The organism is Parabacteroides gordonii MS-1 = DSM 23371 (genome assembly GCF_000969825.1).
GTDB lineage: Bacteria > Bacteroidota > Bacteroidia > Bacteroidales > Tannerellaceae > Parabacteroides > Parabacteroides gordonii.
Genome location: NZ_KQ033919.1, coordinates 1,127,559 through 1,178,004, shown reverse-complemented (window position 1 = coordinate 1,178,004; position 50,446 = coordinate 1,127,559). Strand labels below are relative to the sequence as shown.

At 44.9% G+C, this 50,446-nt stretch carries 42 protein-coding genes, 1 tRNA gene, 1 riboswitch and 1 other annotated feature (2 of these 45 only partly in view); of the genes, 23 read left to right on the top strand and 20 right to left on the bottom strand.

Annotation, left to right across the window (positions count from 1 at the left end; translation table 11 throughout):
- Window positions 1–113, top strand: a sequence feature (most likely nonfunctional fraction of RNA operon) (it extends 4,172 nt beyond the left edge of the window).
- 104 nt (window positions 114–217) lie between these two features.
- The 6 genes from cobC to cbiB are packed head-to-tail and all read right to left on the bottom strand — an operon-like array spanning window position 218 to window position 4,717.
- Entirely contained in the window at window positions 218–751 is a 534-nt protein-coding gene (cobC, locus tag HMPREF1536_RS04770) for an alpha-ribazole phosphatase (protein WP_028726860.1), read from the bottom strand.
- A 9-nt stretch (window positions 752–760) separates the two neighbouring features.
- A complete protein-coding gene (locus HMPREF1536_RS04765; RefSeq protein ID WP_028726861.1) occupies window positions 761–1,513 on the bottom strand; it encodes an adenosylcobinamide-GDP ribazoletransferase in 753 nt (250 codons plus the stop codon).
- A gap of 34 nt (window positions 1,514–1,547) precedes the next feature.
- On the bottom strand, window positions 1,548–2,585 hold the full coding sequence (gene cobT, locus HMPREF1536_RS04760; RefSeq protein WP_028726862.1) for a nicotinate-nucleotide--dimethylbenzimidazole phosphoribosyltransferase: 1,038 nt from the start codon (window positions 2,583–2,585) through the stop codon (window positions 1,548–1,550).
- A 15-nt stretch (window positions 2,586–2,600) separates the two neighbouring features.
- Window positions 2,601–3,119, bottom strand: a complete 519-nt coding sequence (locus HMPREF1536_RS04755; protein WP_028726863.1) for a bifunctional adenosylcobinamide kinase/adenosylcobinamide-phosphate guanylyltransferase — start codon at window positions 3,117–3,119, stop codon at window positions 2,601–2,603.
- A gap of 5 nt (window positions 3,120–3,124) precedes the next feature.
- Window positions 3,125–3,751 (bottom strand): S4 domain-containing protein, encoded by a 627-nt coding sequence (locus HMPREF1536_RS04750; RefSeq protein WP_028726864.1) that lies wholly within the window; start codon window positions 3,749–3,751, stop codon window positions 3,125–3,127.
- A gap of 15 nt (window positions 3,752–3,766) precedes the next feature.
- Window positions 3,767–4,717: an adenosylcobinamide-phosphate synthase CbiB gene (gene cbiB / locus HMPREF1536_RS04745; RefSeq protein ID WP_044191678.1), complete on the bottom strand. Its 951-nt coding sequence runs from the start codon at window positions 4,715–4,717 to the stop codon at window positions 3,767–3,769.
- A gap of 85 nt (window positions 4,718–4,802) precedes the next feature.
- On the opposite strand from cbiB, the gene HMPREF1536_RS04740 reads away from it, so the two are divergent.
- Window positions 4,803–5,822, top strand: coding sequence for an HU domain-containing protein (locus tag HMPREF1536_RS04740; RefSeq protein ID WP_028726866.1), 1,020 nt, complete (start codon window positions 4,803–4,805; stop codon window positions 5,820–5,822).
- A 161-nt stretch (window positions 5,823–5,983) separates the two neighbouring features.
- On the opposite strand, the gene HMPREF1536_RS04735 is transcribed toward HMPREF1536_RS04740, so the two are convergent.
- On the bottom strand, window positions 5,984–6,175 hold the full coding sequence (locus HMPREF1536_RS04735; protein WP_028726867.1) for a type II toxin-antitoxin system antitoxin: 192 nt from the start codon (window positions 6,173–6,175) through the stop codon (window positions 5,984–5,986).
- Between the two features lie 251 nt (window positions 6,176–6,426).
- Between HMPREF1536_RS04735 and HMPREF1536_RS04730 the strand changes: the two genes are divergently transcribed.
- The 4 genes from HMPREF1536_RS04730 to HMPREF1536_RS04715 all read left to right on the top strand — a co-directional run bounded on the left by HMPREF1536_RS04730 (window position 6,427) and on the right by HMPREF1536_RS04715 (window position 13,533).
- The gene (locus tag HMPREF1536_RS04730) at window positions 6,427–8,430 is read left to right on the top strand and encodes a tetratricopeptide repeat protein (RefSeq protein ID WP_028726868.1); all 2,004 of its coding nucleotides are present in this window, start codon (window positions 6,427–6,429) and stop codon (window positions 8,428–8,430) included.
- A gap of 111 nt (window positions 8,431–8,541) precedes the next feature.
- Window positions 8,542–11,679, top strand: coding sequence for a TonB-dependent receptor (locus HMPREF1536_RS04725; protein WP_028726869.1), 3,138 nt, complete (start codon window positions 8,542–8,544; stop codon window positions 11,677–11,679).
- Between the two features lie 79 nt (window positions 11,680–11,758).
- On the top strand, window positions 11,759–12,958 hold the full coding sequence (locus HMPREF1536_RS04720; RefSeq protein ID WP_028726870.1) for an alkaline phosphatase family protein: 1,200 nt from the start codon (window positions 11,759–11,761) through the stop codon (window positions 12,956–12,958).
- Between the two features lie 218 nt (window positions 12,959–13,176).
- A complete protein-coding gene (locus HMPREF1536_RS04715) occupies window positions 13,177–13,533 on the top strand; it encodes an RNA recognition motif domain-containing protein (protein WP_028726871.1) in 357 nt (118 codons plus the stop codon).
- Between the two features lie 74 nt (window positions 13,534–13,607).
- Here the strand turns inward: HMPREF1536_RS04715 and HMPREF1536_RS04710 are convergent, their stop codons facing one another.
- The 13 genes from HMPREF1536_RS04710 to HMPREF1536_RS04650 all read right to left on the bottom strand — a co-directional run bounded on the left by HMPREF1536_RS04710 (window position 13,608) and on the right by HMPREF1536_RS04650 (window position 28,043).
- The gene (locus HMPREF1536_RS04710) at window positions 13,608–13,823 is read right to left on the bottom strand and encodes a winged helix-turn-helix domain-containing protein (protein ID WP_028726872.1); all 216 of its coding nucleotides are present in this window, start codon (window positions 13,821–13,823) and stop codon (window positions 13,608–13,610) included.
- 176 nt (window positions 13,824–13,999) lie between these two features.
- On the bottom strand, window positions 14,000–15,061 hold the full coding sequence (locus HMPREF1536_RS04705; RefSeq protein ID WP_028726873.1) for a DUF3575 domain-containing protein: 1,062 nt from the start codon (window positions 15,059–15,061) through the stop codon (window positions 14,000–14,002).
- Window positions 15,058–15,774 (bottom strand): hypothetical protein, encoded by a 717-nt coding sequence (locus tag HMPREF1536_RS04700; RefSeq protein ID WP_225607984.1) that lies wholly within the window; start codon window positions 15,772–15,774, stop codon window positions 15,058–15,060. The genes HMPREF1536_RS04705 and HMPREF1536_RS04700 overlap by 4 nt, the downstream gene beginning before the upstream one ends.
- A gap of 25 nt (window positions 15,775–15,799) precedes the next feature.
- The gene (locus HMPREF1536_RS04695; RefSeq protein WP_028726874.1) at window positions 15,800–18,406 is read right to left on the bottom strand and encodes a leucine-rich repeat protein; all 2,607 of its coding nucleotides are present in this window, start codon (window positions 18,404–18,406) and stop codon (window positions 15,800–15,802) included.
- Window positions 18,407–18,409: 3 nt separating this feature from the next.
- On the bottom strand, window positions 18,410–18,688 hold the full coding sequence (locus HMPREF1536_RS04690; protein WP_028726875.1) for an HU family DNA-binding protein: 279 nt from the start codon (window positions 18,686–18,688) through the stop codon (window positions 18,410–18,412).
- A gap of 36 nt (window positions 18,689–18,724) precedes the next feature.
- Complete coding sequence (locus tag HMPREF1536_RS04685; protein WP_052349794.1) at window positions 18,725–19,072, bottom strand: hypothetical protein; 348 nt, start codon at window positions 19,070–19,072, stop codon at window positions 18,725–18,727.
- An 18-nt stretch (window positions 19,073–19,090) separates the two neighbouring features.
- Window positions 19,091–19,756: an Lcl domain-containing protein gene (locus tag HMPREF1536_RS04680; RefSeq protein ID WP_225607985.1), complete on the bottom strand. Its 666-nt coding sequence runs from the start codon at window positions 19,754–19,756 to the stop codon at window positions 19,091–19,093.
- 31 nt (window positions 19,757–19,787) lie between these two features.
- Window positions 19,788–21,380 (bottom strand): DUF4906 domain-containing protein, encoded by a 1,593-nt coding sequence (locus HMPREF1536_RS04675; RefSeq protein ID WP_028726877.1) that lies wholly within the window; start codon window positions 21,378–21,380, stop codon window positions 19,788–19,790.
- Window positions 21,381–21,403: 23 nt separating this feature from the next.
- Window positions 21,404–23,050, bottom strand: coding sequence for a fimbrillin family protein (locus HMPREF1536_RS04670; protein ID WP_052349795.1), 1,647 nt, complete (start codon window positions 23,048–23,050; stop codon window positions 21,404–21,406).
- Window positions 23,051–23,076: 26 nt separating this feature from the next.
- Window positions 23,077–24,873 carry an Lcl domain-containing protein gene (locus HMPREF1536_RS04665; RefSeq protein WP_028726879.1) on the bottom strand — a complete coding sequence of 599 codons (1,797 nt, stop codon included), beginning with the start codon at window positions 24,871–24,873 and terminating at the stop codon, window positions 23,077–23,079.
- Window positions 24,874–25,086: 213 nt separating this feature from the next.
- On the bottom strand, window positions 25,087–26,241 hold the full coding sequence (locus HMPREF1536_RS04660; protein ID WP_150115602.1) for a fimbrial protein: 1,155 nt from the start codon (window positions 26,239–26,241) through the stop codon (window positions 25,087–25,089).
- Window positions 26,242–26,439: 198 nt separating this feature from the next.
- Window positions 26,440–27,291, bottom strand: coding sequence for a DUF4469 domain-containing protein (locus HMPREF1536_RS04655; RefSeq protein ID WP_028726881.1), 852 nt, complete (start codon window positions 27,289–27,291; stop codon window positions 26,440–26,442).
- 679 nt (window positions 27,292–27,970) lie between these two features.
- Window positions 27,971–28,043, bottom strand: a tRNA-Glu gene (locus HMPREF1536_RS04650).
- 274 nt (window positions 28,044–28,317) lie between these two features.
- Here HMPREF1536_RS04650 and mutA point away from each other — a divergent pair.
- From mutA to priA, 18 genes are all read left to right on the top strand, one after another.
- A complete protein-coding gene (gene mutA / locus HMPREF1536_RS04645) occupies window positions 28,318–30,180 on the top strand; it encodes a methylmalonyl-CoA mutase small subunit (RefSeq protein WP_028726882.1) in 1,863 nt (620 codons plus the stop codon).
- Window positions 30,181–30,192: 12 nt separating this feature from the next.
- Window positions 30,193–32,340, top strand: a complete 2,148-nt coding sequence (gene scpA / locus HMPREF1536_RS04640; RefSeq protein WP_028726883.1) for a methylmalonyl-CoA mutase — start codon at window positions 30,193–30,195, stop codon at window positions 32,338–32,340.
- 125 nt (window positions 32,341–32,465) lie between these two features.
- Window positions 32,466–33,665: a hypothetical protein gene (locus HMPREF1536_RS04635; RefSeq protein WP_052349796.1), complete on the top strand. Its 1,200-nt coding sequence runs from the start codon at window positions 32,466–32,468 to the stop codon at window positions 33,663–33,665.
- Between the two features lie 98 nt (window positions 33,666–33,763).
- Window positions 33,764–35,230, top strand: a complete 1,467-nt coding sequence (locus HMPREF1536_RS28105) for a glycosyltransferase family 2 protein (RefSeq protein WP_028726884.1) — start codon at window positions 33,764–33,766, stop codon at window positions 35,228–35,230.
- Between the two features lie 30 nt (window positions 35,231–35,260).
- Entirely contained in the window at window positions 35,261–36,196 is a 936-nt protein-coding gene (locus HMPREF1536_RS28100; protein ID WP_028726885.1) for a DUF4922 domain-containing protein, read from the top strand.
- Window positions 36,193–37,479: an MFS transporter gene (locus HMPREF1536_RS04620; RefSeq protein WP_044191686.1), complete on the top strand. Its 1,287-nt coding sequence runs from the start codon at window positions 36,193–36,195 to the stop codon at window positions 37,477–37,479. The genes HMPREF1536_RS28100 and HMPREF1536_RS04620 overlap by 4 nt, the downstream gene beginning before the upstream one ends.
- Window positions 37,480–37,495: 16 nt before the next feature.
- Window positions 37,496–38,344 (top strand): BadF/BadG/BcrA/BcrD ATPase family protein, encoded by an 849-nt coding sequence (locus tag HMPREF1536_RS04615; protein ID WP_028726887.1) that lies wholly within the window; start codon window positions 37,496–37,498, stop codon window positions 38,342–38,344.
- Window positions 38,345–38,357: 13 nt separating this feature from the next.
- Window positions 38,358–39,173 (top strand): N-acetylmuramic acid 6-phosphate etherase, encoded by an 816-nt coding sequence (gene murQ / locus HMPREF1536_RS04610; protein ID WP_028726888.1) that lies wholly within the window; start codon window positions 38,358–38,360, stop codon window positions 39,171–39,173.
- A 631-nt stretch (window positions 39,174–39,804) separates the two neighbouring features.
- Complete coding sequence (locus HMPREF1536_RS04605) at window positions 39,805–40,251, top strand: HU family DNA-binding protein (protein ID WP_028726889.1); 447 nt, start codon at window positions 39,805–39,807, stop codon at window positions 40,249–40,251.
- 513 nt (window positions 40,252–40,764) lie between these two features.
- Window positions 40,765–41,715 (top strand): DUF6175 family protein, encoded by a 951-nt coding sequence (locus tag HMPREF1536_RS04600; RefSeq protein WP_028726890.1) that lies wholly within the window; start codon window positions 40,765–40,767, stop codon window positions 41,713–41,715.
- A gap of 1 nt (window position 41,716) precedes the next feature.
- Window positions 41,717–42,679, top strand: a complete 963-nt coding sequence (locus HMPREF1536_RS04595) for a hypothetical protein (RefSeq protein ID WP_028726891.1) — start codon at window positions 41,717–41,719, stop codon at window positions 42,677–42,679.
- 31 nt (window positions 42,680–42,710) lie between these two features.
- Entirely contained in the window at window positions 42,711–43,769 is a 1,059-nt protein-coding gene (locus tag HMPREF1536_RS04590) for a hypothetical protein (RefSeq protein ID WP_147337553.1), read from the top strand.
- A gap of 2 nt (window positions 43,770–43,771) precedes the next feature.
- Window positions 43,772–44,644, top strand: a complete 873-nt coding sequence (locus HMPREF1536_RS04585; RefSeq protein ID WP_028726893.1) for a RipA family octameric membrane protein — start codon at window positions 43,772–43,774, stop codon at window positions 44,642–44,644.
- A 10-nt stretch (window positions 44,645–44,654) separates the two neighbouring features.
- Window positions 44,655–45,137: a hypothetical protein gene (locus HMPREF1536_RS04580; RefSeq protein WP_028726894.1), complete on the top strand. Its 483-nt coding sequence runs from the start codon at window positions 44,655–44,657 to the stop codon at window positions 45,135–45,137.
- A 76-nt stretch (window positions 45,138–45,213) separates the two neighbouring features.
- The gene (locus HMPREF1536_RS04575; RefSeq protein ID WP_028726895.1) at window positions 45,214–45,681 is read left to right on the top strand and encodes a DUF456 domain-containing protein; all 468 of its coding nucleotides are present in this window, start codon (window positions 45,214–45,216) and stop codon (window positions 45,679–45,681) included.
- Window positions 45,682–45,724: 43 nt separating this feature from the next.
- The gene (locus HMPREF1536_RS04570) at window positions 45,725–47,293 is read left to right on the top strand and encodes an ATP-binding protein (protein WP_028726896.1); all 1,569 of its coding nucleotides are present in this window, start codon (window positions 45,725–45,727) and stop codon (window positions 47,291–47,293) included.
- Window positions 47,294–47,348: 55 nt separating this feature from the next.
- Window positions 47,349–47,548, top strand: a riboswitch (cobalamin riboswitch).
- A 267-nt stretch (window positions 47,549–47,815) separates the two neighbouring features.
- Window positions 47,816–48,385 carry a porin family protein gene (locus HMPREF1536_RS04560; RefSeq protein ID WP_028726898.1) on the top strand — a complete coding sequence of 190 codons (570 nt, stop codon included), beginning with the start codon at window positions 47,816–47,818 and terminating at the stop codon, window positions 48,383–48,385.
- 70 nt (window positions 48,386–48,455) lie between these two features.
- Window positions 48,456–50,446, top strand: partial view of a replication restart helicase PriA gene (gene priA / locus HMPREF1536_RS04555; protein WP_028726899.1) — the 5' portion only. It continues 472 nt past the right edge of the window; the window shows 1,991 of its 2,463 coding nt (coding positions 1–1,991); it begins with the start codon at window positions 48,456–48,458; its stop codon lies off the right edge, out of view.

Genomic DNA, 50,446 nt, shown 5'->3' with positions numbered 1-50,446 from the left:
ATTAAGGTGGTTATAGCGTTGGGGATCCACCTCTTCCCATTCCGAACAGAGAAGTTAAGCCCAACCACGTCGATGGTACTGCGTAAAAGTGGGAGAGTAGATAGCCGCCGTTTTAGAGTCAAGAACTCAAAACAAGGAAAAGGAGTTAATTCGTATGAGTTAACTCCTTTCTGCATTTAATAAGATCGTAAATAAAAGAATTGAACCGAGTAGACTTCTAATCAAAACTCAGTTTTATCACTTCTCCGTAAGACGGAATATTCTTGAAGGCTTCTTTTATATCATATTCTCCTGCATACACGCGTGCGCAGGTCAAAACACCTCCGTGTGCAAAGAGGCATACTTTTTCCAATCCGCTTTTTCTTAGTTCTTCTAAAAAAGAACTAACCCGGTTATATTGATCCATCAGTGATTCTCCCGAAGGAGTCTGTACGTTGATCCAGTCATTGAACCATACTTCCGAGCGCGGATCTGAAGATAACTCTTCCCATGACTTCATTTCCCATTCTCCGAAGTTAAGCTCTTTGATACGATCTTCCCGTGTGGCATCCGGATAGCCGCAATAGTGAGCCAGCCGTACGCAACGTGTGAGAGGGCTGCACCATACTTGATCGAATGTAAGTCCGTTCAATGATGCTTTTACTTTCTCGGCTTCCTCTTCGAATGTAGGACGTAATGCTACATCCGTTTGTCCGTAGGCATAACCTGCCGGTACGTCAACGGATGTATGTCTTATCAGATAAATCTCCATATATTTCTTTTATTGTGTTGTTGTATATATAACAGCTATACCGAGGTAAAAGCTTAATTCGCATAGCAGAAATGTCGCTCCGCAACAATCGCCGGTGTAGCCTTGTATCTTCTTTTTCATAAAAGAGGTGAGCATGTACCAGGTTATTACCGGAAGAATTCCTGCCAGAAGATATACTGGTTCAGGCAACCAGTATAATGGCAGAACAGTGCATATTATACTGAACAGGTATTCACCTTTAGTCATGCGGCTATATACCGTTTTACTTTTGGCTTCTTCTTCTTTACGGGCATAGGGAAGCCGGTTGATGATCATACTTGCTACGCCTTTACTGAATGGATCACCGGCTAGTATGGCACATCCGGCCAACTCTATTGGAAGATTACTTAACAGTAAGTAATACAAGCCGAAGTAAGTGATTAATCCGATTACACCATAGCTTCCGATATGTGAATCTTTCATGATGGCAAGGATCCGTTCGCGGCTGGTTCCTCCTCCGAAGCCGTCGAAGAAATCGGCCAGTCCGTCTTCATGGAGACATCCGGTTATCAGTAATCGTGTAATTATGGCCAGTAATAAAGCGACTCCTGCAGGCAGGATGAGTGACCCGGCGTATAATACGATAACCGAAAGCCCGGCAGTCAGCCAACCGACCAACGCCCATCTGCTGACTACGTTTTTAAAGTAGTCAGCCGGAACTTCGGCCAGTCTCCAGAAGGGCAGTCGTGTGAAAAATATAAATGCGGCCAGTATTCGTAACATAGCAATAGAATTGTTAAGACCGAAAAGCTTCCGGTTAAAAATATTTAGTGACAGCTGCCTGCTGGAAACTGTGCATCTCGTTTATCATGCGTACGGCCGATTCGACGATCGGGTAGGCACAAACGGAACCTGAACCCTCTCCCAGGCGTAATCCCAGGTTCAATAGCGGTTTTGCATTTAAGGCATTCAGAACCTTCTGGTGGCCGGCTTCATCTCCGCAATGTCCGAATATACAATAAGGTAGCATTTCCGGGTATAACCGGGATGCTGCCAGTACGCAGTTTGTCATAATGAAACCATCCACGAGAATGATCATTTTCAGTTCGGCGGCGCGTAGCATACCTCCGACAGCCATCACCATTTCGTAACCACCGAAGTAACTGATTACTTCCAGCGGATTGTTGTCTCCCTTATAATTCTCGAGGGCGGCTTTCAATACATTATATTTATGTTGCACGCCGCTACTATCCAACCCGCTTCCGGCACCGACACATTCCTGTAAAGGAATACCTGTCAGGCAGGTCATCCACATACTGGATGCAGCCGTATTGCCTATCCCCATTTCGCCGAAACTGACGACATTGCAGCCTTCCTTATGGCAATCGCTTACGATATCCGCTCCGTATTGAAGAGCCTGTTCCATTTCTTCCCGGGTCATAGCTGCCTCATGCAGAAAATTACGTGTACCTTTCCGGATCTTACGGTCTATTAATTGAGGAATCGCTGGAAAATCGAAATCGACACCTCCATCCACAATCTTTAGCTCAAAACCATGCTGGCGGGCAAGGAAACATACACCGGCACCACCGTTCAGGAAATTGTGGATAACCTGGCGGGTGACTTCCTTTGGAGATTTGCTTACTCCTTCATCTGCAATGCCATGATCGGATGCGTAAATAACATTGACAGGATGATTTAAGGTGGGGGAGAGAGTTTGTTGGATCAAACCGATCTGAAGTGCTATTTCTTCTAATGTTCCTAACGAACCTTTGGGTTTCGTCAAATTGTTTATTTTATCCTGCAATGCTTCTGCAATGGCTGGATCTGGTTTTTCAATATGAAATGTGATCATTGTTTTGTTATTTATTTATCCTTTTACTTTCATTGGTATTCCGCTAATCATCAGAACCACTTCGTCTGCACGGGAGGCGATATATTGATTAAGCCATCCCTGTAGGTCTGTGAATTTGCGTTGAACGGGATCGGGCGACACTCCGCCTAGTCCGATCTCATTCGTAACGAAAATCAGGAAAGCTTCCTGCTTCGTTAGTCGGTCGAACTCCTCCTTCAGTTCCTGCAGGGAGCGTTCGACATTACTTTCATTATCGAAGAAGAAGTTTGTGCCCCATAAGGTGACACAGTCTATGACAACTACCCGGCCCGTCATATCGTGGCGACTCAGGTACTTTTCTTCTTCTATGTTTGTCCATTCCGGGCCACGATCGGCCTGATGGCGGAGGACACGTTGACGGAATTCTTCATCCCACACACGCGAGGTGGCCAGGTAAACCGGGTTAGGGGCTAATGACAAGGCTAACTTTTGCGCGTATCCGCTTTTACCGGAACGTTGTCCTCCTGTTACAAGTACGATATGCTTGTCCGACATCTGATTTATTCACCTTTGGGCTTACGGTTGGTTGTCCGTTTTGCCTTATTTGCCGGGTTGTTTTTACTTGTTTTCCGTAGGCTGGCCGATTTAGGAGAAGCAGCAAGACGTTGTGCAACCGCCGCTTTCCCCAGTGATTTACCGAACTTTGGTTGTAAAGCATCTTTCAATGCTTTTTCTTCCGGACTCAACTTCTCTTTCGGTTTTGTACCGCTTTTCGCCGCTTTTCTTGCAGCAGCATACTTGTTGTATTTAACATACTTGCCGGGTCTTAGCGTTTTGCCGGAACCAGACGGATTACTACTGCTTTTTTCTGTCTTAGCAGCTGTCTCTGCCGTAGACACAGGTGCGATTCTCTTTTCCTTTTTCTCCGGAGCTTTTGTTGTTTCACCGAAAACCAGATTCTGGGTTTTACCCACAACTGCGCGTGAATGTTCCTGAGCCAGTCCTTCATATTTGCCGACATTGATCTGGATATCGTCCAGTAAGACAATATCGGATTTGCTGACTTTCTGGCCGACTTCCGGTTGTTTGCCATTAACGGTAACCCGTCCCATTTCAATAAACTTGTCCGCTTCCCGGCGTGAGCAATAACCTGCGTCACTGAGCAATTTGTTTAATCTTATTTCCATTGTATATAATTGTCTTTAATGTAATAATAGTGATAGAAGACAAACAAGCAATCCCATTGCGAGTTCTGTGTTGCTATTTATTTTAGTAGCAATTAACATGTCTTCTGTTGTAAAGCTTCTGTCATTGAGACCAATATAGGGTTTTTCGACTGCTTGACCAAAATAATCGTGCGTTCCTCCGAAACGACAGTCCAGAATTGCAGCCAGGGCAGCTTCCGGATATCCTGAGTTGGGACTGAGGTGGGCGCGGCCGAAACGCTGAAGAAAACTTCTTTTATTCCAGTTGCCGGAAACCAGCAGCATCAGGCAGGCTGTCAACCGGGCCGGAATATAATTGGCCACATCGTCCAACCGGGCGGTAGCCTGTCCGAAATCTTTGTATCGATCGTTTTTATATCCGATCATCGAATCGAGCGTATTGATCATTTTGTAAGCCATCATGCCGGGCAGCCCCAGAAAAGCAAACCAGAACATGGGGGCGATCACTCCGTCGCTCAGGTTTTCGGCGAGTGTTTCCAGTGCAGCCGCCCTTATCTCCTGGGGAGATAAACGGGAAGTGTCGCGACCGACGATGCGCCCGACCTGGACACGGCCTTCTTCCACACTCCGGTCTACCGCTTCAAAGACTGCTTTCACTTCTGTAATTAATGTTTTTCCTGCCAGGCAGTAGAAAACTCCGACGCCGACTAGTAGCCCGTAAAATAATGTATTGATCAACCCGGCCCAGTATAATAGCAGGTGAACTAAAAGATAGACACCGGCAACAAGAACCAATGTAAGTAAACCTCCTTTGTAGAAACGATTTTTTCCCCGGTTAAGTTTTTTTTCCCCGAAAGAGATGAGCTTGCCGAACCACACGATAGGATGGGGCCATCCTGCCGGATCACCCAGTAAGCGGTCTGCCAGCCATCCCCCTAAAAAGGGAATTACTTTAATTAAATATATAGGTTGATATGCCCAGTACATAGTATTTGTTATATGAGAGACAAAGGTAGAAAATTGTACCGTTTTTTGTTTTGTAAATTCACGAATAAATATCTACCTTTGTCTTATGCTAAGGATAATAACACATATAGAGCGACTATTGCTGGTGCACGATTGCGTGATCGTACCGAAATTCGGTGGGTTTGTGCTGCAAACGGTTTCTTCCGTTTACAACGGGGCAGATCATCTGTTTAATCCGCAACGCAAAGAGATCGTCTTTAACATCACATTGCAACATAACGACGGCTTACTTTCGGAATCATACATGCAGATGTATGATGTGAACTACCGTAAGGCGCAGTTAATGCTGGAAGAAGATGTTGAAGATATGAAAGCCGCTTTGCAGGAGGAAAAGAAATTATCTCTGGGGGTATTAGGATCTTTTAGCCTGGGAATGGAAGGCCAGGTGATTTTTCATCCGGGTAATTCAGACTCTTTCAGTATTGTTTCATACGGACTGGCTGCATTTAATTTCCCGCAGTTGAAACCTGTTTTGGCCGAGCGTGAAGAAGTCGCTTTGCTTAGAGGGAAGAAAAAGAAAGATATATTATATATTCCGGTCAATCGTAAATTTCTCCGCGTAGCTGTGGCTTCGGCTGCTGCTCTGGCTTTATTCCTGTTGATATCGACTCCTGTAAAGGATGTGAACCAGGCAGCATATACAGCCAGTTTTGTTCCGACAGAAATGGTTACTAAAAGTGTGCCGGAGGTGAAAGTGGAAGAGGTTGTGCCTGCAGTGTCTGTTGTAGAAGAGGCAAAAGTAGCTGAAGTGAAAAAGAATGTCGCAGTACCTGCCGCAGCTCCCAAGGTAAAGAAGCAAGAGGTCGTATCGAAGCCTGTTGCCAAAACTCCTAATCCTAAAATGTTCCATATCGTAATTGCCAGTTTCCCGACAGCGGAACAAGCTGATAAATACATGGCCGGTGTGGATCGTAAAGAATGTAAACATGTGAGTAAGGTAGCCCGCGATGGAAAATATCGCATTTATGCAGATAAATTTGATAACCGGGAACAAGCCGAGGCTTATATGGCTACACTTCGCACCAATGAAAAATACAAAGATGCCTGGTTATTCATCAGCCGGTAAGGATATGACTTATTGTATATATTTCTGATCTTTCACAGATCGCATCAAGACTGATATAAAAAAGCATCCGAGAGAAATTTGATTTTCCCTCGGATGCTTTTTCTTTTTCTTCCGAAGAAATTTGAATTTTCGTTCGGAAGCGTTTTTATAGTTATTGTAACTTACTCTTCTTCTTGTTTAGGTTGTTTTTTCTTTTTTAACCGGCCTGCTTTACGTAAAGCCTGATCCAGAATGTACAGGATCTGGCCATTGGTGCTGCGGAACTCATCCGCAGCCCAGGTTTCGATAGCATCCATCATTTCTGTATCGATTCGCAGAACAAAATTTTTGGTTGCATTCTCTTTTTTGGCCATCACTTATATTAATATTAAAACTTTAGAATCATTGAAACAAGCTTCCGGAATTTATGACCGGACAAATGGATTTACAGGTATAAATGACAATAGGCAACTAGCAAATCCTTGCAACTATAATGATTGATATATGATATTATTTTGATATCACAAATTAAAGCCTTTATCCGGAGATATCCAAATAAATTGTATCCTTTTTTAGGGGAGTATTTAAAATATTCTTTAGCTTTGTCTACTCAAAATTTACGCGATTGGAATTTCAATTAGATACAGACAACAAGGAGTTTCAGGATGCCCTGCAACTGATTACTCACACGCGCCAGTCTGTTTTCCTTACAGGGAAAGCAGGGACGGGTAAGTCTACATTTCTCAAATATATCTGTGCACATACAAAAAAGAAGTATGTAGTATTGGCTCCGACCGGAATTGCTGCAATAAATGCGGAGGGAGTAACCTTGCATTCTTTCTTTAAATTGCCGTTCCGTCCGATGTTGCCCGATGATCCGGATCTGAGTCTGAAAGACGGAAGGATTTTTGAATTCTTTAAATACAGGAAGGAGCACCGGAAGATCATTTCGGAAGTCGAATTGATCATCATTGATGAGATATCGATGGTTCGGGCGGATATAATTGATAGTGTCGACCGCATTTTACGTGTTTTTTCCGGAAATATGCGTCTGCCTTTTGGTGGAAAACAATTATTGTTTGTCGGTGATGTTTTTCAATTAGAGCCCGTTGTGCCATCAGACCAGAAAGAGATTTTGAGTCTGTTTTATGCCAGTCCGTTCTTTTTTTCTGCCCGCGTTTTTAACTCGATCAACCTGGTGCCGATAGAGTTGCAAAAGGTATATCGGCAAACCGATCCTGTTTTTATAAATATACTGGATCGGATACGCAATAACGCTGCCCGGAAGCAGGAGCTGGATACGCTGAATGCCCGTTGTTTTCCGGATTTTGTTCCGCGTAATGAGGACATGTATATCACGCTCGCTACCCGTCGCGACCAGGTAGATTTTATCAATGAAAAAAGATTATCGGAGCTGCCCGGTGAAGAATTTATCTCGACAGGCCGTATAGACGGCGATTTTCCGGAATCTTCTTTGCCTACCCAACTGAACCTGGCAATTAAGGAACAAGCTCAGGTGATTTTTATAGATAATGATCACGAGCGGCGTTGGGTGAATGGTACTATCGGAATGGTTTCCGGCATCGACGAAAACGGAAATGTTTACGTGCTGCTGGAGAATGGTATTGAACATTTGGTGGAACCTACTTCATGGCGCAATTATAAGTATAAATATAATGAAAAAGAAAAGCGGATCGAAGAGGAGATAGTCGGAACCTTCGAACAACTACCTATCCGCCTGGCCTGGGCGATCACTGTACATAAAAGCCAGGGACTAACTTTTAGCCGGGTTGTCGTAGACCTGACCGGTGGTGTTTTTGCCGGCGGACAGACGTATGTTGCTCTAAGCCGCTGCACTTCTTTGGAAGGACTGGTGTTGAAGAGCCGGGTTACATCACACGATATATTTGTCCGTAAAGAAATCGTTCAGTTCAGTCAGATATTCAATAGCAAGGAACTGATTGACAAAAGCCTTCGTGAGAGCGAAGCCGAACTTTTATATGCCCGTGCAGTTCATGATTTCAATAGAGGGAATATGAAAGAAGCCGTGGAATCTTTCTCGATGGCGGTCGGAAAACGGAATGAGCTTGACAAACCGTTGGTTCAACGCCTGCTTCGTTCCAAACTTCAACGGATCAATACGCAACGGGAACAAATCAAGAAATTGAAAGAGGAACTGTATGCCCAACGTGAAATCCTGAAAGAATATGCCCATGAATATTATCTGATGGGGAATGAATGCGTGACAAAGGCCAACGACCCGAATGCCGCTTTGCGCTCATTCGATAAAGCATTGAAACTTTATCCGGAATATGTGGATGCCTGGGTTCGTAAAGGTGTTACGTTATTGGATATGGGAGAAGACTATGAAGCCCAGATTGCTTTGAATGAAGCTGTCCGGTTAAGCCCTCTTTCGTTTAAAGCCCGTTATAATCGTGGTAAATGTTATCTGCGCATGAAATATCATGAAGAAGCGGTTGCGGATCTCCAAAAAGCAGTCTCAATCAAGCCCAAACACGCATCAGCACACGAATATCTGGCTGAAGCATACCGTTATGTAGGTGAAGAAGAACTGTCCCGTCAGCACCAGGATATAGCCGATAGTTTGAGAGAAAATAGAAATATTTGAGAAAGACCATAAAAATCAAAAGGAATCGTAATGGTTTGGTAACATAGATTATATATCTTTGCAGTGTTTTAAAAAAAATGTATTGATTGTTTTATTTTAAACACTACTTATATGAGGGGCTTATCTATATTCTTTCTTTTTCTTTTTTGCTTGACATTCGGTCTGAATGCTCAAATAACAACATCAGGAATCAGTGGTAAAGTTACAGCGGAAGGTGAAGCATTAATTGGTGCAACCGTTCAGGCAGTCCACGAACCGTCCGGTACTACTTATGGAACCGTTACTAATGCGGATGGGCGCTATAGCCTGCAGGGAATGCGTATCGGGGGGCCTTATTCGGTCGAAGTTTCTTATGTCGGATTTCAGAAGGCTGTATTTAAGAATATTACGCTTCAACTAGGTGAAACTTATCTGTTGGATGTAACATTGACAGAGTCACTATCGCTCGATGAAGTGGTTGTTACTGCATCGAAAGCAGCCTTGTTTAATTCCCAGAAAACAGGGGCGGCCCAGAACTTCAATCAGGAACAGATCCTTTCGACTCCGACGATCAACCGTAGTATTTTCGATATCACAAAAATGAATCCATTAGGTGTGAATACCGGTGCAGGTATGTCTTTCGCCGGATCGAGTAATAAATACAACTCTTTCCAGATCGACGGTGCGGTCAGCAATGATGTCTTCGGACTTTCCGACAGTGGTACCAACGGGGGAAAGACCGGTATGAACCCGATCTCTCTGGATGCAATTGAAGAAATACAAGTTGTTATAGCCCCTTTCGACGTTCGTCAGGGAGGTTTTACCGGTGGTGGTGTAAATGCGATCACGAAGTCAGGTACAAATACTTTTCACGGTTCTGCTTACGGCTATTATAATAATGAGAAGTTTTATGGTAAAACAGCCGGTAAAGATGTAAAAGAACGTAAGAAACTGACCGATTTGTCTACCGAAACGTATGGCTTTACATTCGGTGGCCCGATTATCAAGAATAAGCTGTTCTTCTTTACGAACTTTGAACGGACAAAAGAGTTTCATCCGTCGTCTAATAATATCGGATCAGAATCTTCTTCATTGAAGCAAGAGGAAGTCGATCAGGTAATAGGAAAAATCAAAGAGCTTTCCGGAGGATATGACGGAGGTGGCTATGGCCCTCAGGATGTAGATACCTATTCAAATAAGTTCCTGGCCCGTATCGATTGGAATATTAACCGGAATAATAAATTCACGGCGCGCTATAGTTTGCTGGATGCGAGTAAGATGAATTTTTCGAATAGCAAAAGTTATGCTAAATTGAACGATTGCGGTTATTATAACACTAACTCCACCCATTCATTGACTATGGAACTGAATACCACGATCAATCCGATGCTGGCAAACGAATTGAGAGCCGGTTGGACACGTGTCCGTGATAATCAGGATGCAATAGGAACTCCTTTCCCCTATGTGAAAATAGCCAATATGACGGGAGGAAGTCTGGAGTTTGGTACAGAAGCCAATTCTTCTGCCAATTCATTGGATCAGGATATTTATACTATAACGGATAATCTGACCTGGACGAAGGGAGCACACGCCATCACTTTCGGAACTCACAATGAGTTTTTCCACATGGCAAACCTTTTCATCTCCAGTAACTATGGCTCGTATACTTATGCTTCGCTAAACGATTTCCTTTCGGTAGGAACGGCAAACGAAGCGATGCCTTCTATCTATAACTATTCTTATTCCCGTGAAGATATAACCGGAACGAAACGCTGGACTCCCAAATTCGGGGCTGCACAACTTGGTTTTTACGTGCAGGATGAATGGAGTGTGACTAATCTGTTCCGTCTGACTTATGGTTTGCGTGTGGATGTTCCTCTTTTCTTTGATACTCCAAGAGCAAATGATCTGTTTAATAACTCTGAAATAGCCCGTCAGTATGGGGTTGTTACTAACCAGACAGCTTCCTCTAAACCGCTCTGGTCGCCGCGTGTTGGTTTCCGCTGGAATCTGAATGAAGACCGGACGACTTTATTGCGTGGTGGTCTCGGTATCTTCACCGGTAGAGTTCCTTTTGTTTGGTTATCAAACAATCTTTCAAAAACAGGTATAGAGATGGGAAACACATACCTCTCCGGAAAAGGTTTTGATGAAGCGCAGGCAAATGGCTTTAAGTTCAACCCCGATCCATCCAATCAATATTTAGGTAAAACGGGAACTTCCGAAATCAACGTATTGGATAAAGACTTTAAGTTCCCTTCCGTATTACGTGCTAACCTGGCTTTGGAACATACCTTTGCCTATGGCATAAAAGCAACTGTTGAAGGACTATATTCAAAGACCCTGAACAATATACTTTACAATAATATCAATTACCAGCCGACCGGTACATTGAATAACGGAGGAGATAACCGTCCTACTTATGAAAAACAGGACAGGAACTTTACCCAGATCATGTATTTGACCAATACGAATAAGGGCTATAGCTATAATCTATCCGCTAAACTGGAAAAAGACTTTGATTTTGGTTTGAGTACTATGGTCGCTTATACCTACGGACAATCCAAATCTGTTTCCGACGGTGATGGATCGCAGGCTTCGTCCATCTGGAAATATAATCCTGTATATTATGGTGATACGAAACAAGAACTGACCTGGTCTTCATTTGATGTCCGTAATCGTATCGTAGCTTCTGTTTCGTACCGGAAAGAGTATGCACGTCATTTTGCAACAACTGTAAGCCTGTACTATACAGGACAAACCGGAGGCCGTTATTCGATCGTTTATAATAACGATATAAACGGTGACGGTGCTTTCAGCAATGACCTGCTTTATATTCCAACCGATGCGGAAATGAATAATATGGTATTCTCCGATCAGAAGACGGTAACAGCCGCTGAGCAGAAAGAATCTTTTATCAACTGGATCAACGGAACGAAGGTATTGAGAGAGAATAAGGGAAAAGCGTTGGAACGCAACCAAATGGTATTGCCTTTCGAACATCACTTCGATTTCCATATTGCACAGGACTTCTTCCTGAATGTATCCGGACGCCGGCATACGCTTCAGTTGAACTTCGACATCTTGAACGTAGGAAACCTGTTCAAGAAAAGCTGGGGCTTATATAATACGACATCCGGCGGATACGATATGGCTCCTGTCGTTTATAAAGGCGGAACTTATCAGTTTACCGAAGCAAATACAAGACTGTCTTATCAGGATTTGCTTTCCCGCTGGCATGCACAGATCGGTTTACGTTATATGTTTTGATCGATATTTGTCGGAGAACACGATAATTAAAGAAAAAGGCTCACTATATTTGTGGGTCTTTTTTGTTAAGATATAAAATATGAAGAGATTCTCTATTGTACTTCTGGGATGTATTGCTTTCCTGTTATTGGTGAGTTTAAGTTGTTCGACCCATAATCAGCGTGACCGTTATGTGGTCGTTCTTTCGATGGACGGTTTCCGTGCCGATTATCCCGACCGGGCTTATACACCGACATTAGACTCTTTGGCTGCTGTGGGTGTCCGTGCCACCTTCAGGCCGTCTTTTCCCAGTGTGACATTTCCAAACCATTATAGTATGGCAACCGGCCTGCATCCCGATCATCATGGACTCGTAAATAATTTCTTTTATGCCCCCGATCTGGATAGTATCTACCGCATGGCAGATCCGACTCCCGGTTTTTATGGAGGAGAGCCCATCTGGAATACAGCAGAAAAACAAGGTGTCCGTACAGCTTCTTTCTATTGGGTTGGTAGCGAATATTCGATCCAGGGACGCCAACCGTCTATCTGGAAACCTTTTGATAAGAAAGTACCTTTTTCCGACCGTGCCGATTCGGTCATATCCTGGCTGCAACTGCCCGAAAAGGAACGTCCCCGGCTGGTGATGTGGTATATGGAAGAACCGGACGGCATAGGACATCGTTGTACGCCCGATTCTTCAGAAACATTACAGAAAGTGGAGGAGCTCGACCGCGTATTGAATCACTTCTTTACGGAAGCCCGCAAACTGGACATATTTGAGCAGATCGATTTTATTGTTCTTTCCGATCATGGAATGGCCACTTTTACCCCGGATAAATATGTCAACCTGAATGATTATTTGCCCCGGGATAGTTTCGATTATATATTTGACGGTGTCCCGACTTTGCTGTATCCGAAAGCCGGATATACCGATAAAGCCTATGCAATCCTGCAACAAGTACCCCACATAAGGGTCTGGAAGAAAAATGAAATACCGGAGAAATATGTATATGGCTCTAATCCCCGTATCGGCGACCTGTTTGTAATGCCGGATATCGGTACCTATCTCGATTTCCGGCCGGAATCCAGTCCCCGGCTGGCAGCCACGCACGGATATGATAATTTTGCTCCCGAAATGCAAGCCATATTCTATGCTGCCGGCCCGTCTTTTAAGCAACATGTGGAGTTGCCGGCTATGGCAAATGTGAATTTATATCTGATCCTTGCACGCTTATTAGATATAAAACCTGCCCCTAATGATGGCGACAGTCTGGTAGTGAGTACCTTATTCCGATAGCATTTGATAATAAATATGGATAAAACGGAAAAAACAACTTTTTTTGCGAAGTTTGTTGCTTTTATAGTAAAATACCCGGATTATTCAATTACATTTGTGTCATATTTGAGATTGATTTAAGTTTGTATCAGAAGTCCTTGCTCACAACTTGATTTGTTAAGTAAACTTTTTATCCAACACATTCAGGCTCAATTAACAATTAAATTAAAGTTTACAAGATGAATCTTTACATTTCAAATTTAAGTTACAACATCACAGATGCTGACTTAAAAGAATTATTTGCAGAATACGGAGAAATCGTTTCAGCAAAAGTTATTATGGATAGAGAAACCGGCCGTTCAAGAGGATTCGGTTTCGTTGAGTTAAGTGATGACGAGTTAGCAAAAAAAGCAATCGAAGAATTAAACCAGGCAAGCTATGATGAAAAGATCATCAATGTAACAGAAGCCAGACCTAGAGAAGACAGAGGCGACAGAGGTGGTCGTAGCTTCGGAAACAATCGTGGCGGTGGCTACGGTGGCGGTAACAGAGGCGGCGGCTACGGTGGTGGCAATAGAGGCGGCGGAAGATATTAATTCCTTCACAACATAAAAAAAGCGATCGGAAACGGTCGCTTTTTTTATTGCTATCATAAGGAATGTATAATACACTAAAAGTCATAATTCATTCCCGGACAAAAAGCGAGTTGACTACTTGCACTCTTGATCTGAATCTTATTTTCGCGGGCTAGCCATCCGATTGCAGACCATAAATCAGCTTCACACAATGAGGTCGCTTTTTTCAGCTCCTCAAAACTCCAACATCCACCATCCAGTAACAGATTCCAGATAGTACCTGCATTTAATCCAATTGTTCCTTTCGTCATGACAAACTCTGTTTTATGTTTATGGTATGTTTTAAATAAACTGTATTTAAAGGGAAAATGATATATTTGAACTGCTTTTTTAGCTTGTTTTAAAAGATAGGGTGCTTGGGTTAACCCTTATTTTCTTTATCACTTTATTTATATAATTTTGTTCATGTATTCATATGCAACAATTTCTAAAACCGATACCCTACCGACAAATTCATTCCCTGCAAGGTAAAGCTGTTAAGGGTATAGGTTGCCAGTTTCCTGGTACCGCTGCCGGGGATTAATTCGTAGACATCGACGGCATCGTTACGATAGCCTACCTGTAGCCCAGCTTCGACATAGAAACCCCGCCAAACCGGTTGAAGCCAGCCCACGGAGATCCCGGCGCCATAGAACAAACCGGTACTGTTATCCTCCAGCTTCTCCTTTATACGCACATTGAAGCTCCCGTACTGTCCATACACGCCGGCATACAACCCACGGAAACGACTGTCGCCCCACAACCACCAGCGCGGTTCCACCTCCAGGCAGGTCATGCTGAACAGATTATACCGGTCCCCTTTATTGTAAGGCATCGCAAAGGCAAACGACACCTGCGCCGAGAAACGATCCATAAAGTACACCTCCGCTGCCGCATTCGCCACCGGCGAATACATCGATCCGTCCGGCAACAATCCGGCAAACAACAATGCATTCGTCTTTATACCCAGCCCGACAGCCCCCCAAAGAAAATGGTTGGCTGGTGCAGTCGTTTTTGTTGGTGCAGGTTTTGATGCAGGTTCAGTCACAGTCTTCATTTTCTTTGTCTGGGCTTGCTCTGCTACAACCTTCTGCTGTTCGGTTACAACCGGGTGTTTCCTTACTTCTACGATCACGCGGTTATCCAGGTCGGTACGGGTATCGACATCGAGCTCGAACAGGTCGGGGTCGTCCAGGCAGCAGCTCCCCGTCAGATACTCCTGCAGAAAGGTAGCCTGTCTCATCGCCAACTCGCGGGCGGCAGGGTCGTAGCGTTTTGAGACACTCTGAAGCGCTGTCAGTGAGACGGTATATTCGTCCGTTGACAGTTGGTGGCGGCAGTCCGACAGCAGCGTGATCAGCTCTTCCAGATTATCGGCTGTTTGCAGCCGTTGGTGGTTGATACGTTCCGTTCCTTTGATAAAATGGATGGTGTAGCTCTGTCCGGCAGCTGTGAAGGCCAACAAACAGAGTATGGCCAGCAGTCCGGAGAATCGTGTACGTTGTTTCATTTCCGTATGTTATTTGATTGATTGTTGTTTCTTTTCATTGTTTCGCCAGGGCTTTTCGCCAGATTACAAGCTCGCTGCAACGATATGGGTTCGGTGGCGTCTATCCCGTAGTCGGACGGGCGGGGCAGTTCCAACTCGATACCCGAGGGAAGCGCATCGAACGATGACGTATCGAGCGACGACAATACCCTTATATTCCGGTCGTAGATATAGACCCAAAACACTTCTCTGCCATAATAAAGCCGTGCCAACGAACGTAGGGTCATCCCCGGACGTGTAATGATAGAGGCCGGAATGATTGTCGCAGTCTTTTTACGACGGGGCTGCTTGACTTTTTTGATAGTCTTTGCAGCAGACGGGCGAGTAGTTGCCGGGGTAATAGCGACGGGTGTGGCTGGCGACATGTAGTCCGTCTCGTCTGTATTATCCACGTTGCTCGCCTCGTCCGATATCTTATCGGCTACCCAGATGCTGGTGTCCTCTTCGGCAGGCGGTGCAGGCGGGGGATATTGAAAATCGGTTTTCGCCGGTACAGGCTGTTTCGTTTCCCGGTCCCGCCCCGATATCCACAGGGAACCGGACAGCAATAAGAGGTTGGCTCCCAGTAGTGCACCGCCCCAGAGCTTTATTCTCTGTTGTTCTTTCCGGATATTTACCAGTTCCTTGCTCTCTTTCCGGATGTTTTCCGAATTACGATCTTCTTCCCCCATCATTACGGTATATTTATTATTTATATTTTCAAATATCCTCAATCTTCCACACGATACTTCCTCCGGTCATTGGTGTCGCCTTCATCCATGACAGATCGGTCTGGTATGCTTTTTTCGCTTGTGGATTTACCTTTAGCGTACGCTGTCCCGTAATGTCTACTCCGCCGAACGTTTCTGCCGGGTAGTCGGCATCCAATACCGGTACTTTTCCTGTACGACGACAGGTCACGACCGACAGGTTGCGGCAATTATAAAAAGCTCTTCGCCCGATCTCCGCCAGTGTAGCAGGCAGGTCGACTTCCGTAAAGCCCGTATCTTCAAAGGCACTGGCTGCGACAAGCGTCACTCCCGAGGGAACCGTCAGCTTACCGGAGTTGTCGGAAATACCGGATACGGACGACAGGCTCTCCTTGAACACCTCCACACCGATCGCCGTCAAACGGCAGGCAGACAGATCCAGCCCCTGCAATGCCGCACACCTCATAAAAGCACGCTCCCCCAACTCACTGAGTGAAGCAGGCAACTTCAGCGTTCCCGTCAGGTTCTTGCAATTATAGAAGGCTTCCGCCCCGATCGTTGTTAACGAGGTGGATAAGGTCAGCGTACCCTCCAGATTGTAGCACTCGCTGAAAGCCCCTTCGCCGATCTCCGCAAGGCTCATCGGCAATGTCAGTTTTGTCAGTGTATTGCATGCCCGGAAGGCATCCTTGCCGATTGTTCGCAGCGAAGGAGCCCCCGACAGGTTCAGCTCGTTCGATTCGCTTTCGGTAAAGGCACCGGCAAAGGCACGTTCACCGATCGACTGCAGGCTGGAAGGGAAAAGACCGTTTATCACCAGACCGGAACATCCCTCGAAAGCCCGGTCGCCAATCGCTGTCAGCACCGGTGATCCCGAAAACGCAAGCTCTTTCAGACGACTACCGGCAAACGCCGCGTTCCCTATCGACTGCAGACCCTTAGGTAACACTATCTTCTGCAATGTCCGGTTTGCTTTGAACGCACCCTCCGGCATATTCATCATCGCGACATCGGCCAGGTCAATATCCTCGACCGCCAGCGCTGCATTGCGCAACGTATTGATATCATCCGCATTGATCCCGTTTCCGGCGACCAGACGGATGTGTTTATATCGCTCCTTTCTGGAAAAATCGATGAACGAAGCCAGTGTCCCCGGCGTCTCCAGCTCAATATAGGCCCCTTCCGTACCGCTCTGGTTGATCCGGATCTCCACCGGCCCTTTATCCTCGGGTGTCAGGTGGATCACGGCGCTGCGTTTGCCGGCCGCAACATTGTCTTCCAGACGGAAATGAAGTTTTCCGGCACTGGAATAAATATCTTGTACCCACCCCGAAGCATTGTCTCCGGCATCATAATCGACCGTTGCCCGGAAAGCACCCAGGTTCACCGGCACGGTTTCTATCACCACTCCCACCTCCGGGAGATTATACAGGCGGGGGATAAGTTCCGTGTCCGTCACCTTGGCGGCTGCCTGTGTAACGGTGATAGTAACTTCGAGGGGAATGTCACTCTGCAGGCGCAGGGTGATTACTGCCGTACGCGCTTCCGGCCGGGTGTTCTCTTCTACTTTGAACCGCAAGGTGCCGCCCAGCTGTACACCGTTGGTTCCGCTCAGCCAGGGAGCATCTTCGGGTAGTTCCACCTCAAAGGGGCCGCTGGCAGTTACCGGGACCTCGAATGTTTCGCCTGCCACGGCTGCTTCGTACGATTTGATTTCGGGCAGAAGCACATTCTCCCGTCCCCGCTGTACCAGGGTAAAGGTATCTGTCAGCAGGGTGCCCGTGCTTGTATCGCTAATTACCAGGCGTGCCTTACGCGGCTCTGTCTTCGTATTCGGTTGAAGCTTCAATTGGAGACGTTCCTCCGCCGGCATCGCTTTGCTACCGGGCGGCAAGCCGATCCACGGGGCATAGTCGAGCAGACGTAATCCGTTCGACACCGTATTTTTCATCAGGGACAGTTCGTAGCGCGTATCGGCGGCATCCACCGTATCGCGATTGATCACGAAATACAAGGCCCCGCGTCCTCCCTGCGTGACCGTCACCTCCGAAGAAAGGGTTCCGTTGCTGACGGTCACTTTCGCGGTACGTGCATCATAGGTTTTATTTTCTTCATACACGAGCACCAGCGTCTCTTCCTTCATCGATTTCAGATCGGAAGGTTGCAGCCATTCGGCATCGCTCGTGACTTCGTAGTCCGCTGTATTGGTGGACAGGGTGAACTCCACGGAGCCTGCTGTCCAGGGCACAACGGCCGAGTTGCGATCCAGTCCCAGTACATCCTGTTGTGCCTGCGACACCTTGATCGTACTGATCTTATGGCCCACCTGAATATCCACCTGCGCCGTGCGGGCCTCGGTTGTGGTATTAGCCGCCGCCGTCAGCGTCAGTTGGTAGGTGCCCGCCCCGCCTTTATCCGGCGAGACAGTCAGCCAGGGTTCCGACGACACGGCAGTCCAGGCATGGCTTGTCCGGACCTTCACCGTTTGGGTACCGCTGGTCTGCGTAAACGACAGACTCTCTTTCCCCTCTTCAATGCGTGCCGAATGAGGTAGCTCCTCCTGGCACCCAGCTAACAGCAAGGTGCTCAAAAGGAGGGTTGTCAGTTGTTTTATCATGTTTTATTTATGATTTACTATGTTGAAAAGATCTATGCCGGGTTTAAAGCGAACTGTGGTGCGCTCGTCGAGCATGACAGGAGCACCGGTCTTAGGGTTACGTACCGGGCGTGCGAGTTGTTTGCGGGGATAAAAACGGCCGAAACGCAAGAATACGATTTCTTCTTCACGTGCCAGAACTTCGGTGGTTAGCGCAAAAAAGTTGTCTACAAATTTGTGTACTTCCGTTACCGGACGGCCAGTACGCACTGCTAACTCGGAAATGAATGTTGTCTTGTTCATATTGTTCTGTTTTATTAGTTGTTGATACTTATTTGTTTATTCAATGTCGATCTTTGGGGTTGAATGCAATTGCTGTTCCTGCCATTCCCTGAAATAATCGCGTTGCCGGTAAGTGTTCAAAGGCGGAGTTATCCGGATGCATTCGTCGTCGGCAAGTGTAGGATACTTTTGGGAGAGTAGGCGTAGATACTCGTCGGGGATGCATATGCAGACAAAAGAGCTAGAGGCATCGGTATGGCTCCAGCTTGCTATGACCTTGGGACAAAGCAATGCCGTATAATAGGCTGAGTAGCCGAAGGCTATAAACCGGCCGTTCAGCATATATATAAAGATTTTACTCGTATTGGTTTGTTCTTTTTCCAATATTATGTCTATTCTGTTCATATCGTTCGTTTTTGGAGGTTAAAAGTCTCTTACACATCTGAAGTACATAGCGGTAGTCTTTGATATAAAACCGGATTGCGGTGTAGTGGCATTGAAATCCATATACCAGGCCTTGTTCGTCGCCTGCTCCGTGGCGCTCCAGTATTTATTCTCAGTCAACTTACTTGCCGGCGGTGAAGCATAAATTGTATTGATTCCCTCCCTGAACAACCACATCAGCATCAGCTCCCGTTGGGTAGGCAGGCGCCAACTGCCTTTAGGGAATTCTGTCGTGGAATAATTTTTGCATCCTCCGCTAAAACCAGAAGCAAAAGTTCCATCCGGATCGAGGTTCATATTATCACCTTCTGTTCCTGAATGGAAGCCCATAGCTGCCGCCCAATATTTGCCGCTCTCTTCTGTCGGGGCGATGATAAAGCGGAAAGGTACTTTGTCATTCACGCTGGTGTTGGTTCCATTCCCTTTCGATTCTGTATGCCGTATGGTTGCACCGTTTCTCGACAGTTTCATGCCCAGGGGCCAGATGGCGCTTTCGGGTATACCTGAGGAGTAGAAGACGGCATAATCACTGCCTGGATTAGCAGAATTAGTCCCTTTCAGGAATTCCTTTTTTAATTGCTGTCCGACGGCGGCTACTGGAAGCAGGCTAAGTATGAGTGCTGTTATAAATAATTTATGTATCATATGTTCCATTTTAAAGTTCATGCCGATGTTTTTATTGTATTGCGTCACCCGAATTCAAATCTTTGATGCATCGAAGGTTATAGAGTTCATTGGGCGACAACTGGGGGCTTTGGCCAGTCCATACCTGTATACCCCATGCATACGTACCATTAGCTGTCGATGACCAATAATATGTGTTAGGCAATGTTTGGAGAGTGTTCGACCCGCCTACATAGATAGCGAGCGACTGGCCGAAAGAGGGTGTGTACCAAGTCATGGCTTCTATATTGGGTGGTAATGTAGCGCCATTGAGGGCGACACACCCTGCAATTGCCGGATAATCAGTGCTCTGTCTTAAATCCCAGGTATTCTGACGCCCATCCATTAAGCTGTTGGGGGTGGCAGGCATGGAACCGGAGTTCAGCCATTTTATTCCGCCCGAAGGGTTCACATCACTGATATAAACCTCATTACGCTTCTCGTATCTCCAGATGGAGGCATCCCCCGGAGTCTGCGTCACTACCCCCTTATCATTATACATTGTGAGTTTACCGCCAAAGTAGCCGGGGATAAATTTAATCACACGTGAATCGTCGATGTTTTCGTTTGTTATGTGGATGTCGTAGGTGTATGAGTAGTTGGGAGAAACACTATAATTGTCAGTGAAGTTGCTTCCCATGTGGATCTGGTAGATTACCGACCGGCTAATTACGTTTCCCGCCATCTGCACCCCTACAATCTGAAGGTAGGTGGCTCCTACAGGAGCATTGACTCTACGCTTTTCCGGGGAAGTATACGGTACCGAATGCTGAAGGTTGACCGGTAAATACGTGGTAATAGGAGCGTTGCTGGGAAATGTTATCGGTTGTTGCTTATAATTAGTATACCCGACAGTTTCCTCCGGAAAAACAGCAGTCTGACCTATCGAATAGTAAAAGCTCTTTTTGGGGATCTGGATGAACTGGTAGGTCCAGGTCTGGTAATTTTTTTCTATCATGCTTTGTGACAGGGTGAGAGTTACATTCACCCGGGCTACTGTGCGATAAAGCATGATATCCGCCTGTTTGTTAGCTGCTACAACCGTATTTGTACTTCCGGCAAAAATGGGACGATTGCCGGCTGCATCATAGAACAGGGGAAAACCGTTTTGATCGGAGGATATTCCCAGAGCATTAAAATCAGCCAGGGTAGTCTGATCTATACTCAAATTGTCAAAGGTGTGCTCCGAAGCATTTGCTATGACGATAATCTTGCTCTTTTGGTTCTCTATGCCCAATTTTACTAATTGTACATCTTTTACGGATGTACAATTATTCTTATAAACTAATTTGCCATCAGGATTTATGTTATCAAACTGAAGCACCCAGAAGTTCTTTATTTCGTCTTCATAGGTTGCGCGGGTTACCGGGGTTTTCACCAGGCTTATCTCCATGCCTTTGCATACCTCAGTAGAACTGACGATATCACCGCCGGCCTTAGTGTCGGCAGAGGGAGGTGATTGCATTGGCTGTATGTTCAATGCCAGTTCTACAGGGACGAGTTCTCCGGATTTGCTCCCTTGCGACAGGGGCGTGTCGGTATAGGTTTCGTCGGTACAGGCGCCCAAAAGGAGTATCAGGCTTATTGTTTGTATGATCTGTTTCATATCTATGCTATTTATATCATGGGTTATTTGTCGGTGTCTCTGACACAGCGGACATAATTAGTATCATATTTGGAGGATTTTACGGGAAATATATCGCCATTCTTTACCAGTCTACCTGTAGAAAAACAATAATCAAGGTCATATTCGGTAGCACTCCAAAGCTGATCCGCCTTGTCTTTCATTCCTTCAGGAATGTTATATGCAAGGAATATTAACTCACTTATTCTGGGCAAACGCCAGTCTTTATGTCCTCCATCCCTAAGATCTATACAAGCCTGTTTAGCTAAAAGAGCTCCGGTTACTTCATCCTTCCATGGAATCATAGCTCCTCCTGCTCCAAGGCTTTTGGCAATCGTCAGGTTTGGATAAAACGGTACATCCTCCATATATTTCATCCATCCTTTAAATAGTGCCGGCAGTTGCCCGTCAGTAGGAATTTCATACGTATAATACTCTCCATTATTATTTTCGGCGACTTCTCCAAGATAGCTATGGAGCTGGTGATCACCTGTTGTTAACACACGAAACCCTTTTTCTGAACTCCCCAACGATGGTTTTAAATTATCAAATCTCCTATTGACCGATGTTACCCCCACCGTTCCTTCTCCCAGTTTTTCTTCTGTAATCTTCACTTCCTGCCAATCGGATAATGAGAGTACCATTTCAGAGTTGTTATAAACGACGTTGTATGTGTTGTGTTTGCCTTTTTCAAAGCCATACATTCCATTTGCATTATTCATGTGTGCTAAGCTAAGGGGGAATGAAAGAACTTCTGTTTCACCGATTGTCGTGCCCGGCACCTCAGTCGTGATGCGGATCACAGCATCGGAGTCCTTCATGCCGGCACTCATAAAGGACGGTACAAGGAAGTTGAACTCAGAGGGTGAGACACTCAAATCTGTTATATAGGGTATTTTTACGGCAGGGACGCACGTTATCATAAGGGAACCGGGAGTACCGCCCTTATTTACATCACCTGTTTTCGGATTGATGGTACCACTGACCATTATGCCATTCGTGCTATTGGTACTATTTTCGAGACTGACCGCCGTAACGTCAACATTGTCATTGGTCGTCAATTTCGACAGCTTGATCGTCACCCAACAGAAGGCGTGGGAGAATGTCAACGCAATAGGGTAGCCATCGGTTACCGACTGCGAACCGGTAGGAGAAGATAAATACAGCAAGTCTTTCCAGGTTGTTGCATCTCCGGACAGGTCGAAAGGTACACCATTCTTGACAGTGGCACCGGATACCCAAGGGTAATAACCTGTTATGTTAACTGTCTCCCCATGCTTTACTTGCAGGGAGGAAATAATTTGACTGTTTTTGTCTTTATACTCCCATGATTCGGAGCTTGTACCTTTCATAAGGATAGATTGCATATTATCCTCTGAACCGGCTGCCAAAGCGCTTCCTGTTCCGTTGGTGATAAACATGCCGAACGTATGCGTACCATTCGGGAAAGCTGTTCCTTCCACCATCCTTGCTCCATAGATTGTTTTGGTGGTCGGGCTGTCGGATATGGAAGCGGTAAAATGAAGTTCGGTATTTTCCGGGTTTTCTTTTTTTCCGGGCAACTCTCCGCTATCGCAGGCTGTGGTGCACACCCCCAGCGAGCATACACTGATAATTGTCCATATCCGGGTTGGTGTTCTTCTTATGATCATATGTGTGTCTATATTTTCTGTTATTATTATCTGACTTCACGGACGCATCTTATCGAAAATCGGTCTGTTTTTGAGTTTAAAGAGATCTCTCCCCGCGCATTTACAGCATACGCCCTATCATCACCCTTCTGATTTCCTTCCGTGCCGGTCCAATAGGCCTGAGTTGTCACACCGAGCGAGGTAAAACCTTTGGATTGATTGATCGCCTCCTTGTTTAGCCACAGGAGACATAGCTCTGACAATCTGGGCAGGCGCCAGTCGGAACGTCCCTGTCCACGATAATCCCAACAGGCTTTTTTGGCATTCAATACACGGCTCTTTCTGGGGGCTCCTTGAAGTGTCTCTCTCCATTGGACATTTTCTGCGGCATTGTCGGGGGCGATAACCAGTTTTGCATAAGGGCCTTCTCTGTTGCATGCATCCTGAGGCCCCGTATACCAGCCACCGTTACCCGTTCCGTTATAGGTGTTGTCTGCTACTTCTCCCAGCAAATCATTATAATGAAGCATACCCTTTTCTCTCCAATCATCCGTCATAAAGTAAGGTGTTTTCTCTTTGATAGTTATATCTACAGGTAGGTTGGTCACTTTATCAGTCATTCTGCCATTTGTTTTTGTACCGTTTATTCCATTGAAATTCATTCTTACCAACATATCCGGGTTAGGTGAGCCGGAGGCTCCGTCTTGCCATGGAATGACACTGGTGGTGAAACTCAGCCCGACCGGTTTGCCGCTGTAGGCCGCATCGGCAGTAGTGTATCCGGGAAGGCTTACGTTTGTGATGGTGAAGCGGTAGATTTTATTGCGCAAGACATCCTGTAATTCAGTCCCTGCTACGTTGGTCGGCTGATCGGTGAAATCGATGCGGTAGAAGTAGGTTGTACCCTTGTAGTCGCCGCCTATGACAAGAGCCATACGCTTTTCGTGATTCGTATCGTAAACTTTACCTCCCCCAAAAGCAAATTCTGGGATGTATATTTCGGATTTACAATAGGTGTCGGAAGTGATAGCAGCTCCAGTGTATTCAAAGTTGTGGGCACTCACGCTTCCTGCCGGTGAAGCAGTGTCAACGTAGGGTATCTGCATGTTGTACTTCACTGTTTGCGGCAAAAGCGCATACCTGTCCTGGGGTTTGTATACATATACATGGGTCAGGTTGAAACTAACACTCCCTTTGTCCCATACATCATAGTCTTTATTGTAAGTGCCTACCCCGACATCTACCCGTGCCACGGCACGCAGCAGGTGGGCGGTGGGGGGCGTCATATTGTGTTTTATTTCCAGCGGTGAATCAGAACTGTCGCCGGCAAAGCCGATCATCGGTATCCCGGTGTCGGCAAATGCCAGCGCAGTACCCAACTCCCCATTAGTTAAAACACCTTGTACGTCATTATATGCCATGCCCATTTGTACCTTTGAAAAAGGGTTTTGGTTAGCGACCAGGAGCAGCTTTGTATCTGCTCCCGATACGCTACAGCGGAGGGTAAAGGTAAAATCCCCTGAGCCGCTGCCAATAACCGGTGTCCCGGTTGCAAAGTATTTCAGTCTATAGGTTAGGTTATCATTTTTATCGAGTTGAAAAGCAAGTATATATAGGTTGTTTATTGCGTTTTCCTCATCTGCTGTCAATCCTTTGGTAGAAAGAGTATGCTCGTTGCTCGCAGTGGCAACTTTCAGGGTGACTGTCGTATATTCGTCGTCCTGTCCATTGTTGTCGCCGTCATCCGGTATCCGTTCGTAGCTACAGGTGCATAAGAAAAGGGCAGCACACAGGATGGTGGCGGCCGTTCTTATTTTTGACAGGTGTGAATGTTTCGTATGCATATCTTGTCTGTTTGTGTTTATCGTAAGGATTCCGCCGGGAGCAGTAGGTCTGTCCGGAGGGAGATAAGGAGAATATCAGCCAAAATCATCTTCCTGTCATCCCCGGACAAGCCCGGGATCGTTACAACACGAATGTGTAATGCGTAGGATGAGTGGGCAGATCGAGTCCGCTATGGCAGTGTTTGATTTTGGCTGATATTCGGTTTGAGCTGATTAATTGAATGGCTTATTGACGGTAGCATCACTCCAGTCTGTCGGTGTAACGGTTACCGCGACATCTGTGGGAATGACTTCAGTATCCGGATCCGGGACACCACCGCCACCACCATCTCCAGGCAGGAAGCTTCCATTAAATGTCACAGTGACCGCATAGGCTTTACCCGGCTCGATCGCACCTTTATCGCTAGTACTGAAGGTTACGGGGAAATAGTACGTCGTCATGTTAACATCACCCACATTTTCCTTATACTGGTATTCGATCAATAAGGTTGTATTAGTTGTGCTTGTTGTCGGATTCTCGAAAACATACCAATAGCCGATGTCATCAATCTGGCCACTCGGGTCAAAACCTCCAGGAGCAACTGTAATATTTTGACTGAAATCTGTAACTGTTGTTTCTCCACCTGGACTATTGGGTAGACCGGTTGCAAATACAGGTGTAATCAGATTTCTTGTTATCGCACCATTTGGTAAACCGATAAAAGAGTTTGTGGTTCCATCCCCGATATAATATGCACTTGTATTCACATGTGACATGATAGCTTTTGTCAACTTGAAATCTGTATCATAGGTCCCCAGGCTCGTCGTCCCTCTTACAAGTGATTTCAAAATGATTTTTGAAGCGATGAAGTTTAAGGTGACATTGGCATCTGCATGACCGTCTGTTTTATTGCTTACCGTATTATTACCTGACATTAAGACCTTACCTTGTGTTTGTTTAGGATTCGTATTATCAAGCAGGGACACTGTAGCAGTCTGCAAGGATGTTAGCGTATTGACAGAAAAAAACTGACCGGGGGCGGGAGTTTGTTGTGTCAAATCCTCACCGATATTGGCTATTATGTAAATAGACTCTGCCTGGTCTGTTGTTGTAAAGGTTGTTGTCTTAGTACCAGTACCTGGGGTTCCATCAGCTAAACCGGTTGTATTGTCAAAATACTTTTTAGTGATGATAGCGCCAGCCTGACTCACACCGAATACGGTAATGTCATTGATCGTTTTATCACCGGCATTGTCGGCTGGGGTGCCGCTTGTACCTGCTCTTGTGCCCAACGGGCCACTACTGATAGTCAGTTTGACCTCCATTTTATCACCATTTTGCGGTCCCGGGGGATCGATGTTAAAATTCTCCGTTGTACAACTTGCCAATGCCGCTATTGCCAGCATGGACAGAAAGATTGATTTCATTTTCATTTGTTTGACTTAATTATTAATAATAGTGTTTCTAAAAAATGCTTGTCTATTCAACTGGTAATCGCGCGATGCGCGTGATCCCTTTCGCGTGAGGTGCGTGATAGCCATCGCGCGAAGCGCGCGATTACTATCACGTGATGCGCGCGGTTTTCTTTATTCTATCACAGGTCTGTCGTCTTCACCACCGCCACCTCCGGGAGTATCGGCCACATCGCCTACCACGAAGTTGTCGGGCATCGTTGCCGTGCGGGGTGTTTTCAGTGGGGCTGCGCCGTTGCTGCCTAGCTGCGTGCAGAGCGTCACGTTCCAGACAGAGCCGTCGGGAGCTGTTGCGGGGAGCACAAAACCTACCTGCGTAGGGGTGTTGGGATAGAGTTTAGCTGTGGGGAAGAAGAATGTTTCGCCCGAATCGCCGTCGGTGCGCCGGATGGTGACACCGATCTGGCTACCTTCGCCGCCCACCTTGATATGTTTGCCTTTAATAACGCAGGTCTGCCCGGCACTGATCGGCATGCCTTCGCCACGGGCAGCGGCTGCGGGGTTTTGTGCGTCTTGTGCACTGACCACCATAAACAGTTGCGGGCCGGACACAGACATCTGTATATCGACATCTATTTCGGCTTCGTCGAACGCCTGACGCATTTCCTGGCTCATGGAGTAGGCCACACCTAGCTTAATGCGTTTGCGGTCGGGTGCCGACATGAGTTCGCTTTCGAGGAAAACACCCTGGGAGGTGGGGCGGAAATAGCCCAGCAGGGTACTGACGCTATAACCGGAAGAGAGGTACCACATCATGCGCTCCATCAGCAGATTACCCGTGCGGGTAATTTCGTCCACATCTTCCTGGCGGGTGCTGAGGGCCGCTACTTCGCTGGCCAAGTCGCGCATTTTCAGACATTTTTGCAACTTGGGTTGCAAGTAACGATCGTTTGTGACGTCCTGAGTAAATGTCAGGTCGAGGGCTTTGAGCGTGAGCTTCGCCTTCTGGGTCGGGTCTTTTGCCATAACTGTCTGTTTTTTAGTTGCTGATATCTGTTTATATTATCGGTTTACAAATTAGCCGGGAATTCGAAGGATACTAAATTTATATCAGTAGCTCCCGAGTAGAAAAACAGGGATAAAACAGCCGTATTCTTTCCCCTTTTTGCTTGCAGGATGGTCTGACGTAAAACGTAACCACGTGTGCCCTAGTGCTTGAACATTGCATAGATAAAATGACTTAGTTCACTAAAAACTACGGTGAAAAGACGGAAAATCAAAGCTTGTAAACAATCGTATATTATTAACCACAGATAAGTTAAATAGAAAATCGGGAGATAGACAATAGCTAAAAGAACTCCCTTTGGTACCCTCTAAGTATGAAATAATTGAACAAATAAGGTCATGTTTGCTCAATTATTACTCACACGCTATGAATTTTAATTGCCAGTTTGTATGATAATCAAAATTTTTATATATCTTTGCGCAATCTTGACACAGTTTTTAGTGAACTATGGCAATTCCTCTCCATAAAAAAAGAATATTAAAACGTAATCACCTTGTGTTTTAATTGTTGGTCAACAATTAAAATTATTTATGTTCAAATTTTTTTCTTCTTTCTGACTTTCTCTATTCTAAATAGCGTTACTATCAATAAAAAAACAGCTGCAATTTATAAAATTACAGCTGTTGAAGATTCATTGAGTAGTGCGTCCGGGGATCGAACCCGAGTTTCCGCCGTGAGAGGGCGGCGTCCTAGGCCACTAGACGAATGCACCGTTGCTTGTCATAGTTTTCATTGTTTGACGATGCAAAGCTAGTTATTATTTTGTTTCGGTGTTCTCCGGAACGGAAAAAAATGCAAAGTTTTTTACATCTCCTTGTCATAATGACACCATAATTGTCTTTGTACCACTAAAAGGCGTTAAAACTAAGCGCATTTTCGCTTATATTTCATTGCTCTTCCTGTTTATTTATTCTACCTTTGCCCCCTGTTATTGAACAATATACTATTGAACAATTACTAATACCAGTATTAAAATAACTAATATTATGGCAGAACTAAAAGAAAAACTTTTCTCAGAATTCGCTCCGGTCACTACTGAAGAGTGGATGGCGAAGATCACGGCTGACCTGAAAGGTGCTCCGTTTGAGAAAAAGCTTGTCTGGAAGACAGGCGAAGGATTTAATGTAAATCCTTTCTATCGTGCAGAAGACATCGAAGGTTTGAAGACTACAGAGTCTCTTCCCGGTGAATTCCCTTATGTTCGCGGAACAAAGAAGGATAACGATTGGAAGGTACGCCAGAACATCGAAGTAACTTGCTTTAAGGAAGCTAACGAAAAAGCTCTTGATTTGCTGACTAAAGGTGTTACTTCTCTCGGTTTCATCATCAAAGGTGATGAAGTGAATGCCGAAAATATTGCAACATTATTAAACGGTATTTGTCCGGAAGCTACTGAACTGAACTTCAACACTTGCAACTGCAAGGCTGAAAAACTGATCGGTATCCTGGAATATATCCTGAAGGGAAAAGACGTGGATCTGAACAAATGTTTCGGTTCTGTAAACTTCGACCCGTTCAAGAAGCCGTTGGTAAAAGGTAAAGAAAATGAAAACTGGGTAGAAGCTGCATCTGCTGTGCTCAAAGCAGGTCAGGCACTGCCGGGTTACAGAGTTTTAGCTGTTAATGCTTTCTATTTTAATAATGCAGGTGCTTATATCACTCAGGAACTGGGTTATGCATTGGCATGGGGGAACGAACTGATGGCTAAGCTGACCGAAGCCGGTTTCAGCGCTGACGAAGTTGCCAAGAAAATTAAATTCAACCTGGGTATCAGCTCTAACTACTTCATGGAAATTGCAAAATTCCGTGCTGCCCGTTGGTTGTGGGCTGAAATCGTTGCAGCTTACAATCCTGAATGCAACTGTGCTTGCAAGATGAACGCACACGCCCAGACTTCCGAATGGAACATGACTATTTACGATGCTCACGTAAACCTGTTGCGTTCTCAGACTGAAGCGATGTCTGCAGCTCTGGCAGGGGTAGACTCTATCACTGTTCGTCCTTTCGATAAGACTTATCAGACTCCGGACGATTTCTCTGAACGTATCGCACGCAACCAGCAGTTGTTGCTGAAAGAAGAATGTCACTTGGATAAGGTGGTCGACCCTTCTGCCGGTTCTTATTATGTGGAAGTGCTGACTAACTCATTGGCTGAAGTTGCCTGGAACCTGTTCCTGGAAGTAGAAGACAAAGGCGGTTTCGCAGCTGAAGTTGCTAACGGAAATATCCAGAATGCAGTGAACGCTTCCAATACAGCCCGTAAGAAAGCGGTTGCTACCCGTCGTGAAATCCTGCTGGGTTCTAACCAGTTCCCGAACTTCACAGAAGTGGCTGCCGGAAAGATTAAAGAAGCTGCTTCCTGCTGCTGCGGTGGTGGTCATTCTTGCGGTGAAGCAACGGTTACTCCTCTTGATTTCTCTCGTGGTGCATCTGAATTCGAAGCATTGCGCCTGGCAACAGAAAAGAGCGGCAAGACTCCGAATGTCTTTATGTTGACTATCGGTAACTTGTCTATGCGTATTGCCCGTTCACAGTTCTCAAGTAACTTCTTTGCTTGTGCAGGATATAAGGTAATTGATAACTTAGGTTTCGAAACTGTTGAAGCTGGTGTTGAGGCAGCGATGAAAGCCGGTGCTCAAATCGTTGTTCTTTGTTCTAGTGATGACGAATATGCAGAATATGCTCCTGCTGCTTATAAGGCTTTGGCCGGACGTGCCGAATTCGTTGTAGCTGGTGCTCCTGAATGTATGGAAGACCTGAAAGCTCAGGGTATCGATCAGTTTATCAATGTAAAGAGCAACGTGCTTGAAACATTGAAGGCTTTCAACGCAAAATTAGGAATCGCTTAAGTAGAAACAATTATGAGACCAAATTTTAAGAATATAGATATAAAGAATGCCGGTTTTGCAGCTACCAATGCTGCCGAATGGGCAAAGGCCAATGGCATCGAAGCCAATTGGAAAACACCCGAGCACATCGAGGTGAAACCAGTATATACAAAAGAAGACCTGGAAGGTATGGAGCATCTGCACTATGCATCCGGTCTGCCTCCTTATCTGCGTGGCCCGTATAGCGGTATGTACGCTATGCGTCCCTGGACAATCCGTCAGTATGCCGGTTTCTCTACCGCAGAAGAATCAAATGCATTCTACCGCCGTAACCTGGCTTCCGGTCAGAAAGGTCTGTCTGTTGCATTCGACCTTCCGACACACCGCGGATACGATGCCGACAACGAACGTGTTGTTGGTGACGTTGGTAAAGCCGGTGTATCTATCTGTTCGCTGGAAAACATGAAAGTATTGTTCGCTGGTATTCCTTTGAACAAAATGTCTGTTTCCATGACTATGAACGGTGGTGTTCTTCCGGTATTGGCATTCTACATCAACGCAGGTCTGGAACAAGGCGCTAAGTTGGAAGAAATGGCCGGTACGATCCAGAACGATATCCTGAAAGAATTCATGGTGCGTAATACGTATATCTATCCGCCTGAATTCTCAATGAAGATTATCGCTGATATCTTCGAATATACATCACAGAAGATGCCTAAGTTCAACTCTATCTCTATTTCCGGTTACCACATGCAGGAAGCCGGTGCGACAGCAGATATTGAAATGGCTTATACCCTGTGCGACGGTATGGAATATCTTCGTGCCGGTGTTAACGCTGGTATCGATGTGGATGCATTCGCACCGCGTCTGTCCTTCTTCTGGGCTATCGGTGTGAACCACTTCATGGAAATCGCCAAGATGCGTGCCGCACGTATGTTGTGGGCGAAGATCGTGAAGAGTTTCGGTGCCAAGAACCCGAAATCTTTGGCGCTGCGTACTCACTGCCAGACTTCAGGATGGTCGTTGACTGAACAGGATCCGTTCAACAACGTAGGCCGTACTTGTATCGAGGCGATGGCTGCTGCACTGGGACACACTCAGTCTTTGCACACCAATGCGTTGGACGAAGCTATCGCATTGCCGACAGACTTCTCTGCACGTATCGCCCGTAATACACAGATTTATATCCAGGAAGAAACAAAGATCTGTAAGGAAATCGACCCGTGGGCCGGTTCTTACTATGTAGAATCTTTGACAAACGAACTGGTACACAAAGGTTGGGCTTTGATCCAGGAAATCGAAAGCATGGGCGGTATGGCAAAAGCGATCGAAACAGGTCTTCCGAAGATGCGTATCGAAGAAGCGGCTGCTCGTACTCAGGCTCGTATCGACTCAGGTGTTCAGACAATCGTTGGTGTTAACAAATACCGTCTGCCGAAAGAAGATCCGATCGATATCCTTGAAATCGACAATACTGCCGTACGTAACGAACAGATTGCCAATTTGAAGGTGTTGCGTGAAAACCGCGATGAAGCAGCTGTTCAGAAAGCATTGGCAGACATCACCGAATGTGTGAAAACTAAGAAAGGCAACTTGCTGGAACTGGCTGTTAAGGCTGCCGGCTTGCGTGCATCACTGGGAGAAATCTCGGATGCCTGCGAAGTTGTTGTAGGACGTTATAAAGCAATCATCAGAACTATTTCAGGCGTGTACTCATCAGAAACAAAGAAAGACGCAGACTTCGTAAAAGCTTGCGAGCTGACAGAAAAGTTTGCTAAGAAAGAAGGTCGCCAGCCGCGTATCATGATCGCTAAGATGGGTCAGGACGGACACGACCGTGGTGCTAAGGTTGTAGCTACCGGTTATGCCGACTGTGGTTTCGACGTGGATATGGGGCCGTTGTTCCAGACTCCGGCAGAAGCTGCCCGCCAGGCTGTTGAAAACGACGTTCACGTAATGGGTGTTTCTTCTTTGGCTGCCGGACATAAGACATTGGTACCGCAAGTTATCGAAGAACTGAAGAAGTTAGGCCGCGAAGACATTATCGTTATCGCCGGTGGTGTAATTCCTGCACAGGACTACGACTTCCTGTATAAAGCAGGTGTTGCAGCTATCTTCGGCCCGGGTACTTCAGTAGCTAAAGCTGCTGTCCAGATCCTTGAAATCCTGTTGGGAGAATAATAGAACCAAACAATTTACAGATAGGCGCTGCGTAGTTTTCTGTAGAGAACTACGCAGTTCTTTTTTTCAATGTGCACGAATCAAGATACGAAAAACAGAAACTCATATAATAAAATCCATATAAAATGACAAAACAGCGACGCCCTCATGAGGGCAGAACAGGAAGGAACGATTCATCCCGTCGTTCATCCGACAGAAAAGAACAACTTAGTGCACAATCAGAACTTAATCGTTTAAAGAAGAAGATCACCAGCCTGAAAGAAGAGATCAGCCTGATGCCTGAGAAGGAAGAACGTATCCGGGATTTCTTTGAACGGAATGCCAAACCTGTATTTGAAAAAGAAACCGCATTGAAATATAAGTTCCTTGTTTATCTGGACGAATCGTATGAAAGCGACGAAATGAGTGTCGGGGAGAAAGACATATTTCTTGACCTTTTTGCAGAAGAAAGCCAGGGCGTGGAGGATTTTGTGACCACCGCCGAACAACGGAAACATCTTCTGGAGCTGAAGTATAAGTACGACGAACTGGCTCTCGGCATGAGCCGCGAGGAACTCGATCAGGAAGCCGTAGAAGATACTATGAGCTTATTCGTGAATCGTTACGGCATAAAGCCTAATAAAGCGATGAAGACTGCACAGACGGAAGACGAGTTGCTGTCGGCTATCTCTGATTATATCGAGGCGCAGGCACAAAAAGCGATTGCTGTCGCTGCCGGTGAAAAACCGAAACGTGCCAGCCGGAAAGCAAAGGGGGCAGAGTCGGCGAAGATATCCAGACGAATGCTGGTCGAACAGTTGGAAATGGTACAAACCATAGAAGCTATGCAGAAAGTCTATTCGAACCTGATGGACGAACTCTATAAAGGGAAGGAAGAAGAGGATACTTTTATCGCCCAAAAGGCGGAACGTATGAAAGAACTGGCTGTTGCCGGTGCTCAAAAAGACCTGGCTGAAATCCTGATCCTGCAGATCGAATGGATTGAAGAAGCTGCACAGGAAGCGCCGGAAGAAGAGAAAGAGCTGGCTGCATACAACGGGAAACTGCGATTCTTGCTGACATATCTTAACGAAGAGTTGGAAATCATCAAAGAAGCTCCTCTTTCCGGTGTGGAAGGCCCGTACACACAATTGCGCAATTTTGCCTGGAAAGACCTGCCTATTCAGATGAATATGTTGTTTACCCGTCATAAGAAGGATATGAAAGGCATCGAAGAATATGTTTCTGCCGTATCTTCCGTGTCAGGCCTGAAGTCGTTCCTGCAACAGTATAAGCAGAGCCGTGGTGACAGCTTTTTAGGGGCAGACGACTGGGATTGGGAATAAATATATCTTTTGAAAGAAAGTAATAGGGCTGCTTTTCGTTTGAAAAGCGGCCTTTTTTGTTTATGTTTACACCTCGATAACGATAAGCTTATTACTATATGGAACCGATTAATTGCTTTTTACCTTATATCTCCCCAGAACAGATCGCTCCTGTTGTGGAGGAATTGAATAAAACAGGTATGGTCGATAAGATTTACCTGATGACTTCCAACCCCGAAGCCAAGTCGTATCCCGGCTGTGAGATCCTTCCCGTCGATACACTGACCAGTACACAAACCTTGCGTTCTGTTTATGAACGTGCAGAAGGAAAAAATATATTGCTTTATCTGCGTCCCGGCCTGATCCGGTTTGGACAATATGCATTGGAACGGATGGATGCGGTTCTTCGGGAATGTAAATACAACCGGATTGTTTATGCCGATTATTATGAAATAGCAAACGGAACTAAAAAGAATCATCCGCTGAATGATTATCAATCAGGGAGTGTGCGGGATGATTTTGACTTCGGGCCATTGTTGATGATTAAATATGATGTATTAGGCACCTATCTGGAGCAGCTTTGCAGTAAGACTCCCGGGCTAAAATATGCCGGTCTGTATCGCTTTCGTCTTTATTGTGCTGGTATGCTGGAGGGAATTATTCATATCAGAGAGTATCTGTATACGTTCCAGGAAGAAGATAACCGTAAAAGCGGAGAAAAGCAGTTTGATTATGTAAATCCCAAAAACCGCGATGTTCAGTTGGAAATGGAAGCTGCGTTTACTTCTTCCCTGAGATATAGCAAAGAATATCTGAAAAAGAGAATCCAGGCCGTGAAGTTTAAATCGAGAGGCTTCAAATATGAAGCCACTGTGATTATCCCTGTCCGCAACCGGGTACGAACCATCGAAGATGCCATTCGTTCCGTGTTTATGCAACAGGCTTCGTTTAAGTTCAATCTGATCATTGTAGATAATCATTCTACGGACGGAACCACTGAGATGATCCGTCGTTATGCTTCCGACGACCGGTTGATTCATCTGATTCCTGAACGTGACGACCTGGGAATAGGTGGATGCTGGAATTTAGCTGCCGCTCATCCGTTATGCGGTAAGTTCAGTGTGCAACTCGACAGCGACGACGTATATAGCGGGCCGGATACATTGCAGAAGATTGTCGATACGTTCTATGCAGAAAGATGCGCAATGGTAATCGGAACCTATAAAATGACTGACTTCGACCTGAATGAAATACCACCGGGTATTATCGACCACCGGGAATGGACACCGGAAAACGGACGTCATAATGCGCTGCGTATCAATGGGCTGGGAGCACCAAGGGCTTTTTATACTCAGATACTCCGCGAAATAAAGATGCCGAACGTGAGTTATGGTGAAGATTACGCGATCGGTCTGGCTATATCACGTACTTACCGGATCGGCCGTATTTATGATGTCCTGTATCTTTGCCGGCGTTGGGAAGATAATACGGATGCATCGCTCGACATACACAAGATGAATGAATACAATGCTTATAAAGACAGCTTGCGTACACAGGAGTTAAGAGCGCGTGGGATGATTTTATGAAGTATGGAAGGATAAAAAATCATGAAAAATATAAATCAGCAGGCTAAAGAGTTAATACGCGAGCATCTTACTTTCTGGGAGTTGGCAAGACAGAATTATGCTGCTCTCGAAAAGGTACAGACCCGGAGGTTGGAAGTGAACGGGTATCCGGTCATTCTTCAGTTCAATCCCGAACGTATCCGTTCGTCGGCTGCAAAGATCGATAAACAATCGCTGGCTGCCCGTCCCTGTTTCCTTTGTGAAGCACATCGTCCCGGTAATCAGAAGTGGATTGACTTTGGAGAAGAATATCAGATCATAGTCAATCCATTCCCCATCTTTCGCGAGCATCTGACAATCCCGATCCGGACACATCAGGAACAGCGTATACTCTTGCGTTACAAAGATTTGCTGTCGTTGGCGGAGGTGTTGACAGACTTTATTGTCTTTTATAATGGCCCGAAATGCGGAGCATCGGCTCCTGACCATATGCATTTTCAGGCAGGCAATAAAGGCTTTCTGCCGCTTGAAACGAATTGGAGGAAAACTCCGAAAAAGCCTATGGTCTCTTTCGGACAAGCCGGCTTATATGCGTTGAGAGATTTCCTGCAACCGGCGTTCATTATCATCTCCGGCAGTAAAGAGGATTCTGCCATTCTTTTCAATCATATTTACTCTTTACTGGAGATCAGGCCGGATGAATATGAACCTATGATGAATGTATTGGCCTGGAAAGAAGAGAATTACTGGTTCACCTGCATTTATCCGCGAAAGAAATTACATCCCGCCTGCTACTATGCCGAGGGGGATGCCAATATATTGATCAGCCCGGCAACAGTCGAAATGGCCGGCGTTTTTATTACCCCACTGGAAAAAGACTTCCGGAAAGTGACTGCCGGAGACTTGCAACAAATTATCAGTGAAACCTGCCTCTCTACAGAGGAGATGGATCAGTTAATCAGTAAATCTAAATCATATTATTTATGAACCAGACAAAGCGAACTTCCCCTTGGAGTTGGATCCCGACACTTTATTTTGCAGAGGCATTGCCTTATGTAGCGGTGATGACAATCTCCGTTATTATGTATAAACGGTTGGGTATCAGTAATACCGATATCGCCCTGTACACCAGCTGGCTGTATCTTCCCTGGGTAATCAAACCATTCTGGAGTCCGTTTGTCGATTTACTGAAAACAAAACGCTGGTGGGTGGTAACCATGCAATTCCTGATAGGGGCCGGACTGGCCGGTATCGCTTTTACCATTCCGATGGATCATTTCTTTCAGGTGACCCTCGCTGTCTTCTGGTTGGTGGCTTTCAGTTCGGCCACCCATGATATTGCGGCCGACGGCTTTTATATGCTGGCACTCGACTCGCACGATCAGGCTTTCTATGTTGGGATACGAAGTACTTTCTATCGCATCGCCACCATTGCCGGACAAGGCCTGCTTGTCATGCTGGCAGGTGCTTTGGAGAACAGTACGGGTAAAATACCGTTCGCTTGGTCGATCACGTTTCTGATCCTGGCCGGCTTGTTTATCGGACTCTGCCTGTATCATAAATACATCTTGCCCGTTCCGAAATCGGATAAAGCGGCAGCGACAGTAACGGCTTCTACTATATTTAAGGAATTCTTTGCTACATTTGTCTCGTTTTTCAGGAAGAAACAGGCATTGGTCGCTATTCTGTTTATGCTATTCTACCGTTTCCCCGAGGCGCAGCTCGTTAAGCTGGTGACACCTTTCCTGATCGATCCGCGGGAAGCGGGCGGACTGGGACTTACTACTTCCGAGATCGGACTGGTGTATGGCACGATCGGTATTATCGGCCTGACGTTGGGCGGTATTATCGGCGGGATAGTGGCGGCGCATGGCGGATTGAAGAAATGGCTTTGGCCGATGGCGCTGGCAATCACGTTGCCCGATCTGGTTTTTATTTACCTGAGCAGTGCGCTTCCTGAAAGCCTGCTGATTATTAATGTATGTGTATTTATCGAACAGTTCGGTTACGGATTCGGTTTTACAGCCTATATGTTGTACCTGATCTATTTCTCGGACGGAGAACATAAAACGGCTCATTATGCTATCTGCACCGCCTTTATGGCCTTGGGTATGATGCTTCCGGGAATGATTGCCGGATGGCTGCAGGAGCAACTGGGGTACGTCAACTTCTTCTGGTGGGTGATGGGATGCTGTCTGATTACATTGGCCGTGACTGCGTTCCTGAAGATAGATCCGGCGTTCGGCAGGAAAGACAGAGCGATAGATTGAGTAATAAAAAAAGAATATGATATTAATAGCCGACAGCGGTTCCACCAAGACGGATTGGTGTCTGGTAGAGAACGGAGAAAATATCCTTCGCTTTCAGACGCGAGGGACAAACCCTTTTTTTCAGACGGAAGAAGAGATACTGGAAGAAATAGAAACCGGTTTGCTGCCGGGGCTGAAAGGAGTAGAACCTTCTTCCGTCCATTTTTATGGAGCCGGTTGTGCTTTTCCGGAAAAGAACGAAATCATCAGGCGTGCCGTCAGTCGGCATCTGCCTGTTCCGGTGGAAGTGGGGAGCGACTTACTGGCTGCCGCCCGTGCTTTGTGTGGCGACCGTCCCGGGATCGCTTGCATTCTGGGAACGGGGTCTAACTCCTGCCAGTATGACGGAAAGGAAATAGTGAAGAATGTTTCCCCTTTGGGCTTTATCCTGGGGGATGAGGGGAGTGGTGCCGTATTGGGAAAATTGCTGATTGGCGATGTCCTGAAAGACCAGTTGCCACCGGCTTTGAAAGAACTGTTCCTTTCGCAGTATGAATTGACTCCGGCATCGATTATGGACAGGGTGTACCGTCAACCTTTCCCTAACCGTTTCCTGGCCGGTTTCTCTCCTTTTATTCTGGAACATCTGGATGAGCCTGCTGTCTGGGAGTTGGTGACCCGCAGTTTCCTGGCATTCTTTACCCGGAATGTGAAGCAATACGATTATTTTGATCTGCCGGTTCATCTGGCCGGTTCTGTTGCCTGGCACTATCAGACGGTATTGAAAGAGATTGCTTTCGATCTGGGTATCCGGCTCGGAACGATCATTCAAAGCCCGATGGAAGGGTTGATCAGGTATCATAGTGGTATATCTGAAACTAACTGAATAATATAAGAATATGTCCTTTGACAAAATAACGGAAAAAGAGTCCTTATACGATAATCTGGAAAATAAGTCGGTACGTGAGCTACTGGAAGATATAAACGCAGAAGACCGGAAGGTGGCACTGGCTGTGCAGAAAACAATCCCCCGGATAGAGAAACTGGTGGAGTTGATCGTTCCCCGAATGAAACAGGGCGGGCGTATCTTCTATCTGGGAGCCGGAACTAGCGGCCGCCTGGGCGTACTCGACGCTTCCGAAATACCGCCTACTTTCGGAATGCCTCCAACACTGGTGATCGGTCTGATTGCCGGTGGCGATACGGCACTTCGCAACCCGGTGGAGAATGCGGAAGATGATCTGAAGCGCGGTTGGGAAGAGTTGCAGGAACATCAGGTCACCACCAAAGATACAGTGATCGGTATTGCCGCCTCGGGTACGACCCCTTACGTGATCGGCGCTTTGCGTAAAGCCCGCGAGCAGGGGATACTTACCGCCTCTATCTCCAGTAATCCCGATTCTTCGATGGCAGCCGAAGCGGATATCGCCATCGAAATGATTGTCGGGCCTGAGTTCGTAACCGGCAGTTCGCGCATGAAATCCGGTACAGGGCAGAAGATGATCCTCAACATGATATCCACCTCTGTCATGATCCGCCTGGGTCGTGTCAAAGGCAACCGGATGGTGAATATGCAGCTTACCAACCGAAAGCTGGTCGACCGCGGAACCCGCATGGTAGCAGAAGAACTGGGACTGAGCTACGGCCAGTCGCAACGCTTGCTCCTGATGTACGGTTCGGTGAAAGAAGCAGTCGATGCCTATCGGAAAGCCTGAAAAAACAAATTTTCCCCGGCAGAAAAACTGGTAGGGTAGACCGTCCTTTCTATATAAAATAGAGCATTGAACGAACCCTATGCAGGCAAAAAACTGCTTGATAAGTAGACCCCTTGTCTGCTTATTAAGTAGAGGCTTGTCTACTTATTAAGCAGATGAAGGTCTACTTATTAAGCAGTTTTCGCTTTTCTCGATGAAAAAGGGTGAATAGATAAAAAATGTTATTTTTGAAAAGAATGCAACAAAATGTTTATTTGTTACGATTTTTGTATTTACATTTGCAATTAGACAATGGGAGTAGCAATTTTAATTGCTTAATGATGCGTTATAATAAAGAGGCATCATTCATCTTGGTGATGGAACATTTAAAGTCGATGGTACGTTATTATAGGAGAAGTATCATTTTTAGTCTTTCCTCAGGTGGCTTTAAATTCGATGATTAAGTTAGCCTTAACAGAAACTTTTCTCTCCCGTAAAATCAATTTTTGTTGCTGCCTGCAAGTAGTATTGAGGGTATTTTGTTCTCATACAATTTGGGTGTGGTAGATTTATCCGAGTTAGCAAGAATGTAGGAATAAATATGTGAGAGTTAGATTCTTGTAGCTGTTTAACTCATAAGCGAAAAAAGAGTATGGCTTTACGAGTTAGAAGGGTGAAGAAATCTTTCGGTTTTGATAAAACGAAGGCCGAAAAGTATGTGCTTGTCCCTGACCGGGCAACAGTAGTTAGATTCGAGCCCCTTTGCGACCAGGTCGCAATGGTCTCAGGTATTAATTTAGGACTGGTTCAGTCTGTGGTGTATGGGTTGGTAAAATCCATGACGACATTCATCCGGCAAGGCCACTCCGTGCAAGTGGCAGGCTTTGGAACTTTTGTTCCCTCCTTCAATGCGAAGAGCAGTGCAGCGGAGGAAGCGGTGAATGTGTCTTCTATCCACAAAGTAAAACTGCGTTTCCTTCCCAGTGCGGAATTGAAGGCGGTGATGAACTCGATGGAGTTTGAGTTTGACGTGGTGGATAGTACGAACGATTCCAAAACAGCTTCCGGTGGTGAAGACGATAGACCCGTTATAGAATAAGGGTGGTCTTCGGAAGTAAACGAAAAGCCCCTGTCTGATAGCAATAAATGCTGTCGAGGCAGGGGCTTCTTTTGTTTGTTTGTAAAGATATTTGGTAGGATTTAATGACTAAAATTTGACAACATTAATAAAATACCTACTTTTGAAGAAATAATATTCTCATAGAGCGTTGCATTGAAAAGAAAAACGTATCTTTGCCTTACTCGGCGGGAGAAATCGCCGGTATAGATAAGAAAGCGTTTTTTGCTTTATCCTTGGTTCGAAATCGCCAATTTCAAGGGGAAGGATAGGGACAATGTGACGCTCATTCTGTTTTGTATATATACCGAAGTATGTATAGGCATACTCGTATGTATAACATACAGCGTGGGAATATTGTTTCTTCACTCACTTCCTCTAGGCGTTTGGCGATGCCCGAATCAGGTGAGCAGGACAAGTCTCACGCTCTCTTTTTATATATATGTGCCTGGTTTGGAGACTTGGAGGGCAGGAAAATAATAAGAAGGAAAAATCATGCGGGCATATCTTTCTTTTACATTACTATTGGCTTTAATGTTTTGTTTCGAACTATCTGCATGGTCGAAGAAACCCACAATCATGATATTGCCCAGTAATAATTGGTGTAATCAGCGTTATTTCATAACAAAGTATTTCAATCAAGGAACTACCGTTACTATACCAAACTATTCTCAAGCATTCCAAGAAGATGTCGAATTACCACAAGTCATTAGTAAAATTGGAGAATTGTTAACGGTAATGGGATATAGTTTGAAAGATGCAGAGCAAGAGATCAAAACATTGCAGGTAAAAATTGCAGAAGACAATGTAACAACCAGTAAAACTCACAGTGCATCTTTGATAGAAACTCCATTAGATATCTTGAAGAGAAGAATAAAATCAGACATTATCATCCAAATTGATTGGACGATAAATACCACCGCTAAAGGGAATTCCGTATCTTTTACGTTAGAAGCTTTTGATACTTATACCAACAAACGGATTGCCACTTCAACCGGGGTTAGTAAAAAATCTAAAAAGATGGTACCTATTCTATTGGAGCAAGCTATTCAGGAGCACATAAATCCTTTTGATAAACAAATGGATGATTGGTATACAGATCAACAGGAGAATGGTCGAGAAATTCTTTTAACTGTTCGTTGTTGGGATAATTGGGATCGGGATTTAGAAACAGAATATAATGGAGAAGAGTTAACAGATTGTATTCAAAGATGGCTGGATAAGCACACTGTAAAATCTGTTTATAATTTGAGTGATGGGAGTGAATCGTTTTTGCAATTTGAACAGGTTCGTATTCCGTTTATGAATGAAAAAGGAAAAGCACAGGATGCTCGTGACTTTGCTACTGATTTGAGAAAATATTTGCAAAAAGAACCTTTCGAAATTACTTCAAAAGTAATAATGCGTGGATTAGGTGAAGCTATAATTATATTAGGAGAAAAATGAAATGAAAACAAAAATAATCATAGTCTTTATTACTTTGTTTTTTCTGCAAATAGAAGAGTTATATGGGCAGAATACAACAGCATATAATTTATCTTTGTATGTATTAGTGGCAGATGATAAGATTCCGGAAGAGGCATCTCGGAATTTGGAAACAAAACTGCAAGATTTATTAGTAAACAGCGGACTGGCGAATGGAAGCTATGTGGATCGTTTTGTCCTTACTGCGAAAGCTGATATTGTATCAAAAGATATTTTGCCTACTACCCCTGTGCGTATTTCTCAAAAAATAGAACTCACTTTAATGGTTGGAGATGTAATAGAAAACAAGCTGTTTACATCTCGAACTGTCACTCTTTCGGGAATTGGTATAAATGAATCGAAAGCCTTTGTTGCGGCATTTTCTCAAATGAATTCATATAGAAAAGAATTCATGGAGATGCTTCAACAATCTAAAAATGAAATCACTGTTTACTATACAAGTAAATGTCCTGAAATAATCAATCGAGCCAATACGCTGTTTGGCATGCAGAAATATGATGAAGCAATTCATTATTTACTATCCGTTCCTAATATTTGTACAGATTGTTTTTTGCAATGTCAGACTTTAGCAGAAACCATTTATTGGGAAAAAACAGAGCAAGAGTCCGCATCCTTGTTTAATCAAGCTAAAACAGAATGGATGAAGCATCCGGATATAACCGGAGCTTGTTCAATTGCTCCTCTTATCAATCGAATCAATCCTAAAAGCCGTTCGTTCACTCAAATAGAAAAATTACGCTATGAAATATCCGATAAGTTACGGGAAGATGAGAGAAAAGAATGGGAGTTTCAAATGAAAAAATATGAGGATGACCAAGCTTTTAAGTTAAACATTGTAGAGGCTTGTCGAGCCATAGGAGTAGCTTGGGGGCAAGGACAACCTCAAAGCGTAACAAAAACAATTGTACGAAGTTGGTGGTGGTAAGTGATTTTTATTAAACAAATATATGGGTATTATGAGGAGAATTGTAACAATCATGCTATTAACATGCATGACATTCATTCATGCGAATGCGGCTATTACAGCTAAAGATGAAGTAACGCTGACTGTTTCAGCGGATGGAGCAAACAAGGATGAAGCTATTAAAAGTGCCTTACGTAGTGCTCTTGAGCAAACGTACGGAGTATTTATTTCGTCTAACACGTCTTTATTAAATGACGAATTGCTAAAAGATGAAATCGTGACTATCTCATCGGGAAATATAAAAAAATATAAAGAGTTGATTTCTGATGTATTACCAAATGGTCGAGTATATGTAACGCTTCAAGCAACTGTTTCTATTTCTAAATTGATTACGTATGCCAAAAGTAAAGGGGCGACAGTAGAGTTTGACGGGGCTTCATTGGTTATGAATATACAAATGGAAAAATTAAATACGAGAAGTCAGAATGAGGTCTTAAAGAATTTGGCGATACAAACTAAATCGCTTCTTTATAATGGTTATGATTATTCTTTGAAAGTATTGAGAGTTGAAAACTCAAGATTCAAAGAAGGAGTTAAAATTTCGTTGGAGGTAAAAGCTTCTCCAAATAAGAATTTCAAAAAAGCGATAGCATTAATACATCAAACATTAAAAACTTTACATGTACCATTAGGGAAACAAGTAAGTACAATAGGATATGACAGATTAGCAGTAACAGAGGAATATTCAGTTTGGGGTGGAACAGAAAAACATAAAAAAGTGAAAAAGTATATGCTACGGAGTTCACCAGCTCTAAATTCTATTGTCAATAATTTTAACTTAGGAGTAATTAATTATACTATTCAAGATGGTGTAGGCTTGCACTCTGTTTTAGAAAGACCAAAAGGTGGTGATGGAGACTATATGTATAAAGAATATTATCGAGGTCTTTCTGGAATGAAGGTATCCGAGAAAGTTTATGATCGGTATTTGAGCACTTACGTTATCGGAATAAGTACAGATAAACAATATGAAACAGTAGAAATGATTGTAGAATCTGATTCAGAGTTAAGTAAATACAATGATTTTAAAATACAATGTAAAAAAGACTAATCATGGATATATTATCAAAACATCTAATTGCTTTATTGGAAAGGATGTATAACCAAGAAGGTCAAAATGAAGAATCTCAATTAGTCAGGGACCAATTTAAAGCAATGGAAAATCGATTCCATACATGGATGAATTACTATTCCTTGTTTAATGGAGCTTTGTTAGTTGCTTATTGTACACTGATTGTTAGTACGGGTAAAGTCATACAACAGCAATATAATATTCAAACAATTTATAAATTAGAATGCGGTTATTGGGGGCTTCTTGCAGTAATAGCCTTTTTAGGGGTAGTTGCAAGTTTTTGTTGGTTCTTGTCTATGAAAGGACACAATTGTTGGTTAAACAACTGGAGGCGAAAATTGCAAAGACGTTATCCCGATATTATGAAAGATATTTCAGGAGACGATTCTTTTACATCACAACTGGTCACTTCCATGCGCGGGAAAAGAGTTCTTCCCGGTTTTTACTCAACTTTTGAAATAACAAAGGTGTTTATTGGAACTGTTATAACGATTTGGGTGATGGTTTTTATTCATGCACTATCGAAATATGTTGGTTGTAATTTGTCTATTATCCGCATTGGAGCAATAAGTTTCTTTATCGTATTGATACTTTATTTGCTTCGACATTTTCTCTATATCTGTTTAGGATCAAATCTAAATGGTTTTAGCATTAATGGTCAAGCGGTAGAAAATGAAGAAGGGATACGGTGTGAAATATTGAGAAATTTTTTATGTGCATCAGGATGTCACATCATTAAAGTTGCATTGCTCTTTTTATGCATAATAGTATTCTTTTTATTCCTGAGCCAAGATTACTGTATACGTTGTTTTTTGAACAAAATAGGCAATGCGTTAATTTGCTGTTGTCAATAAAATTTGGAGTATGAAAAAACTTGTATTAATCGGAATGTGCTGTTTTGTTACTTTAGGTTTAAAAAGTCAGAACTATAACAGTGATAAAAGAATATTGACAAATTTCATAATCAGGATGTATAACAATGCTCCGTTTGAAGGGGTTCGTATCGTAAATGATTATGATAATGCTTATTTGATTTCCGTATTGTCTTTAGATAAAACGAAATATAGAACTGAAGCAGTCTTGAATCGTATAGCCTCTGTCAAAGCGATGGCTGAGGCTACCCGTTTTTTGAACGGTTCAACGATTTCGCAAGAAATGATTATTCATACCAAAGAGAAAGCTGATGGAAGTTCTGACTCCGAATGGATTGAAACGATACGGGAAAATTCGGTCGGGTATGTCCAATCATTGGAACAATTGACGAATTTTACCAGAAAAGACGGAATGCAAGTGTATATCTACATCAAACAAATTGATCCAAAGAAAAGAGGAAATAACTTGCGCTGAAGACAGTGTCTAGAAGCGACATTATGCCCATAATTGTGGAAATGTCCTATATTAGCAATTTTAAATTCAATGTAAAATGGATATATTATTATATGTGTTAGCCGGCCTCTGTCTGCTATTGGGTTTTGCCGGATGTTTCCTGCCTGTATTGCCTGGTCCGCCAATGGCGTATGTGGGATTATTATTGTTGCAGGCGACGGAGCGGTTTCAGTTTACGGTCGGGCAGTTGGTTACGTGGGGAATATTGGTCGTTGTAGCTCAAGTATTGGATTATGTGACGCCAATATTGGGAACCAAATATAGTGGAGGAAGTAGGTGGGGCAACTGGGGATGCGTGATCGGAACGGTTGCGGGAATCTTCCTGTTTGCCCCGTGGGGCATTTTGTTAGGACCGTTTATCGGTGCTTTGATAGGAGAATTGTTGGGCGGAAAGGCGTTTGGCGAGGCAATGAAAGCTGGAGTCGGGGCGTTTATTGGTTTCTTGGTCAGCGTGGTGCTGAAAGTCGGTCTTTGCGGGTATTTTGTATATTGTGTCATTTGGTAATCTCTTTTGTTTCACGTAACTTTGTGATAAAAGAAATAGGATTATGGAAATGCAACGACGACTTTATCCGATAGGTATACAGACTTTCTCCGAGATCAGGGGAAAGGGGTATTTGTATATTGATAAAACGGAATATGTTTATCGCATGACACATGCTGATTCTAAATATGTATTCCTGAGCCGTCCACGCCGTTTCGGCAAATCGCTACTTGCCTCGACGCTCCATGCCTATTTCGAGGGACGCAAGGATTTGTTTGAAGGGTTGGCTATGGAGAAACTGGAGAAAGAATGGGTAGCTTACCCGGTACTCCATTTTGATGTCAGCATGGCGAAGCATGTGGATGAAGCCCGTTTGAATCGTATGTTGGATTTCCTCTTGTCAGGATATGAGGATCGTTATGATTGCCATATAGGAGAGAAAGATGTCAATATCCGGCTGGCTAATTTGATACAATGCGCTTACAAGCGGACAGGGCGGCAAGTGGTGGTGCTGATCGATGAATATGATGCGCCGCTTCTCGATGTGATGCATGAAGAAAAAAACTTGCCTGTGTTACGAAACGTGATGCGTAATTTCTACAGTCCGTTGAAGGCTTGCGATCCTTATCTGCGTTATGTCTTCCTCACCGGTATTACAAAGTTCTCCCAGTTGAGTATATTCAGTGAACTGAACAATATAAAGAATATCAGCATGGACGGTTCATATTCCGCTATTTGCGGTATCACGGAAGAGGAGATGTTGACGCAAATGAATCATGATTTGGAATTGCTTGCGAAGAAGATGCAGATTACCTGTCCGGAACTTGTTGCACGTTTGAGGGAGAATTATGACGGCTATCATTTTACTTATCCATCGCCCGACATTTATAATCCGTTCAGCTTGCTGAATGCTTTTGCGGATGGTAAAATCGGCTCTTATTGGTTTGGCAGTGGTACACCTACCTATTTGATCGAGATGTTGAACAAATACCATGTAAAACCCCAGCAGATCGGAGGTCGGAAAGTTATTTCCGAATCGTTCGATGCACCGACAGAGCGAATGACGGACATTACCCCGCTGCTCTACCAAAGCGGTTATATCACGATAAAAGATTATTCCGAACTGACGGAACTTTATACGCTCGACATTCCCAATAAAGAGGTACGTATGGGATTGATGAAAAGTTTACTGCCCGGTTATCTCCATCAACATACCGCCGATGGTCTTACGACGGTTGCGCTTCTTTTCGAGGCGATAGCCGGAGAACGAATGGACGATGCCCTTTGTTTATTGCAGACTTTCCTTTCCACGATCCCCAAATGTGATAATACCGATTACGAGGGGCATTACCAGTCTTTGCTATATACCATATTCAGTTTGCTTGGTATGTATGTGGATGTGGAAGTGCGTACTCCTCGCGGTCGTGTGGATATGGTGATGCGTACGAAAACGACGCTTTATGTCGTGGAGTTAAAGCTCGATAAGACGGCAGATGCGGCCATGAACCAGATCCATTTACGGGATTATCCCGAACGTTTCGCCTTGTGCGGGCTCCCGGTCATGAAAGTTGCTATCGGTTTTGACCGGGAGCGGCATACCATCAGTGATTGGCAGATAAGAGGTGCTGACTAACGTTCGATTCGGATGAAATTACCTGATAAATCACGATTGGTAATAAAAAAAGTATTATATTTGCATTGTGCATTGTTCTGGACCTGCAATCGCAGGAAAGGATTAAAAGGGAATTGGGTGAAAATCCCAAACAGTCCCGCTGCTGTAAGCTTCATAACGTATCAGGCAATACTTTTGCCACTGTTCTGTAAGGAGAATGGGAAGGCGCTTGATCCGGAAGTAAGTCAGAAGACCTGCAAGGCATATTATTTCGACGGCTTCGAGGAAAGGCCGGAAGAGAAGATAAGGCATTTGTAGCCTTCACTATTCTTGCTTCAACTTTCCGCATAGCTGTCTTTTAACTATCTGTTTTTAATTATTTTGCCATAATAATTAGGAAAAGAGGCATGGATCGGCTGGCGGGATGAGCTCCGTAACCGGTGCATGCTTTCCTTTTTAACGGGTGAACAGTTTGCAGGGATTATTTGTTTATTATGGGAAAAGTCTGTTTATTTGTAGCTGAATTTAATAAAGAATAAGAATATGAAGAAGATTGTTGGGTTTGTTTTATTTGCATTGATGATGTTAATGGCTATTCCTGCACAGTCCCAAATCCGTTTTGGGCTTAAAGGCGGGGTGAATATTTCTTCTATCCATTTTACGAATCTGCCAAAGAATCTGAAGTCAGATAATGTGACCGGTTTCCAGATCGGGCCGATGATTGAAGCAATGGTGCCGATGGCCGGTTTAGGTGTGGATGCTGCCGTCCTCTATTCGCAGAAAGGGTCGGACGAGTTTAAAACCGATTATATCGATGTGCCGGTCAACCTGAAATGGAAATTCGGCTTGCCGATCATTAAGGCGTATGTGGCTGCGGGGCCGTATGTAGGTTTCCGTGTAGGCGGGGATAAGATATGGGATGTAGTAGGCGACCAGTTGGAAGCTAAGAGTTTTAGTGCCGGTCTGAATTTCGGGGCGGGCGTGGAGCTTGTCAAGCACCTGCAGGTAGGTATCAACTATGGCCTGGGACTGACGGATAACTACAGCGCAAAGAAAATCGACTTGAAAGGAAAGAACCGCGGATGGTCTATCACAGCCGCTGTCTTGTTCTGATAACAGATGGAAAGATATGCAGGGTCGGGCTTTAACAGTCCGGCCTTTTTTGTTACTTTTGACCTCGTAAATGAAATATGCAGATGTCATACTACCCCTGCCGTTGGAGAATAGCTATACCTATAGCATTCCTTCCGATCTGGAAACAGCCGTTATTCCCGGTTGCCGGGTAATAGTTCATTTCGGCAAGAAACGCTATTATACGGCTATCGTAATGGATGTGCACGAGCGTAAGCCCGATACGGATTTTGAAACGAAAGAAATTTATGCCCTGCTGGATGCAACCCCTGTGCTTCGCAGGCCGCAGCTTCGTTTCTGGAAATGGATTTCCTCTTACTACATGTGTAAGCTGGGCGATGTCTATAAAGCCGCCCTGCCTTCCGGCCTGAAACTGGAGAGTGAAACAGCCGTTACCTATAATGCCGATTACGAAGCGGATGGCCCGCTGAGGCCGAACGAACAGGCTGTCCTGGATGCCTTTAAAGGTGTCTTGAAGCTAACGGTGTCGGAACTGGAAAAAAAGACCGGCCTGCGCAATGTCGTTCCGGTGGTTGCTTCCTTGATGGCACGCGGCGCAGTGATGGTGAGTGAGGAAATGAAACGGGGATTTGTTCCGAAGATGCAGACCTTCATCCGCTTATCGGAGGAGTATGCCACGGAAGAACGTTTGCAGGAGGCATTTGCCGATTTTAAGCGGGCAAAGAAGCAGGAGCTTTTACTCGTTTGTTTTCTGGACTTGAGTCATGCCTTAAATCCGGCATTGGTACAGGAAGTCTCAAAGAAAGAATTGCTGGAACGCAGCGGTTGTTCGTCCACCATATTGGACGGATTGCTGAAGCGGGGAGTACTGGAAAGTTACGAGAAGGAAGTGGGACGTTTGCAGGTTCCGGTCTGCCGCCTGCAACCGCTCAGTCTGTTAAGTCCTGCACAGGAAAAGGCTTACAACGAGATACATGATGTTTTTACTTCTAAAGAGGTTTGTCTCCTTCATGGGGTTACCTCGAGCGGTAAGACGGAAATATATGTACGGCTGATCGATGAGGTGCTGAAGCTGGGGCGGCAGGTATTGTATATGTTGCCCGAAATAGCCATCACGACACAAATAACCGAACGGTTGGCAAAGCTGTTCGGGGATAAACTGCTGGTATATCATTCCAAGTTTTCGGATAACGAACGGGTGGAGGTGTGGAATAAGCTGCTGCATGGGAATGGCCCGATGCTGGTGCTCGGAGTACGCTCATCCCTTTTTCTGCCGTTTAAGGATCTGGGTTTGATTGTCGTAGACGAGGAACATGAGAATACGTATAAGCAACAAGATCCGGCTCCCCGGTATCATGCCCGGAATGCTGCGATAGTGCTGGCCGGTATGCACGGTGCCAAGACGTTGCTCGGTTCTGCCACTCCTTCTATCGATTCTTATTTTAATGCAACATCCGATAAATACGGGCTAGTGGAGTTGACTACCCGTTTTGGCGATTGTCTGATGCCGGAGATTATCCCGGTGGATATCAAAGAGCTGAAACGGAAGAAGATCATGAAGGATACACTGTTCTCCCCTTTGTTGGTGGAGAAGGTGAATGCGGCGCTGGCTCGTGGCGAACAGGCTATTCTCTTTCAGAACCGCCGTGGATTTGCCCCGTTGATCGAGTGTAAGAGTTGCGGATGGGTTCCTCATTGTGTCAACTGCGATGTCAGTCTGACCTATCATAAATATCATAATCAGTTGGTTTGTCATTATTGTGGTTACAAGATCCAGTTACCGCCGCATTGTCCGCAGTGCCAGAGTACGGAATTAAAGATGATGGGATTCGGTACGGAGAAGGTGGAGGAGGAGATCGCAACCCTGTTCCCGTCGGCAAAGGTGGAACGGCTGGATTTTGATACCGCCCGTACCCGTACCGCCTATGAACGTATCATCGCAGACTTTGAGAAAGGTAAAACACAGATACTTATCGGTACGCAGATGTTATCGAAAGGACTGGATTTCGGAAATGTCAGCGTAGTAGGCATACTGAATGCCGATAACCTGATGAATTATCCTGACTTCCGGGCGCATGAGCG

Excerpts from the sequence above, each read along its gene's own strand:
- cobC (WP_028726860.1), bottom strand. The coding sequence starts at position 751 with ATGGAGATTTATCTGATAAGACATACATCCGTTGACGTACCGGCAGGT.
- HMPREF1536_RS04765 (WP_028726861.1), bottom strand. The coding sequence starts at position 1,513 with ATGTTACGAATACTGGCCGCATTTATATTTTTCACACGACTGCCCTTC.
- cobT (WP_028726862.1), bottom strand. The coding sequence starts at position 2,585 with ATGATCACATTTCATATTGAAAAACCAGATCCAGCCATTGCAGAAGCA.
- HMPREF1536_RS04755 (WP_028726863.1), bottom strand. The coding sequence starts at position 3,119 with ATGTCGGACAAGCATATCGTACTTGTAACAGGAGGACAACGTTCCGGT.
- HMPREF1536_RS04750 (WP_028726864.1), bottom strand. The coding sequence starts at position 3,751 with ATGGAAATAAGATTAAACAAATTGCTCAGTGACGCAGGTTATTGCTCA.
- cbiB (WP_044191678.1), bottom strand. The coding sequence starts at position 4,717 with ATGTACTGGGCATATCAACCTATATATTTAATTAAAGTAATTCCCTTT.
- HMPREF1536_RS04740 (WP_028726866.1), top strand. The coding sequence starts at position 4,803 with ATGCTAAGGATAATAACACATATAGAGCGACTATTGCTGGTGCACGAT.
- HMPREF1536_RS04735 (WP_028726867.1), bottom strand. The coding sequence starts at position 6,175 with ATGGCCAAAAAAGAGAATGCAACCAAAAATTTTGTTCTGCGAATCGAT.
- HMPREF1536_RS04725 (WP_028726869.1), top strand. The coding sequence starts at position 8,542 with ATGAGGGGCTTATCTATATTCTTTCTTTTTCTTTTTTGCTTGACATTC.
- HMPREF1536_RS04720 (WP_028726870.1), top strand. The coding sequence starts at position 11,759 with ATGAAGAGATTCTCTATTGTACTTCTGGGATGTATTGCTTTCCTGTTA.
- HMPREF1536_RS04715 (WP_028726871.1), top strand. The coding sequence starts at position 13,177 with ATGAATCTTTACATTTCAAATTTAAGTTACAACATCACAGATGCTGAC.
- HMPREF1536_RS04710 (WP_028726872.1), bottom strand. The coding sequence starts at position 13,823 with ATGACGAAAGGAACAATTGGATTAAATGCAGGTACTATCTGGAATCTG.
- HMPREF1536_RS04705 (WP_028726873.1), bottom strand. The coding sequence starts at position 15,061 with ATGAAACAACGTACACGATTCTCCGGACTGCTGGCCATACTCTGTTTG.
- HMPREF1536_RS04700 (WP_225607984.1), bottom strand. The coding sequence starts at position 15,774 with ATGATGGGGGAAGAAGATCGTAATTCGGAAAACATCCGGAAAGAGAGC.
- HMPREF1536_RS04695 (WP_028726874.1), bottom strand. The coding sequence starts at position 18,406 with ATGATAAAACAACTGACAACCCTCCTTTTGAGCACCTTGCTGTTAGCT.
- HMPREF1536_RS04690 (WP_028726875.1), bottom strand. The coding sequence starts at position 18,688 with ATGAACAAGACAACATTCATTTCCGAGTTAGCAGTGCGTACTGGCCGT.
- HMPREF1536_RS04685 (WP_052349794.1), bottom strand. The coding sequence starts at position 19,072 with ATGAACAGAATAGACATAATATTGGAAAAAGAACAAACCAATACGAGT.
- HMPREF1536_RS04680 (WP_225607985.1), bottom strand. The coding sequence starts at position 19,756 with ATGATACATAAATTATTTATAACAGCACTCATACTTAGCCTGCTTCCA.
- HMPREF1536_RS04675 (WP_028726877.1), bottom strand. The coding sequence starts at position 21,380 with ATGAAACAGATCATACAAACAATAAGCCTGATACTCCTTTTGGGCGCC.
- HMPREF1536_RS04670 (WP_052349795.1), bottom strand. The coding sequence starts at position 23,050 with ATGATCATAAGAAGAACACCAACCCGGATATGGACAATTATCAGTGTA.
- HMPREF1536_RS04665 (WP_028726879.1), bottom strand. The coding sequence starts at position 24,873 with ATGCATACGAAACATTCACACCTGTCAAAAATAAGAACGGCCGCCACC.
- HMPREF1536_RS04655 (WP_028726881.1), bottom strand. The coding sequence starts at position 27,291 with ATGGCAAAAGACCCGACCCAGAAGGCGAAGCTCACGCTCAAAGCCCTC.
- mutA (WP_028726882.1), top strand. The coding sequence starts at position 28,318 with ATGGCAGAACTAAAAGAAAAACTTTTCTCAGAATTCGCTCCGGTCACT.
- scpA (WP_028726883.1), top strand. The coding sequence starts at position 30,193 with ATGAGACCAAATTTTAAGAATATAGATATAAAGAATGCCGGTTTTGCA.
- HMPREF1536_RS04635 (WP_052349796.1), top strand. The coding sequence starts at position 32,466 with ATGACAAAACAGCGACGCCCTCATGAGGGCAGAACAGGAAGGAACGAT.
- HMPREF1536_RS28105 (WP_028726884.1), top strand. The coding sequence starts at position 33,764 with ATGGAACCGATTAATTGCTTTTTACCTTATATCTCCCCAGAACAGATC.
- HMPREF1536_RS04620 (WP_044191686.1), top strand. The coding sequence starts at position 36,193 with ATGAACCAGACAAAGCGAACTTCCCCTTGGAGTTGGATCCCGACACTT.
- HMPREF1536_RS04615 (WP_028726887.1), top strand. The coding sequence starts at position 37,496 with ATGATATTAATAGCCGACAGCGGTTCCACCAAGACGGATTGGTGTCTG.
- murQ (WP_028726888.1), top strand. The coding sequence starts at position 38,358 with ATGTCCTTTGACAAAATAACGGAAAAAGAGTCCTTATACGATAATCTG.
- HMPREF1536_RS04605 (WP_028726889.1), top strand. The coding sequence starts at position 39,805 with ATGGCTTTACGAGTTAGAAGGGTGAAGAAATCTTTCGGTTTTGATAAA.
- HMPREF1536_RS04600 (WP_028726890.1), top strand. The coding sequence starts at position 40,765 with ATGCGGGCATATCTTTCTTTTACATTACTATTGGCTTTAATGTTTTGT.
- HMPREF1536_RS04595 (WP_028726891.1), top strand. The coding sequence starts at position 41,717 with ATGAAAACAAAAATAATCATAGTCTTTATTACTTTGTTTTTTCTGCAA.
- HMPREF1536_RS04590 (WP_147337553.1), top strand. The coding sequence starts at position 42,711 with ATGAGGAGAATTGTAACAATCATGCTATTAACATGCATGACATTCATT.
- HMPREF1536_RS04585 (WP_028726893.1), top strand. The coding sequence starts at position 43,772 with ATGGATATATTATCAAAACATCTAATTGCTTTATTGGAAAGGATGTAT.
- HMPREF1536_RS04580 (WP_028726894.1), top strand. The coding sequence starts at position 44,655 with ATGAAAAAACTTGTATTAATCGGAATGTGCTGTTTTGTTACTTTAGGT.
- HMPREF1536_RS04575 (WP_028726895.1), top strand. The coding sequence starts at position 45,214 with ATGGATATATTATTATATGTGTTAGCCGGCCTCTGTCTGCTATTGGGT.
- HMPREF1536_RS04570 (WP_028726896.1), top strand. The coding sequence starts at position 45,725 with ATGGAAATGCAACGACGACTTTATCCGATAGGTATACAGACTTTCTCC.
- HMPREF1536_RS04560 (WP_028726898.1), top strand. The coding sequence starts at position 47,816 with ATGAAGAAGATTGTTGGGTTTGTTTTATTTGCATTGATGATGTTAATG.